The sequence below is a fragment of the Paenibacillus sp. FSL P2-0173 genome (assembly GCF_038008045.1).
Lineage (GTDB): Bacteria > Bacillota > Bacilli > Paenibacillales > Paenibacillaceae > Paenibacillus > Paenibacillus polymyxa_B.
Genome location: NZ_JBBOYK010000003.1, coordinates 173,015 through 230,685 on the forward strand (window position 1 = coordinate 173,015; position 57,671 = coordinate 230,685).

General features: G+C 44.9%; 51 protein-coding genes and 1 pseudogene (1 of these 52 cut by a window edge). 6 read left to right on the forward strand and 46 right to left on the reverse strand.

What is annotated here, in order from left to right:
• From MKX30_RS17125 to MKX30_RS17210, 18 genes are all read right to left on the reverse strand, one after another.
• Positions 1 to 474, reverse strand: partial view of a crossover junction endodeoxyribonuclease RuvC gene (locus tag MKX30_RS17125; protein WP_341063316.1) — the 5' portion only. Its footprint begins 51 nt before the window's first position; the window shows 474 of its 525 coding nt (coding positions 1–474); the start codon lies at positions 472 to 474; its stop codon lies beyond the left edge, outside the window.
• Positions 475 to 622: 148 nt separating this feature from the next.
• On the reverse strand, positions 623 to 790 hold the full coding sequence (locus MKX30_RS17130) for a hypothetical protein (RefSeq protein ID WP_341063125.1): 168 nt from the start codon (positions 788 to 790) through the stop codon (positions 623 to 625).
• 41 nt (positions 791 to 831) lie between these two features.
• Positions 832 to 1,026, reverse strand: a complete 195-nt coding sequence (locus MKX30_RS17135) for a DUF6906 family protein (protein WP_043921414.1) — start codon at positions 1,024 to 1,026, stop codon at positions 832 to 834.
• 13 nt (positions 1,027 to 1,039) lie between these two features.
• Positions 1,040 to 2,326, reverse strand: coding sequence for a replicative DNA helicase (locus MKX30_RS17140; protein ID WP_341063126.1), 1,287 nt, complete (start codon positions 2,324 to 2,326; stop codon positions 1,040 to 1,042).
• Positions 2,292 to 3,302 carry a replication protein gene (locus tag MKX30_RS17145; protein WP_341063127.1) on the reverse strand — a complete coding sequence of 337 codons (1,011 nt, stop codon included), beginning with the start codon at positions 3,300 to 3,302 and terminating at the stop codon, positions 2,292 to 2,294. The genes MKX30_RS17140 and MKX30_RS17145 overlap by 35 nt, the downstream gene beginning before the upstream one ends.
• 71 nt (positions 3,303 to 3,373) lie before the next feature.
• Positions 3,374 to 3,577 (reverse strand): hypothetical protein, encoded by a 204-nt coding sequence (locus MKX30_RS17150; RefSeq protein WP_341063128.1) that lies wholly within the window; start codon positions 3,575 to 3,577, stop codon positions 3,374 to 3,376.
• Positions 3,574 to 4,470: a recombination protein RecT gene (recT, locus tag MKX30_RS17155; protein ID WP_075153632.1), complete on the reverse strand. Its 897-nt coding sequence runs from the start codon at positions 4,468 to 4,470 to the stop codon at positions 3,574 to 3,576. The genes MKX30_RS17150 and recT overlap by 4 nt, the downstream gene beginning before the upstream one ends.
• A 10-nt stretch (positions 4,471 to 4,480) precedes the next feature.
• Positions 4,481 to 5,428, reverse strand: a complete 948-nt coding sequence (locus tag MKX30_RS17160; protein WP_341063129.1) for a YqaJ viral recombinase family nuclease — start codon at positions 5,426 to 5,428, stop codon at positions 4,481 to 4,483.
• A gap of 101 nt (positions 5,429 to 5,529) precedes the next feature.
• Positions 5,530 to 5,775, reverse strand: coding sequence for a hypothetical protein (locus MKX30_RS17165; protein WP_075153631.1), 246 nt, complete (start codon positions 5,773 to 5,775; stop codon positions 5,530 to 5,532).
• Positions 5,772 to 6,017, reverse strand: a complete 246-nt coding sequence (locus MKX30_RS17170) for a hypothetical protein (RefSeq protein WP_341063130.1) — start codon at positions 6,015 to 6,017, stop codon at positions 5,772 to 5,774. Before MKX30_RS17170 ends, MKX30_RS17165 begins: the two co-directional genes overlap by 4 nt.
• Positions 6,014 to 6,238, reverse strand: a complete 225-nt coding sequence (locus MKX30_RS17175; RefSeq protein ID WP_341063131.1) for a hypothetical protein — start codon at positions 6,236 to 6,238, stop codon at positions 6,014 to 6,016. Before MKX30_RS17175 ends, MKX30_RS17170 begins: the two co-directional genes overlap by 4 nt.
• A 368-nt stretch (positions 6,239 to 6,606) precedes the next feature.
• Positions 6,607 to 6,765 (reverse strand): hypothetical protein, encoded by a 159-nt coding sequence (locus tag MKX30_RS17180; protein WP_341063132.1) that lies wholly within the window; start codon positions 6,763 to 6,765, stop codon positions 6,607 to 6,609.
• An 87-nt stretch (positions 6,766 to 6,852) separates the two neighbouring features.
• The gene (locus MKX30_RS17185; protein ID WP_341063133.1) at positions 6,853 to 7,104 is read right to left on the reverse strand and encodes a hypothetical protein; all 252 of its coding nucleotides are present in this window, start codon (positions 7,102 to 7,104) and stop codon (positions 6,853 to 6,855) included.
• Positions 7,101 to 7,373 (reverse strand): hypothetical protein, encoded by a 273-nt coding sequence (locus MKX30_RS17190; protein WP_341063134.1) that lies wholly within the window; start codon positions 7,371 to 7,373, stop codon positions 7,101 to 7,103. The genes MKX30_RS17185 and MKX30_RS17190 overlap by 4 nt, the downstream gene beginning before the upstream one ends.
• A 9-nt stretch (positions 7,374 to 7,382) precedes the next feature.
• A complete protein-coding gene (locus MKX30_RS17195) occupies positions 7,383 to 7,898 on the reverse strand; it encodes a helix-turn-helix transcriptional regulator (RefSeq protein ID WP_341063135.1) in 516 nt (171 codons plus the stop codon).
• 92 nt (positions 7,899 to 7,990) lie between these two features.
• Positions 7,991 to 8,233, reverse strand: a complete 243-nt coding sequence (locus MKX30_RS17200) for a hypothetical protein (RefSeq protein WP_341063137.1) — start codon at positions 8,231 to 8,233, stop codon at positions 7,991 to 7,993.
• Between the two features lie 12 nt (positions 8,234 to 8,245).
• Complete coding sequence (locus MKX30_RS17205) at positions 8,246 to 8,368, reverse strand: hypothetical protein (RefSeq protein WP_341063138.1); 123 nt, start codon at positions 8,366 to 8,368, stop codon at positions 8,246 to 8,248.
• Positions 8,369 to 8,656, reverse strand: a complete 288-nt coding sequence (locus tag MKX30_RS17210; RefSeq protein WP_110455552.1) for a helix-turn-helix domain-containing protein — start codon at positions 8,654 to 8,656, stop codon at positions 8,369 to 8,371.
• A gap of 178 nt (positions 8,657 to 8,834) precedes the next feature.
• Here MKX30_RS17210 and MKX30_RS17215 point away from each other — a divergent pair, with 178 nt between their 5' ends.
• The 3 genes from MKX30_RS17215 to MKX30_RS17225 all read left to right on the forward strand — a co-directional run bounded on the left by MKX30_RS17215 (position 8,835) and on the right by MKX30_RS17225 (position 11,914).
• Entirely contained in the window at positions 8,835 to 9,446 is a 612-nt protein-coding gene (locus tag MKX30_RS17215; RefSeq protein WP_341063139.1) for a helix-turn-helix domain-containing protein, read from the forward strand.
• A gap of 335 nt (positions 9,447 to 9,781) precedes the next feature.
• The gene (locus MKX30_RS17220; protein ID WP_341063140.1) at positions 9,782 to 10,297 is read left to right on the forward strand and encodes a hypothetical protein; all 516 of its coding nucleotides are present in this window, start codon (positions 9,782 to 9,784) and stop codon (positions 10,295 to 10,297) included.
• Between the two features lie 138 nt (positions 10,298 to 10,435).
• Positions 10,436 to 11,914 (forward strand): recombinase family protein, encoded by a 1,479-nt coding sequence (locus MKX30_RS17225; RefSeq protein WP_341063142.1) that lies wholly within the window; start codon positions 10,436 to 10,438, stop codon positions 11,912 to 11,914.
• Between the two features lie 21 nt (positions 11,915 to 11,935).
• Here the strand turns inward: MKX30_RS17225 and MKX30_RS17230 are convergent.
• From MKX30_RS17230 to MKX30_RS17250, 5 genes and pseudogenes are all read right to left on the reverse strand, one after another.
• A pseudogene (locus tag MKX30_RS17230) lies at positions 11,936 to 13,357 on the reverse strand (DEAD/DEAH box helicase); the annotation flags it as partial.
• A 200-nt stretch (positions 13,358 to 13,557) separates the two neighbouring features.
• Positions 13,558 to 13,998, reverse strand: a complete 441-nt coding sequence (locus MKX30_RS17235) for a hypothetical protein (RefSeq protein ID WP_025719114.1) — start codon at positions 13,996 to 13,998, stop codon at positions 13,558 to 13,560.
• 169 nt (positions 13,999 to 14,167) lie between these two features.
• The gene (locus tag MKX30_RS17240; protein ID WP_007432713.1) at positions 14,168 to 14,890 is read right to left on the reverse strand and encodes a response regulator; all 723 of its coding nucleotides are present in this window, start codon (positions 14,888 to 14,890) and stop codon (positions 14,168 to 14,170) included.
• Positions 14,891 to 14,894: 4 nt separating this feature from the next.
• Positions 14,895 to 16,055: a sensor histidine kinase gene (locus MKX30_RS17245; protein WP_013312293.1), complete on the reverse strand. Its 1,161-nt coding sequence runs from the start codon at positions 16,053 to 16,055 to the stop codon at positions 14,895 to 14,897.
• A 47-nt stretch (positions 16,056 to 16,102) separates the two neighbouring features.
• On the reverse strand, positions 16,103 to 18,820 hold the full coding sequence (locus MKX30_RS17250) for a stalk domain-containing protein (protein WP_068938905.1): 2,718 nt from the start codon (positions 18,818 to 18,820) through the stop codon (positions 16,103 to 16,105).
• Positions 18,821 to 19,086: 266 nt separating this feature from the next.
• Here MKX30_RS17250 and MKX30_RS17255 point away from each other — a divergent pair, with 266 nt between their 5' ends.
• Genes MKX30_RS17255 through MKX30_RS17265 form a run of 3 tightly spaced genes read left to right on the forward strand, consistent with a single transcriptional unit; the run spans position 19,087 to position 24,568 of the window.
• Entirely contained in the window at positions 19,087 to 20,496 is a 1,410-nt protein-coding gene (locus MKX30_RS17255; RefSeq protein WP_341063144.1) for an efflux RND transporter periplasmic adaptor subunit, read from the forward strand.
• Positions 20,493 to 23,609 (forward strand): efflux RND transporter permease subunit, encoded by a 3,117-nt coding sequence (locus MKX30_RS17260; RefSeq protein ID WP_068938909.1) that lies wholly within the window; start codon positions 20,493 to 20,495, stop codon positions 23,607 to 23,609. The genes MKX30_RS17255 and MKX30_RS17260 overlap by 4 nt, the downstream gene beginning before the upstream one ends.
• Before the next feature lie 56 nt (positions 23,610 to 23,665).
• Entirely contained in the window at positions 23,666 to 24,568 is a 903-nt protein-coding gene (locus MKX30_RS17265; RefSeq protein ID WP_028542162.1) for a TetR/AcrR family transcriptional regulator, read from the forward strand.
• A gap of 129 nt (positions 24,569 to 24,697) precedes the next feature.
• On the opposite strand, the gene metK is transcribed toward MKX30_RS17265, so the two are convergent.
• The 23 genes from metK to MKX30_RS17380 all read right to left on the reverse strand — a co-directional run bounded on the left by metK (position 24,698) and on the right by MKX30_RS17380 (position 57,636).
• Entirely contained in the window at positions 24,698 to 25,900 is a 1,203-nt protein-coding gene (metK, locus tag MKX30_RS17270; RefSeq protein ID WP_023990685.1) for a methionine adenosyltransferase, read from the reverse strand.
• A gap of 333 nt (positions 25,901 to 26,233) precedes the next feature.
• Positions 26,234 to 26,524 carry an alpha/beta-type small acid-soluble spore protein gene (locus tag MKX30_RS17275; protein WP_023990686.1) on the reverse strand — a complete coding sequence of 97 codons (291 nt, stop codon included), beginning with the start codon at positions 26,522 to 26,524 and terminating at the stop codon, positions 26,234 to 26,236.
• Between the two features lie 141 nt (positions 26,525 to 26,665).
• The gene (locus tag MKX30_RS17280; RefSeq protein ID WP_279835459.1) at positions 26,666 to 27,244 is read right to left on the reverse strand and encodes a hypothetical protein; all 579 of its coding nucleotides are present in this window, start codon (positions 27,242 to 27,244) and stop codon (positions 26,666 to 26,668) included.
• Between the two features lie 46 nt (positions 27,245 to 27,290).
• Positions 27,291 to 28,826 (reverse strand): stalk domain-containing protein, encoded by a 1,536-nt coding sequence (locus tag MKX30_RS17285; RefSeq protein ID WP_279835461.1) that lies wholly within the window; start codon positions 28,824 to 28,826, stop codon positions 27,291 to 27,293.
• A gap of 99 nt (positions 28,827 to 28,925) precedes the next feature.
• Positions 28,926 to 31,298 carry a copper amine oxidase N-terminal domain-containing protein gene (locus MKX30_RS17290; protein WP_279835463.1) on the reverse strand — a complete coding sequence of 791 codons (2,373 nt, stop codon included), beginning with the start codon at positions 31,296 to 31,298 and terminating at the stop codon, positions 28,926 to 28,928.
• A 544-nt stretch (positions 31,299 to 31,842) separates the two neighbouring features.
• Positions 31,843 to 33,189 carry an efflux RND transporter periplasmic adaptor subunit gene (locus tag MKX30_RS17295; RefSeq protein ID WP_339201053.1) on the reverse strand — a complete coding sequence of 449 codons (1,347 nt, stop codon included), beginning with the start codon at positions 33,187 to 33,189 and terminating at the stop codon, positions 31,843 to 31,845.
• A gap of 19 nt (positions 33,190 to 33,208) precedes the next feature.
• On the reverse strand, positions 33,209 to 36,346 hold the full coding sequence (locus tag MKX30_RS17300) for an efflux RND transporter permease subunit (protein WP_023990691.1): 3,138 nt from the start codon (positions 36,344 to 36,346) through the stop codon (positions 33,209 to 33,211).
• A 352-nt stretch (positions 36,347 to 36,698) separates the two neighbouring features.
• Positions 36,699 to 40,718, reverse strand: a complete 4,020-nt coding sequence (locus tag MKX30_RS17305) for an S-layer homology domain-containing protein (protein ID WP_341063145.1) — start codon at positions 40,716 to 40,718, stop codon at positions 36,699 to 36,701.
• Positions 40,719 to 40,908: 190 nt separating this feature from the next.
• The gene (locus MKX30_RS17310; protein WP_341063146.1) at positions 40,909 to 42,039 is read right to left on the reverse strand and encodes a glycosyltransferase family 4 protein; all 1,131 of its coding nucleotides are present in this window, start codon (positions 42,037 to 42,039) and stop codon (positions 40,909 to 40,911) included.
• 137 nt (positions 42,040 to 42,176) lie between these two features.
• Positions 42,177 to 42,938: a WecB/TagA/CpsF family glycosyltransferase gene (locus tag MKX30_RS17315; protein WP_081047531.1), complete on the reverse strand. Its 762-nt coding sequence runs from the start codon at positions 42,936 to 42,938 to the stop codon at positions 42,177 to 42,179.
• An 8-nt stretch (positions 42,939 to 42,946) separates the two neighbouring features.
• Positions 42,947 to 44,083, reverse strand: a complete 1,137-nt coding sequence (csaB, locus tag MKX30_RS17320; RefSeq protein ID WP_053326262.1) for a polysaccharide pyruvyl transferase CsaB — start codon at positions 44,081 to 44,083, stop codon at positions 42,947 to 42,949.
• Complete coding sequence (locus MKX30_RS17325) at positions 44,059 to 46,074, reverse strand: DUF5693 family protein (protein WP_025724240.1); 2,016 nt, start codon at positions 46,072 to 46,074, stop codon at positions 44,059 to 44,061. The genes csaB and MKX30_RS17325 overlap by 25 nt, the downstream gene beginning before the upstream one ends.
• Before the next feature lie 259 nt (positions 46,075 to 46,333).
• The gene (locus tag MKX30_RS17330) at positions 46,334 to 48,052 is read right to left on the reverse strand and encodes a phospho-sugar mutase (RefSeq protein ID WP_053326263.1); all 1,719 of its coding nucleotides are present in this window, start codon (positions 48,050 to 48,052) and stop codon (positions 46,334 to 46,336) included.
• 98 nt (positions 48,053 to 48,150) lie between these two features.
• Positions 48,151 to 48,597 carry a 3-hydroxyacyl-ACP dehydratase FabZ gene (gene fabZ / locus MKX30_RS17335; protein ID WP_013312312.1) on the reverse strand — a complete coding sequence of 149 codons (447 nt, stop codon included), beginning with the start codon at positions 48,595 to 48,597 and terminating at the stop codon, positions 48,151 to 48,153.
• Between the two features lie 901 nt (positions 48,598 to 49,498).
• Positions 49,499 to 49,711: a DNA-directed RNA polymerase subunit beta gene (locus tag MKX30_RS17340; RefSeq protein ID WP_028542171.1), complete on the reverse strand. Its 213-nt coding sequence runs from the start codon at positions 49,709 to 49,711 to the stop codon at positions 49,499 to 49,501.
• Positions 49,712 to 49,721: 10 nt separating this feature from the next.
• Positions 49,722 to 50,549 (reverse strand): flagellar hook-basal body protein, encoded by an 828-nt coding sequence (locus MKX30_RS17345; RefSeq protein ID WP_023990701.1) that lies wholly within the window; start codon positions 50,547 to 50,549, stop codon positions 49,722 to 49,724.
• Between the two features lie 13 nt (positions 50,550 to 50,562).
• Positions 50,563 to 51,447: a flagellar hook-basal body protein gene (locus MKX30_RS17350; RefSeq protein ID WP_023990702.1), complete on the reverse strand. Its 885-nt coding sequence runs from the start codon at positions 51,445 to 51,447 to the stop codon at positions 50,563 to 50,565.
• Positions 51,448 to 51,568: 121 nt separating this feature from the next.
• Complete coding sequence (locus MKX30_RS17355; protein WP_023990703.1) at positions 51,569 to 52,567, reverse strand: rod shape-determining protein; 999 nt, start codon at positions 52,565 to 52,567, stop codon at positions 51,569 to 51,571.
• Between the two features lie 171 nt (positions 52,568 to 52,738).
• Positions 52,739 to 53,026, reverse strand: coding sequence for a sporulation transcriptional regulator SpoIIID (gene spoIIID / locus MKX30_RS17360; RefSeq protein WP_007432737.1), 288 nt, complete (start codon positions 53,024 to 53,026; stop codon positions 52,739 to 52,741).
• A gap of 201 nt (positions 53,027 to 53,227) precedes the next feature.
• On the reverse strand, positions 53,228 to 53,968 hold the full coding sequence (locus MKX30_RS17365) for a M23 family metallopeptidase (RefSeq protein ID WP_013312318.1): 741 nt from the start codon (positions 53,966 to 53,968) through the stop codon (positions 53,228 to 53,230).
• A 70-nt stretch (positions 53,969 to 54,038) separates the two neighbouring features.
• The gene (gene spoIID / locus MKX30_RS17370; RefSeq protein ID WP_053326264.1) at positions 54,039 to 55,478 is read right to left on the reverse strand and encodes a stage II sporulation protein D; all 1,440 of its coding nucleotides are present in this window, start codon (positions 55,476 to 55,478) and stop codon (positions 54,039 to 54,041) included.
• Positions 55,479 to 55,705: 227 nt separating this feature from the next.
• The gene (murA, locus tag MKX30_RS17375; RefSeq protein WP_028542175.1) at positions 55,706 to 57,061 is read right to left on the reverse strand and encodes a UDP-N-acetylglucosamine 1-carboxyvinyltransferase; all 1,356 of its coding nucleotides are present in this window, start codon (positions 57,059 to 57,061) and stop codon (positions 55,706 to 55,708) included.
• A gap of 323 nt (positions 57,062 to 57,384) precedes the next feature.
• Positions 57,385 to 57,636 carry a DUF1146 family protein gene (locus MKX30_RS17380; RefSeq protein WP_013312321.1) on the reverse strand — a complete coding sequence of 84 codons (252 nt, stop codon included), beginning with the start codon at positions 57,634 to 57,636 and terminating at the stop codon, positions 57,385 to 57,387.
• Positions 57,637 to 57,671 lie beyond the last annotated feature (35 nt).

Genomic DNA, 57,671 nt, shown 5'->3' on the forward strand with positions numbered 1-57,671 from the left:
AGCGTCTGACGGATCAAAAAGGCGTTCCCTCACGTCTCCGATTTTGTACTTGCCCCGTGGATCATTCCTCTTGTATAAAACAGGAACCGCAATTTCGTCATAGTCGAGGTCAAACAACATCTGCATTTCCATGGCGACTGTCTCTTTATCCGCATTTCCTTTACCAGTCTGAATTTTGAGCTCTGAAGGACGGATGCCCACAATCGGCTTGTCCAAATGCAGAGCAGCCAAGGAAACGGAAGTATACGCCCCGACAAGAGCTAACACACTATTGGCATTTTTAAAGTGAACTGGACGCTCCAGTACAATCATTTCCGGTTCTTCCTGCTCGATCAGTCGGAATGTGTCCTGATAGATGGCATCCAAAACCCCAGGCATTGTAATTGATGAATAGTCCCTTAATCCAAATTCTATCGGCTTACCATTTCGCATTGTGGCCCAACCAGCAAAATTCGTGCCGTGGTCAATCCCCATAATTTTCAAAGCTGCTTCCCCCTCTTTTTACGCTTACGTGACTGCTTGACCAGCAACATACTGTGTTCAAGTACAAATACCTCGCCTATCACCCTGCCGCCTCGGTCTCGTACAGTTTGCTTTAACTGAGTTTGATATATCGGGTCCTTTATCTGGGGCTGCATGACCTGTCACCTCCAGCGATAGGCCAGTCACCAAGAATCAGGCGAAATTCTGCCATCCCCTCAGACAGCTCGCTTCGGTCGATGTTGGGCAGCTCCGCCAGCAGCTCAGCTTCATCAGGGACTCGTCCAGTACGGACAAACCGATGTTTCATGTACTCATAGACGCTCCAGCGCGTCCAACATGACGGCTGCATCAGGCTCGTACCTTGTATGGCTGCAATGCCCCATAGTGCTTATTTAGCAGCCACCGTTTCCCCGAGAATTTGTTTAGCAGCACGACCCCATCTGCCGTTTCTCGTTCAGAGAGCCAGTTGTCCAGCGTCACGCCTGGTCTGGCCTTTAACAATCCAATCTTCTGCTTCTTGGTGAGTCGTTTCCCCTGTTTCATGTCCGTTCCTCCCCTAAGCGATTTGTTGTGTGTCTTTCTCAAATTTGAGCTTCACCACTCCAGTAGGACCATTACGTTGTTTTGCGAGGTTGATTTCCAAGATACCCGGGTCTGGTGTGTCAGGGTTGTAGTATTCGTCCCTGTACAGCAGAAGGATATCGTCAGCAACTGCGCTGATTGCCGCACTGCCTGATAAGTCTGAAACGAATGGCCTTTTATTCTGCCGGCTCTCCACATCCTGCTTAACCTGTGATAAACCGATCAACGCGCAGTCACAGTCTTTTGCCGCCTTCCGTAGCTTCTGACATACCCGATGCAAGCCAGAACCGCTGTTGTCGTTTCGTTCAGCAGGCTCAACCACTTCCTGCAGGTAGTCCACAATGACCAAATCAAGTCCTTCTTGCCGCTTCAATCGGCGCATTTCGGAACAAATGTACTCCGCAGTCACGCCCCGGCTATCATCGATATGAATTTTTCGCAGAAACTCCATCTGCATAGAAATACGCTCGATTTGATCCGGCTTCAGATGCCCTGAACGTATAGCCTGTAGAGGAATACTGCACAGATTAGCTATCATCCGGTTATAAATCTGCGCCTTGGACATTTCTAGGCTAAAGTCCGCCACCTTATGCCCTCGCTGGGTAGCCCGCATCTTAATTTCATTGGCAACGGCTGATTTACCCATGCTAGTTCGAGCTCCAATGACAACCAGGTTAGTACGTTGGAACCCTAGCGTCAGTCGGTCCAATGCTGACCAGCCTGTCATAATGCCAAGCGCTCGGGAAGGGTCTTGCGTTTTAAGTACCAAGTCCTCATACCACTGGATGATGTCGTCAACCGCCGTATCCTTTTGCAATGCTTTAGGACGAATATCCAATGAACGCTGTTCAAATTCATCCAGTAATTCCTCAAACCCGCCTGATGACAAATCCAAAAATTTATCGCGGTATTCACCGACCAAATCCAGCGCTTTACGACGAGCATCGGTTTCGATGAGCTGCCTGATATTCTGCTCCAGCATTGAAACTGCAACGGCAGAGCTGGCCAGTTTAGACAGGTAAGAAACTCCACCCACCTTTTCAAGATGCTTTTCGAATACCGTCACCAACATAGTCATGGACAGTTCCTGTTCAGTCCGGTGTAGTTCTTGTATCATTTTCAGCAGATTGCGATGCCAAGGTTGTGTAAATAAGCTTGGTTCTAGTGTTACGGCGACTTCGTCTACAAGGGAAGGGTCTCGAAAAAAGGAACCTAATATTTCAGCTTCAAGTAACTCCGTATTCAGCAAGTCGTTGCTCATCTGCCTTTCGCATCAAAATCGTAATCGGGTCGTTTTCTTGAATTTCTGCTTCCGCCGGTGAAGCCCGATCCATTCGGCGTTCTACTTCAGGCCCCCCGCGTTTACGGTATCCTTCCAGCGTACCCCGTACATAAGCTAAGCTCTTTTTATTCTGCCGGACTGCTTCGCGCATAGCTTTTAGTAGCCACTCTCCACCGTAATCGTCAAACAAGGCACCAAGGTCCTCGGTTTCAAATTGGGTAACCTTCCCTGCATCCGTAAAGTTGTTTTCGTAAGCACGGTAGATATACCCAAAGGAATAGTCTGAAGGAAGACGACCACCGCCTCCGTTCTCTGTATCTAATTCCTGTACAGTATCTAAAGATGTAGTAGTGTTTTTTTTAATAATTGCTTTAAATATTGTTTTAGAGAGCCGAAATCCCTTGGTATGACAGGAAAAATCACGATTCACAGTTACCTTTTTAGTAACTGGCGAGTTACCTTTTTGGTAACTGAACAGTTGCCTTTTGTGTAACTGAGTTACCTTTTTAGTAACTCGAATCGGTTGCTTTTTTGGTAACTCAGTTACTTTTTTAGTAACTGGTTTGCCGAGATTTGGGGTATGAGTTTCAATGTTAATTTTGATTAAATCGTTCATCATTTTGGGGTCATATCGCTCCACCACATCGACAGTCCACATGTCATAGTGCTTATTGATCTGGAACACATTCATGTGCTCGTCCCAAAACAGCACATGATTTTCAACCAGCTTTTTTAGTTCCTTTTTGATATGTTCCTTACGAACGCCACATAGCTCAAAATGTTTAAGCATAGGAATTTTGGCCGATGGCTTCCCGCATCCCCAGCTCAGCGTGAGGACAAAATCAATAATATCCCGCTGCCGCTGAGTAAACTTCCGCCGGATCAGCTCTCGATGTATTTCATGCGATATGCGTATATGTGCGTCCGTAGGCTGAGGATTTACATTGGAGTCCACCGGCTTCACCACCTAATCTCTTGCGATTTTTATATAAATACCGTTCGCTTCTTCACACTGCCCAGAATCATTTACACACTCTGCCCCCTGTCATCACGTAAGAATATATAGGGATACTTCGCACGAACCACTGTCCAGCTTGGATAGCCCCGCGCGAAGTATTCTCGCACCTCGCGCTTAAAGGCTACAGGATCGGACTCTTTAATCCGCCAAATGTGTTCACCGATCATGCTGCGTAACAGCGGCTTGCCAGTAATCTCATCTATAGAACTCATTCAAATTCCATTTCGTCCTGACCTGATCCATCAGCAGGCTGCTGCGAATCAGTGTTATTTGGCTGAGCTGCATCACCTGTCTGAGGTGTTTCGCCGTCTTTAGGTTCGGCTGGCATATCAAAGACAAAAGGTTCATCGTTTGGAGTGATATCTTTACGCACCGTTTCATCCTGAGTAACCGCAGAAGCAATCTCCACGCTGATGGGTAGCCACTTCCACCCGGAACGTACAACTGTCTTCTTGCACATTTCGGTATAGTCAGTCACCCAAGGCCCTTTACTGGATGCCTTGGAACGCTTCTTATGTTCCTCAATCTCGCTGATCGGCATGTAATGGATAAAATGACCGCCGTCATTAAACTTGGCAACCATATAAGCCCCAATGATCTTCCCTGACTCGGCAGGTTGAGCGTCCTTACGCAAAAACCAAGGAACGTGCTGCAATTTTTCCTCCAGCCCATATGTCAGCTCAATGAAATCATTTTCATAGACTTCGTGGGCGGCAATAGACTTGATGTTTCCAGACCGTCGTGCTAGATCAATCATTCCCTTGTAGCCGATGATGAATGTGGCTTCTGTACCGTATGGGATGATGTAGCAATGACCGATCAGGCCTGGTTCCAGACCAAGCTGTGCCGCTTGCATGACCGCCCCCATGAGAGACGGCATAGAGCATTCCAGTAGCTTCGGATTCGTGCGGATCGTCGTCAGGGCAATACGGCTGAGCCGATCAATGCTCATATGCTTTGGCATAGCCTCCGCAATCTGATACTTCATTTTGTCCATATAAGCGGCAATGGTCTGAGAAGGTGTAGGCGCATCGTTTTTTGCCCCAGCCGCCTTATTTTGAAGCTTTTTTTCAAGGGTTGCTCCGTTACTGCGTTGTCCTGCCATAATAGCCTCCTTACTTCACCAAGAACCGTCGAGAAGACGTGGTGTTTGCGTATTTTTCAAAGATATGTGGCTGCTCCTGCTTCAAGCGCTTAGTGTCCAGGCGCGTTGTTTGACTGGACTTCCAAGTTACCAAAGGTTCCCCGTTATACGTGGCAACCTCATTTTCACCGATAGCTGCCTTCAGCTCGTTCTCCAATCGCTTGACCTGTTCCGCAGCCACTTGTGCGTCTTCTTTAGCAGCAATGAGCTTGTCCACCAGTAATGCCTGATCTTTCTCCAGCGTAATTTCTGTCGCTGGCCGAGAAGCAGGATACAAGCGATTCAGCAGCTCAGTCGAAGCAGCGCTACCGTCTACCATTGGTGGAACCCGTGGAATTACATGCTTGTTCCAAAACTCGTCTTCGATTTGGATAAGGGACTCAATGATACCTTCGTTTCGCTCAACCAGCTTGTACTGAAATTTTTGACCGCCGATCAGAACGGCAAAATACCCGTAATCCACACCAAGCACAGCCATATAATGTTGGAGCTGAATGGCGTATTCGTCAGGAACCTGATCGTCAGTCCATTCGCTCAGCTTATAAGCGCTGGCCGTTTTACATTCCAGGATGCCAAGACCTCGACCACCCTTGTCTAAAATCAGGCGATCAACGTTACCCAACATAAATTTATGCTCAGAGTGCTGATAGAGCTTGTTACTGCGCTGTACACGCAAACCAGTTTGATTCATAAACTCACGGGCGACCAAATCTTCTAACTGGTTGCCCCAGTAAGCTGCTTCGCCTGGTTCGTCTGGTACAATCTGATCCGTTTTCTCAAGAAACACACCAACGGGTGACTTGTATCGGTTCAGCCCAGCGACAGCAGAAGCATCAGAACCGCCGATACCCCGTTTACGAAGTTTCAACCATTCATCCCGCTCGATACCTTTTGTAATAGCAGCTACATTCATAGCCATATGACTATCGCTCCCTCTTGTTAGGAACGGCCACCCATGATAAGATGGCCATATTCACATATTTAGTTTTCAAAAGATCAGTGATAGCCCGTTGCCGCGGGCTATTTTTTTATAATGAAAAAGCTAACTCGTTTCGGTACAACTTCGCTATTCGCTATCTTGAGGCCAGTATCAATGATGCTTTTGAACTGCTCTGTGACTTCTCGTTGTCCCACTGTCTTGATTTTCAGCGCAGTATAAAGCCCCACATTTAACGCGATAGCTTCTAAAAACTCATTAACATCCACAGATTCATCGGTGCTAATTTTTGCAAAAAACTCCACCACTTTTTTATGAGTTGCGTTCATGCCGATTCTCCTTCCATGATTTCATCATGTTCTACGATCTGCCGATACTCGACGATCACTGGTGCATTCTCGATACTGACAATGAGCTCATCATTTTCATCTAAAACATGGAATTCAGAATGGACATTATTTTCATACTCTGCACCGACTTGCTTGATCTCGATAATCTCGCGGTCATTGTGTTCACCGCCAACCGCAAAAACAAAAGCTGGTATCGTGGCAATGGTTATTGATTGAATCACTTGCACAAGGCATCATCCTTCAACTTCAAATTTTCAATTTCCAGATCATGAACGTCGTCACGGATTTTTTCGATGTTCTCAATGAGTGCATTCAATCCAGTCTCAGAAAATTCTTTTAAATTGTTCAGAATATTAGCTGTAGTCGTGAGACTGTCGTCAATTCCATCCCGAAGATCATCAAGATTGGACAGTACATCATTAAGCCTTTCACTAATTTTCAAGGTTCGTGCCTCCTTCCGTATGTATTGCAAGGCGGGCAAGGATTTGCACCTCGCTACGGTTTGCACTTAGTTTTTCGTTGATCGCCAGTCTCAGACCAGACTTCACCGCAAAGCCGCATTGGATTTTATAACCGACTAATGCCGGCAACTTAAACGCCGGGATTTACACCCTACTTCTAGACTCACAGGCGTTGCGTTCCCTTTTCTGCCACCACCTTGGATGCGTCAGCCGCATCTTCCGACGCCGAACGGGAGTAGGTTATGTTACCGTCCGGTGGCCGAAGACAAGGCCGACATGTTATGTTGTAGCGGATTTCCGCGACGCCTCTCGGCGTTTCGGCTGGTATCCCTCCAGCCTCATCAGGCGGTTATTTAATATCAATGGTTATGTTAAGCTGTGTTCTTCCTTCTTCCTTTGCATCCCTCAAAAGACCCGATACAATGGCATATACATCTTTCATGTCATATGCATCGTTTTGGCTGAAGTACCCCTTATGCTCAGTAACTACGTATCTAACTTTTTTCATGAAATGCCCTCCAAGGTTAAAGCCCTTAGGCTGTTAAATTATTCTTCCAAACGAACAATACGCCGCTGCCAATTGTGCCAGCTTGTCCTAAATCGTTGGCAACTGTTCAATCTCGCATAGCACTCGTGCAGAATATTCTATAGGCAGCTCCCGAAGGCTTGCCGCTGCATTGGACCATTGCATATAAACCGCATCGCGTTCAGCCCATATCCGGTCCAATTGCTCCGGTTCGGGCAATCCCGAAGAAAGGGAGGCCGTTAACGCGGCTGTATTTTCGCGTAGCGCTCGGGCGGATGTAGCGTAATTCTGGATGATTTTTTCTGCCATTTGCTGCGTCATACGCGTTCACCCTTGCTTTCTGCCGCAGAAGGAGATAAAATAAGCAGCACAAGAGACTTTAGTCGAGTTCTCAAAGTGAGTGTCCGCCCTAGCCGGCGGGCATTTTTCATTTCTACTTCCGCAAATCGAATCATGCGATTTAAATATTCCTCTGCGTTACCCAGCTTTCCAGGAATCATTACATCCGGATTACTTTGAATTAAGCGCAAGTTATGTTTCGAGTTCTTGCCAGCCTGAACAGCTTCAGCAACCAACAAACTTCTGTTCATATACAAACCTCATTTCATATATTTTTTAGCCTTCAAGTCAGCGCGATGTTCTTTCCATGTCGCAAGCCAACTAAAGGAATATTCCTTACATAGCACCGCCGCAAAGTGGGTAAGGGCCGTAATAGCTTCAACCGTCTCCATTAGCAGACGCTTCATATTTTGGCGTTCGGATTCTGTGAGCTGGTCAGCAGTCTTACTAATAGGAACCTCAGCAGATAATGTAAGAACCTCTCGCATTTCCTCTATCGTTTTAAAAAGCACGCTTGCCCTATGTAGGTCTACATTGTCCAGCCAGGGGGCAAAGGCACCGCCTGTTACTTCCCCAGCTGCCGCGATGTACAATCGGCTGTCATCATAATGTTGAGCCGCCTGTTTCATGACCTCCTTCGATGGCTTACGACTGCCCTTAATGATTTTTCCGATTTGAGATCCGTCAACATTCGTTGCTTTTCCTGCCTTTGCCAAAGTATCACCAGTTCGTTTCAGCACTTCCTCAAGTGCTCCTGAAAAATGTCCAATTGCCATTGTTCAAATGCCTCCTTTGTCCAATTTGATAGGATGATTTTGGACAGAGGGCTGATGTAATATTAAGTTGTAAGTTCTTCCCCCGTATCCCCTCAACCCGCTGGTGCCGGTACAGCCCGGCGGGTTTCTTCTATTCTCCGCATTACCGCTTCGATATCCCGTTTCAGGGACTTAATTTCACGATTGGAGATTAGATGTGTATTTTTGGCTTGGCGTTCAAGACTCAGCGTGTACTCAAACGCTTTGTCAAGCGCCATTCCGCCCGTATTCACACGTGTTACAACAGCAGCGATAAAACAAGCTCGGGATGTGGATCGTATCCAGTAGAAGCGCATAGGCTAAACCTCCTACGATGCTTTAGTTCTTGAGTTTAAAAGCGTTTTGAGTTCTTTAATGTATTTCTTTCGCAAGCTGGCAACGCGTATGTGTGTTTTTTTCCAAGCTTCATCACTCATCTTCTCTGGTTTCATCTAACCCACTTCCTTTGCAGCAATACTATTTAGATGATCTAAAATTTCATGTGGTATTTTTTCGTAGTATGCTGAAGCTTTTAGTTCAATTGGATTAACACCTAGTACAGTAGCCAATGCATCATTGAGCTTATCTGAAGCTGGTGAAGTTTTTCCGTTTTGCAACTTACTGAGATAATGTTTAGTGAGCACATTTCCGGTGATATCGCCAACTAAAGAGCATATTTTATCTAACTTTAAGCCGCTTTTTTTAATGGCATTAGCCAGCAACTCAGAATACTTTTGCATTGTCACATCACCTCCAAACAGAATGTGATTTTTTAAATCAACTTTATGTGATTTATATTATCACATTGATTTTATTTGTCAACAATAAGTGATAAAAAAATATCAAACATGTATATGTTGATACTTTTTTGTCAACTATGAGATAATTGAACCTAATCGCGAAGGAGTTGTTATATAGATGAAATACTCTGATTTATTAAAGGAGTATATTAAAAAATCCAGGCTTACATTAGAGGAGATATGCAGTCGATTAGAAAAAGAAGGATTATCAATGAGTCGTGAACATCTCAGTCGTTTGCAAAACGGAAAAACTCCACCTACCTCAGACGAACTTAACCGTGCTATTGCTAAAGTAACCGGAGGAGATGCTGAAGAATTAATCATGGCAGCTTATATAGAAAAAGCACCTGATTTTGTAAAACAAAAGATTCAGGTGGGAGAGGATATAACCCAATTTTTAAATGCTGCTTTGGGGCATGTTAAAATGCCATTAAATGGGGATGATCCGTCAGAAACATTCGAGTGGAAGGATTTGTTCGCTGTCATTAACATGGAGGAAAAACTGGAGTTGTTGAAAATTGTTTTACTTGATGGAAAGGAGTATAGCAGAGAAAGTGATAATGGAGATCAACAAGACAAAAGAAACTATAACAACGCAAACGAAACTATTCGTTTGTTAGAAGAGGAAGCCCAAAAAATGGGCTTATCTCCTTCAGACCCTGAGTTTATTGAAATGATTAAAGACAGTATGGAGATCATTCGGGTTGCACGCGGAAAGAATAAGAATTAAATCCGGGTTCAACCTTTCTATTTGTTGTGGCTCTACTCTCTCATCATTTTTAGATCTGTCTGTACTACTCATGATGGTCACTTCCAATCTTTCGTTCAATATCTGGATTAATTTCATGTTTTGCACAGTATAATTGTATACGTTAGTACTCAACCTATTGTTTCAAGAATCTAGGAGACTTCGTTTTTTTGCACTATTGACAATTACATTATATATCCCCATTCCTTACATGAAAAAAAGGATTTTTAGGAAATCATTCGACAATTTTTGTCATCGCGCAAATATTTACAAGATAACATGAGCAAATCCCCCAACCGATGGGGTTAGTAATAAGGATGATTTTGGTGGTTATCATAATCGTAGTTATTCTTTTAGCCATATTGTTTGGGAAGGGAATTAGAAATTTATTCTCACTTGCTTTCATAGGTATATTTACTATTTTCTTATGGGAAATTGCCTGGTGGGGGAAAGTTATAGACTTAATTCTAGCCCTTATTTTTTTTGTCCCTATAATCAATGGTCTCATACAGGGATTCCGTACACCAAAGGTTGTGGATACTGTTCCCTCAAAACCAAATGGCACAAAGCATGTTGTTAAAAAAGTCGAAGTGAAACCACGTGAAAAAGCTCAGACTTCTTTTTTATCTGACTTCAATTTAATTGAGATAGCAGTGCCATATGGGGACATTGATTTGAGTAAAATAAACATCACAATGGTGTCCAAAACTTTACTAAAACGAATTTCTTATTTCAAGGAACTTCAGCAGGAAAGTTGTGAGTACATGCCTGCTCGCAAAACCCCTACATCAAGTAAAACTGGATCTGAAATTTCACTAACAAAGCAATCATAAATAATGTTTTTGAGATGAAAACAAATGAAATTCCTAATCGTTTGCTGTTTCGATACAATTATTATGCACAAGACGCCCGCAAGGGCTTTTCTTTTAGTTCATCATCAGAACAAACATTCGTGATATATGGGGGACATTATGAAAGCAGCAATATACATCCGGGTGAGTACAGATGAGCAGGCTAATGAAGGCTTTAGCATTGAGGCTCAGAAACGCCGTCTTTTGGCCTACGCAGATTCGCAGGACTGGGAGATAGCTGAGGTCTATATAGATGATGGATGGTCTGCAAAGGATCTGAAGCGGCCTGAGATGCAACGCATGATGAAAGACGTTAGTAATAAATTGTTTGATGTGGTCTTGGTCTACAAATTGGATCGCATGACACGTTCCTCGACAGACTGTGATCAGCTTCTTAAGCTTTTTGAGGCCAATTCAGTCAAGTTCCAATCCTGTACAGAGTCATTTGAAACCAGAACAGCAACAGGAAGACTTTTCATTCGTCTTGTGGCTGATATAGCCCAATGGGAGCGTGAGAATACAGCCGAACGCGTGCGCTTCGGCATGGAGCAAATGGTTATGGAAGGACGTCGTCCTGGTGGCCCAATTCCTTATGGATATGGTAAGGACGAAACAATAATTGAGGATGAAGCAGCCGTGCTGCATCTGTTGCGCACGATATACATGGGTGGAGATGGGATAAAGGCAGTAGCGGTTAAATTAAATGGAATGGGACTACTTAGAAGAGGATATAAGTGGACAGCATTTTCTGTTTGGTATTCCCTCGATAACCCTTACTATGCCGGTAAGCTTCGTTATGGCTCTAAAAAGGCAAACGGCAAGTATGCAAGTCGAAAAAAGGAAGGCGTAGTGGATCTTATATTTCAGGATTCTAATCATCCCAAAATTTTTACTTGGGAGGAATATGAAGAGCACAAAGCAGAAATGCACCGTCGCTCGTTTACTGGACATTCTAAAGTACGTGAATATTGGTTTTCTGGTGTGCTAATCTGTGGAAGATGCGGTGCGAAAATGAGTGGACGCTATCACCAGAATAAGCGTAAAGATGGCAGCTACAATAAAATAACTTCTTATATGTGTGTTAGTCGGCAAACCGGAAAGGGTTGCGATATGCCCATGTTTAGACAGGAACTGGTCGAAAAGCTGGTGATGGAATGGATAGAGGGAATTTCGCTGGACCATGATCAAATAAAAGAAGTTGCAGTTACTAAAGAAATTTCTCCTGTAGAATCTCAGCGTGAAATCTTGTTGAAAGAGCTGGAGAAAGTCAAAGAACGACGTAAAAAGTGGCAGCGTATGTACGCTGATGATCTGATCGATGAAAGTGAGCTTCGAGCCCACAATTCTGACGAGCGCCAAAACGAAGTTGCTATTTTGGCACAATTAGATCAACTTCCTTTGGAGCCCAAAAACGAATCTGAACCGTTAGATATACTTTTTGAGCTTCCTGATCTTTGGGCTGTTATAAATGACATAGAGAAACATGAACTGATCTTGGAAATGTTCAAAGAGATCGAGTTATACACTGATGTTGTAAAACCTCACGGACGCAAGGGGCATTTTATCCCTGCTGAAATAAAGAGAGTGGTTTACAGATAATCGTGTGTAGATTGTTATCTATGGTAACGCGTCAATCTCGTCAATCACAACCAAGTCAAAGGCTTGACGATAACGCAATAGCTGGTGTGTCGTTGCCAGTGTCAGCTGTCCCCTTTGCCAGCGTTCTACGCTCCCCCCATAGAGCGTCACCATGCTCACATTGGGAAAAGCAATGGCCAAACGAGGCGCTAACTCAAGTACCACATCGCGGCGTGGTGTTGCCACAAGTGCCGTCCCTCCGTGGTCCAACACATATTGCAAGAGCGGAAACATCATTTCCGTCTTGCCTGCGCCTGTTACAGCCCAGAGCAGAAAACGTTCTACCGTAATAACGTGCCCTTGCCGATCAGCGCTATACCTTGCACCTTCGCCAGGTTTTGGCGAAGACTGCCTGCTGCGGGCAAGGGGGCTGCCCTGCGAAGCGGCAGCACCTGATCCCCGGCACGCAACCATGTCGCGCCGGAACAACGCCCGGAGCCCACGGCCTTCCGGGCGAAAACGTCCCTGCACTTCGCCGTGCGGTGCGGCCAAAAAGCGCAGCGCCGCTTCGGCGGCGGCACGCTGTGCAGGGCTCAGCCTCCAGCGGTCGAGTTCCGTCGCCGGGGCTGTGCCTGCTGTGTGTGGCAGGGCGGGTTTCGCTGCACCGCGCAGCAGCAGCGAGCATTCACGGCTGCGCCCCAGCGCGAGACATGTCTCGCAGTAAGCGCACGCCTTACGTCCGCACGACGCACAGCTCGTGCGGTGCACTAGCCCGCTGCCACAACGGTTGCAGCGGAGTTCATGCGTACGCGCGGCAGACCAGCGCGTACGTGGTGCTGGAGCGAGGCCAGCAGCAAAGCTGAGTCGGCCCTGCAGATATGCAAGCTGTGCAGCGGATCGCCAAGTACGCTCCAAACCTGGCGCTGCCTCTGCCAGTAGCGCTTCGGCTTCCGGAACGAGTAACTGGCGTCCTGACAACAAATTAACCAGCTCATTCGCTTGTCGTGTTAAACACTCCCTATCCAATCCATCAATTCCCGTGACGAGGCTCCTTTTTTGAATAGAACGTAAACCTCCGTTTGTTTCTCGTCCCTCATTCCTACTTTCTGTGCGAGAAGTCCACCCTTGTCCACCATCCCAAATGCATATATTTTCTACTCCTCCAGATAAAATCCGTTCTCCGTCAAAAGGCTCAGGAGCCAGTTCACTTTTTAGCTGTGCGAGAATATAAGCCCACCACTGCCGTTTTCCCCATCGCTCCATATCTGCTAATTCCTTAAATGTTTCGCACAGCTTTGTCCCCCAGGACAAGGGAAGCTCATCTCCTAATAACACCCATCTTTCGACAACATTCTCTTGTCCCTCATCTTGATTCATCCACCATGTCATATCTACTCGAATATCCACAGATAATCGGAGAGTCCAATTCCCTTTATACCTCACTGCATATACTGCAATTTTCACCTTCCCCTTCTCCTCCCATTCATGATTCTTGCGGTTCTTGTCACCCCAGAGAACAGCAAAAAAGCACACTCCTATGGCTAATAGCCTGAAGTGTGCTTCACATCAAGTAGATCTCAATGAGATCCCTGTCGTCTTGCCTATGCAACTGTTTATAAACATTTATATCCGATTTTGACCACGATGTCCACAATCCCCTGTCGCTAAGGAACAAGTGGGGCGTCCGCCAACGACTTGACCGTTCTAAGATCAATAACAACCTGCTTTTCACCGCCTGACTTCGGTAAGACCGGGTTCCCCGGTGAAAAACGACTTGAAATGACTGAAACATCCATATGACTATAGCGCACTAACCGTGTCAGAATCGGTAGCGTATCGTCCATAGATTCATCATCCAGTACTGTCACATGTAGCGGCCTCCGGTGTAGCCAGGCAAGTATGTTCAGCGAACGCATCACCCATTCCACACGATCTCCGTCATTGGACGTAATCACAATATAGCGAGTCGCACGATGACCCGGAGATATTGCGCGTGAATCTTCACCATTGTGATAAGCCTGAACCGCCTGTCGTATATACATAAGATGAACGACTGCGGCTCCCACACCGTATATAAGCAATATCCAAACCAAGTGAGCCGTCACGAGGGTTCCACCTCCTCCTATAGCGACAATATATGCCGTATAACAGGAAGAGGTGTCACGGTTATGTACTGGGTTTCCGTATGAGCGGACATATCGCTCCAAAAGAAAGGCGGTGCAGCATTCATATCTATTAGCAGCTACATCGTCTAATGCATGGAAAAACTACACTTTACAGCGTAACCCATCCATATTTGATTGAGTTAATAACTGCTTGTGTACGGTCATCAACCTCCATTTTTTGCAGAATGCTGCTGACATGGTTTTTGACCGTTTTCTCACTAATGAATAAATATTCACCGATCATCTTGTTGCTCTTACCTTCAGCCATCAGACGCAGCACTTCAGCTTCACGACGGGTCAATGGATTATTTTCACCTGCGACAAACTTCACGCCGGCTTCCTTGGTATGACCTTCAGCCATAGCCCCTGTTTCGTTCAAGTAGGTCATCCGGCGAAGCTGCTGAATGAGTTTACCCGTTACCTTCGGATGGATAAACGCATATCCTTCATGAACCGAACGAATTGCATTAATGAGGGACTCGGCCTCCATATCTTTTAACAAATAACCATTGGCTCCCTTGCGCAACGTCTCGAATACATAGCTTTCATCATCATGAATGGATAAAATGATAACTTTGACATCCGGGAACATCTCACGCAGTTTTTCGGTTGCCTCTACACCATTTTCAATTGGCATATTAATGTCCATAAGAACAATATCCGGTTTCTCTACGTTACAGAATTCCAACACTTGAATACCGTCGCCACATTCTCCGATGACCTCAATGTCGTCCTCCATATTCAAAATACGTTTAAGTCCTTCACGGAACAACTGATGATCGTCCGCTAAGAGAACTTTAATGGGTGCATTGCTAATTTCCTGATTTTCCATGTTGTTACTCCTTTCCCTTTTCCACGTTGGTTGGGATATGAATCACTATCTTGGTGCCTTGATTCTCAGCTGATTCGATCTCCATTCTCCCCTCGAGCAGTTCAACCCTTTCCCGCATACCAATCAGACCAAAATGCCCATGATCTTTGCTTTTTTGCTGAAAAAGCTCTGGCTTGAAGCCCAAACCATTATCCTGCACCACGATTTTTACAAGCTGCGCCTGATAGGTAATCTCAACAAGCACATAGGTAGGATAAGCATGCTTGGCAGCGTTGGTCAAAGCTTCCTGGATCAGACGGTAAATGGCTGCTTCCATCGCGGAAGAGAGACGGTGTTCCTTGCCCCTTGTTTCAAAAAGCGATCTAATCTTCGTTTTTTCTTCAAAATCCTGCACATATTTCCGGAGCGTCGGAATAAGTCCCAGGTCATCCAGGGCCATAGGACGCAAATTGAAAATGACCTTTCGCATTTCCTCAAGACTGGAGCGAACCTGTTTCTTCAAGTCTACTATTTCGTCCTGAACCATCTTAAATTCCTGCTTGGCGATCATTCTTTCCACAATTTCCGTCCTAAGCACTAGATGCGCAAGGAGCTGCGCAGGTCCATCGTGAATTTCACGGGATATGCGTTTGCGCTCCTCTTCCTGAGCTAAAATAATTTTCAGACCAATAAACTGCCGGTTTTTGGCCGATTCGATGATCCGCGTCACTTGTCCCAATTCGCCCGACAAATATTCCAGCACGACCCCCATCTGCGAACCGATGGTTTCGGCACGCTCGACAGAAGCCTCGACACTTTTGGCTCGCTTTTGAAGATCATCTCTTCTGGCTTTGAGATACATTTCCTTCTCACGGAAAATCATCACATCGAGTTGAAGCTGTGTTGCCTTCTCATAAGCCTGCTTGATATCCTCTTCCGAATAGCGAACGAAGTCACGGCTGACCTCAGTCAACCGAATGCGGGACCGCCGATAGTTCATTTCCAGCTGGTCCACCTTTTCGATCGTTTCTGCCGTTTCCTTCAAGACGCTCTGGAGCTCCTGATTTAACGTGACCAGCTCGGTCCGGGCCGTGTCCAATATTTCGAACATCTGATATTTGCTGTTCTCCATCACCTGGATGGCATTTTTAATGACTCGGTCTATGATATCGGCTTGAAAGTCCACAAATGTTCTACTCCAATCCTAGCATTTCAAGTATATATCATACCATATCATGACTGAAGGGTGATGGTCTTCGTTTCTTGTTCCCATTTTACAGTCATTCCTAACTGCTCAGACACGAGTCTTAACGGGACTAAAGTCCTGCCTCCTAGCACAACGGGTGCAACATCAGTGCTTTGACGCTTCCCGTTCAGAACAACTTCTTTTTTCCCTACGGTCAAATCCATCAGTACACCGCCGCGCATAATGGTGATCCGCTGATCGCCCGCATTCCATTTGGCTTGTCCGCCAAATGCGTCCAGTACATACTTGATCGGAACATACGTTGAACCATCGCGAGTCATCGGAGCGGCATCAATCGTGGTCGGCGTTCCGTTCACCGTCATTGATTTTTGCCCGATCGTCATTTGAGCTGTTCCTTTTTTGAGTCCTTCTGTACCGACCGTTCCCGGTGTATTAAAAGAAATATTATCAAAAGCAACATTGCCTGTTTTAGCGCGCTCGTCCTGACCCTCTGCCACATTGACCACATAAAGACGCTTCAGCTTCGCCGGATACGAAATATTCAAACCGCTCATATCTGCGTTAATGGTTTTCCAGCCGTTCCAGTCGATCACTTTAGCGAGATCAATATATGCTGTTTTGCCTTGAGCATCCTCTAGCTCTGCGCGCAGCCAGTTCAGACTCTTATCCCCTCTGACATCAATCGAGATGGAAGTAGCCGCCTGTTCAAGCGTTTTACCGGATGTGCCGTTCAATTGAGCGTAAGCATACATTTTACCACTGCCGTTCGTCATATCGTAGTTCAGCTCTAGCACTTTGGAATTGGCATGGTCGCCATCTCCTTGTACAACAGCCGCTGTGCCAGTAACACCTTCCACATTCGAAGTAAAATCAACCGAATACGAAACATTTTCGAAGTTCTCCCAGTTGTTTGTACTTGCTCCGCCAGCAGACAAGAAGACGACAGCGCTGAAACCATCATAGCGACCGATGGCATAGCCCGTTTTTACGCCTGCATCCACCGTATTTACCGTAAGCTGATTGTCCTTGACACTTCCCTTAAAGCCGATGAACTCCCATTTGAGCGCATCTGACGTAATGCTGACACTCTGTCCATCTTTTGTCTTTGCCGTTACCGGTACAGCGATTTTAGCTCCAGCGGTAAGCGAGCCAGTTCCAGTGCCTGCGGTAAGTGATGAAATTTCATCTGCTCCAAGCACCGTGACCTTGGTTGTAGCGCTGGCTGAGCCACTGGATGCCGTTAAAGTAGCCGTTCCTGGTTTGGCTCCCTTTACAACGCCGCCGCTCACTGATACAACAGCCGGATTGCTGGATTTCCACGTCACTTGTACTTTCGAGGTATCAAATGGATTGTAGTAGTTGTCATACCCTTTGAAGGAATAGCTTCCGGTCTGTCCAATCAGCAGCGTTTTATTGCCCTTGATGGTGAAGCCTTTGAGCGTTCCTTTAGGAGCATTGGTATATACCCCTACTCCATTTACAATACTACGTTGCTCTGTGCCATATTCTGTATTGAACGTAAGCCCCGCTGTCGTATCTCCCAAATCACGAGTCACCATGGTGGTAGAGCCGCCCCCGTCAAGGTTCATACCCTTCCAGACGCCAATATCTTTCATCAGCGTTTGCAGCTCGCTCAGGGATACACCAACGCTATTCCCATTCTTCTCAACAGCAATGACATAAGCGTAACGCTTGTCACGAGAATATCCCAGAGCTGTACGCGCACGCGTCCCGCCTATGCTTGTTGTGCTCCGGGAAAAAGAGGTTTTCTGGCCGTCATTTACTAATATGGTATGTCCACCAATCATCATTTGAAGGTTAGAAGGATCTACTTCACTCCCTGTCGATTTAACACGAAGATGATAACTCGTTTCTACCGTCTGTCCCACGGTCAGATGCGCTTTGGCATAATCAGCGGCTTTACCATGAGTACGTAAAATATAGCCATCCTGCGGAACGGTCATATTCAACGTAGCATTGTCGGAGACTTGTGTAACTACACCATTTTGTACCAATATCTCGGTGGGCGTTGTCGAACTGTTTTTGGGGCGCTCAATTGCTTTCCAAGCAGATGTATAAATATACATAGCATTAGAGTGACTATAGTTGCCCCCACTCGTCTCAGGGGAATACGAAGCCTTGTTCATCCCCGCCAAAGAGAAGGACGACCCATCTCCAGCTTTCACTGTACCTTCAAAAGTAAACTGCTCCACCATCGGAGAACCATCCTTGGTTACAGCAAAGGCATACATACCCGTTAAATCAGACGGAGTAGACATCAACACACCCTTGGATACTTGTCCACCGATCGGCGCTCCCTCGCTGGAAGTATTAAAATAATCCCCGTTTACACCAGCAACCGCCCCGGTCTCTTTTGCCATGCCACCTGTGCTCTGACGGGTCGTAAACTGTCCATTCTTCCCCGTCATGACATCCAGCTTAACGTACGGATTTTGCAAGTCCACTCGAATGATATCAGCCAGCGCTGTTCCTTTGGAACCTTTAAAACGATATTTCAATAATGTTGCACCCGAAGTAATGATCTCTTCGCCCAATTTTACAGTTGAACCAGAGGCTGCACTTGCGATTGGAGCAGACATCCAACCATTCAAGGGGATTAGAGCCCCAGTTCCAGCAACCGGACCGATCCATAATACCCCTGCCAGTGTTAACACGGCCCATCTTTTAGCGATTCCTCTGCCATTAACTTTCACTTCACTCTGTTTCTTATTACTTAAAAACATTTGGATAATAGCTCCCATCTTCAATGTATTCAAACGGTTTTGTTCCGCGCGTGTACTCTATCAATAAACAAAAAAATCCTCTTATGTTAATAGACTTATTATATAGGCAAAAGTTACGAAAATCCCGTCAACTAATTCATAAAATCTAAAACGATGAATTGACGAATGCAATATCGGCGCACTATAATACATTTGAACTTATTAGTTCAAATAATACTGGTTAGTTCACAACTCCAATTATGACCCTATCGGAAGGATTGATAATCATGAATAAACAACGGGCCATCATCATATTCACTTTATCCCTGAGCATCGCAATGACCGGATGTTCTACAGAAAAAAAAGATGCCGCTCTAGGTTCATCTGCACAGCCAACCGTTGTGCGCACCGCAATCGTCAAATCCACGCCACTTCATACGGCCTATAACTTGTCAGGCACTCTTCAGGCTTATGAGGAGAACACACTGGCTTTCCAAAATGGAGGCACTGTAGCCAGTGCATATCTCACTGTCGGTACTGCTGTACAGAAGGGCGCCGTTATTGCTAGTCTGGATGACGCTGACTACAAGCTTCAGGTGGCACAGGCGACAGCCTCCATCTTGGAGGCACAGGCTGGTATTGATAACGCACAGGCTAATTTACAGGCTGCTACCTCCGCGATTCAATCCGCCGATGCCGGCATTACAGGAGCTCGCGCGAATGTTAACAAGATCAATAAAGGCGCACGTGCTCAAGAGAAACAACAAGCGCAAGCTACTGTAGATAAGGCACAAAGCGCTTATAACAAGGCCAAGACGGATAGCGAGCGTACACAGAAGCTGTTTGAGGCAGGCGCTGCTACCGCATCAGATAATGAAAATGCTCGCCTGAATGCTACCGCAGCCCTGAAAGACCTGGAACAAGCCAAGGAATCCCTGTCCCTTTTGCTGGAAGGAGCCACAGCCGAAGATCATCAATCCGCCCAAGCTTCCTTTCAAGATGCGCTTGCAGGTAAAAGCAAAGCCCTTGCGGCCAGTGAACAGGCTGCAGCTTCCCAAAAACAAGCCCATGCCAACTACGAAAAAGCCCTTGTTGCCAAGGGGCAGGCAGAACTGGCACTTTCACGCACACGTCTAATCTCTCCTGTGAACGGTGTAATCTTAGACAAAATCGTGAATACAGGTGATTTGGTCGCGTCAGGGCAAGCCGTCTATCGCATAGGCTCCATCGACCGCCTCAAAGTAATGCTTCCTGTACCAGACAGTGAAATTAAGGATTGGAAAAAGGGTCAACAAGTAGAATTGGCGCTCTATGAAGAGACTCGTCAAGGTACGGTGTCTAACGTCTATCCTTCAACCAGCACCGACACGGGAAGGGTTAACGTAGAGATTGTTATAAACAATCCACAGCGAGACTGGTTACCCGGTCAGGTCATTAAAGCTGCTCAACAGGTGACCGACAAGAATGGGATTCTCGTTCCTGCCGAAGCAGTCATTAACACGGGAAGCAAGCCTTTTATTTTCAAAGACATTCAAGGAAAAGCTGTTAAAACCCCTGTGGAGCTTGGTAATCAGGTTGTAGATAATCAGTTGCAAATCGTATCGGGACTTCGTGAAGGCGAACGTATTATCGTTAAAGGGGCAGAAAACCTATTTGATGGAAATGCGATTCAGTCGGAAGAAGGCGGACGCCCATGATTGAGTACATCGTAAAAAAACGCAAAATTACATTGCTGTTTTTTGTCATGCTGATTTTGGTCGGAATCTTCGGCTTTTTCCAGTTACCACAGCAGGAAATGCCGGATGTCACCATACAGAATGCTATGGTAACAACAGTCTACCCTGGTGCTTCACCACAAAAAGTAGAACAAACCGTAACTAAAGAGCTGGAGAAACGCATTAAGGAAGTTGAAGGTGTTAAAACGATTAGTTCGACTTCTGGTAACGGATTCTCCTCAATTTTAATCGAATCCAAAAACGGAGTTGATCCTCAAACGGTTTGGGATGATATGCGTAAAAAAGTGCAAGATGCACAAGCTGATCTTCCTCAAGGCGCTGAAGTGCCTGTTGTAAATGACAAACTAACCAGCTCTTTTATTGGCTCCTATGCCCTAACAGCTGACTCTTCCGCACCACTGTATAAACTAAATGATTTAACAACAACTTGGAAAGACCAGCTTAATACCATTTCTGGCGTATCTAGCGTCAAATTCAATGGTCTCCCTGATCAAGAAGTACGTGTCCATATTGACAATCAGAAGCTTCAGCAATACCAACTGTCATGGGGACAAGTAGCTCAAGCGATCCAGTCTCAAATTGATCGGGTTCCTACTGGTAATATTGAATACAACGGACGTACCTATCAACTTATTGTTCGCGAAACCGAAAAAGCTGATGAATTGAATCAGGTCCTTTTGACACGCACCAAAGAAGGTAATCCTGTATATTTGAGAGATGTCGGCACAACGGAGCTGGCACATCCTAATACAGAATACTTTGCCTATGTAGAGGGTAAACCGGCCATTACGCTAAGTATTGGAGCAGAAACAGGCACAGACATCCCTTCTATGAGTGAAAAGGTCAATACCAAGCTCAAAGAGCTGGAGAAAACACTCCCCGCAGGTGTTCACTTTCAAACTCTTTTTGCACAAAAGGATCAGGTAAGCCATATCTTTGACGACTTAAAGCGTGAAACGATTCTTGCGATTGCGGCCGTTATTCTCGTTTGTATGTTGGGGCTGAATTTGCTCACCTCTGCATTTGTCGCACTGGCCATTCCTATTTCGGTTTCGATTGCCATTATCTTTTTGCCTATGTTCGGCATTACTCTAAATCAGATATCCGTTGTCGGTCTGATCATCGTACTGGGCATACTCGTGGATGATGCCGTGGTTGTAAATGATAATATTGAGCGTAGACTTACGGAATTAGGAGAATCGCCCTCAGTCGCAGCTGTAAAAGGTACCAAAGAGGTCATGCTTTCTATTTTGGTTGCAACTCTGGCCACCATCTCAGCTTTCGCGCCATTGTTGTTTCTTCCTGGAAATGTAGGTGCCTTTATTAAACCCATTCCTGCTATTGTCTCCCTGACCATGCTTGCCTCTATGATTATGTCGCTCACCATCATCCCTATTTTTCGAGAATGGTATGAGAAGCGCAGACAGGCTCGTCACCCTCAGGGTAAGTCTAAACCAGCAGGCTTGCTCGGCCAGCAGATTCATTCTTTAAATAAGCTCTATTCACAAAAACTGATGCCTAAGGTCATTCAGCGTCCCTTGTTGACAGCCATGGTCGGACTCATGCTTGGAACAGCCGCCTATGGATTAGTTCCCTTTACCTCAGTTGAACTTTTTCCTGAGTCGGAAGATCCTCATGTTGCACTAAATGTAAAAATGCCTGTAGGCACTTCAATTGCGGAAACCGACCAGGTCGTTAAAGACCTTGCAGGCTGGGTGAAAAAGCAACCTGAAACTTCCAAGGTCGTCTACAGCGCTGGAGGGACTGCCCCACAACTGTTTAGTGACATTAATAGTATGGGTGGAAATATTAGTTATAACGAAACGGTGGGGCAGATTGCTGTCGTCGGCAAAGAAAACGTATTCGATCTCAATACGACAGTTGATGCTTGGGAACAACATGTTAAGAAATCCTACCCTGGAGTTACAGTTACGATGTATGTTCCTCGTCTCGGGATTCCAGTGGGCAAGCCCGTTTCCATTCGTATCTCAGGTCAGAACCTGAATGAACTGCAAATCCTTGCCCAAAAAGCAAAGGAGCAGATCGCGACAGTAGAGGGCACAACAGGCATCGTGGATGATATAGGAATTGAACGATATGCATTGGAGCTTGAGGTCAACAAACAAGCGATGGATCAGTACCTGGTAAGCTACACAGATTTGACTCGCACCCTGCTTCTATTAAAAGAAGGAGCTCAAGTCAGCCAATTTGATACTGGAAACAGTCTGGTTGATATTAAAATGTATTTGAATCACAGTGACGAGGAGCCAAGTAAGCTTTTCCAACAATTAAGTGTAGTTAATACAGCTGGTAAGCAAATACCATTAAACCAGCTCGTCCAGATTAAGCCTTCATTTGCTATTCAGCAAATCAAGCATTACAATATGGAGCGGACGATTACGGTGGAAGCCGACTTGAACGGACGAACTGCAAGCGAAGCGATGGTTGACGTTGAAAGTAAGCTGGCGCAAATGAAGTTCCCAGAAGGCTACAAATGGGAGGTTGGTGGAGAAACCTCTGACCAATCGACCATATTCAAGGACTTAGGACAGCTAGCGATCGTTGTAGTCTTGCTCATTTTACTCTTGATTACCATGCAATTTTATTCCCTCTCCATTCCTATTATTATTATGACGACCGTGTATCTGGCAGCAGCCGGCGGGATTATTGGTATCTTCTTGACCGGTATGCCTATCGGTTTTATGAGCATCATGGGAATTATTGCTCTCGCGGGCATTGTTGTGCGGAATGGGATTGTGTTAATTGAATTTATCGAGGATGCACGCCATGAAGGAATGGAATTAAAGGAAGCCGTAATACAGGCAGCCGCCGCTCGCTTCAGACCGATTTTATTGACATCTTTGGCAGCTATTGTAGGTATGATTCCGTTAGCACTATTGGGAAGCCTGCTCTTTAAGCCACTGGCTTTTACCGTCATTTTCGGTTTGTTATTCTCGACCTTGTTAACCTTGTTTGTCGTGCCGTCCTTGTATATGATCATGGCCAAGTACAAGATGCGCCGTCAACTCAAAAGACAGCAGCACACAGTTATCACACGTGACCAACCTTTGTGAGGTATGAAGTGAATTCTTATGCTGCCGAGTTGGTCGGTCCCTAGGGGGAAGTATGTATGGAAAGTAAAAAAAATGATATTTTACAGGCGGCCATTCGGCTGTTCTCCAGAAAAGGCTATTATTCAACATCTGTTGAAGAAATCGCCAAAGAAAGTGGGATGGCGAAGGCATCCTTCTATAAATATTTTCAAGGAAAAGAAGAACTCCCTCTAGAAATGTGTATCATTCTGGAAAATAACATTGAACAAGACATCCGGGCTCTCTACAGTAAACCTGATCTTTCTAAGCACGATAAACTACATGGTTTTATTGTACTTTACTTGAAAAATCTCGTTGAAAACAAAGTGTATCTCATGATGGATCTTCCTGAGCCTTCCATGCTTATTTTTCAGAATGAACATCTCAATTACGCGTTCGAGAATCATGAATACAAATTGTACAAATGGGTTCGCGACTGTCTGATTGATATTTTTGGACCGAGCATTGAAGATCATGCATGGGATATGACCTTTGTACTTAAAAGCATTGTGTTTGAATATATTCGCTTCTTTGCCGATCGGATGAATGATGAAACGATTGAACATCTAACGCAGTTTATCATCTTCTTATCCAGTTCCTTGGCAACCAGCCTGAACAATGCTGATTCAGCTCCACATTTGTTCTGGAGCAAGCAAGGCTGGTTGCCTGAAAGTGCTCTAAGTAATCCCTTTGACCAAGGCCGTCAAATTAACAGCCTTCTCCACTCCTTGGAAGACAGTATACTGCTGTCTTCGTGGAGTTCAGAGGAGAAACAGGAGTGTCAGCAAATCTACGCTCATTTAAAGGAAGAGGCTCTGAAATCGAACCCTCAGAAAGGCCTCCTGAAAGCCCTTTTTGCGTATTTGGAGCAGTACAAGGAACTGCAAAAGGTTTGTCGTTTACTTAAAAATTTATTGGACCATGCACCGATATCCGAGTAGTCACTCAGCATTCGGTACATCCCAGCAAATTCATACTTAACAGTGAAACACATCAAAAAAAGACTGTTCATGCAAAGCATGAAACAGTCTTTTTGGGTTATTACTTTTATTTTGATAACATACGAGGAGTTACAGCCCCGCTTGTTCTTTTAGAATTTCAGCTTTATCTACGCTCTCCCATGGTACATCCAAATCTGTACGGCCAAAGTGACCGTAGGCAGCAGTTTGCTTATAAATTGGACGACGCAGATCCAACATGCGAATAATGCCTGTTGGGCGCAGATCAAAGTTATTTCGGATCAATTCAACCAGCTTCTCATCACTCACTTTACCCGTACCGTATGTATCGACGTTAATCGAAACAGGCGTAGCTACACCGATGGCATAAGCAAGCTGAATTTCCACTTTGTCTGCCAATCCTGCTGCTACGAGGTTTTTCGCTACATAACGAGCAGCGTAAGCAGCGGAACGGTCCACTTTGGTCGGATCTTTACCGGAGAATGCTCCCCCGCCATGACGTGCATAACCACCATACGTATCCACAATAATTTTACGGCCTGTCAGACCTGCATCTCCTTGAGGGCCACCGATAACAAAGCGTCCTGTCGGATTAATGTAATACTTGGTTTGCTCATCCAATAATTCGGCAGGGACAATTGGCAAAATAACCTTTTCTTTGATGTCTGCTTGAATTTGCTCCAAAGTAGTATCCTCTGCATGCTGCGTAGAAACCACAATAGCATCAATACGAACAGGTTTACCATTTTCATACTCTACCGTTACTTGGGTTTTACCGTCTGGACGAAGGTAATTCAGTGTTCCATCCTTACGTACTTCAGACAAGCGTCGTGCAATACGGTGAGACATAGCGATAGGCAAAGGCATCAACTCAGGTGTCTCGTTCGTAGCAAAACCAAACATCAAGCCTTGATCCCCAGCCCCAATGTTTTCCGTTTCTTTATCTACTTCAGCAGGATCACGGCTTTCCAAGGCAGCATTAACCCCTTGAGCAATGTCCGGCGACTGTTCATTCAAAGAAGTCAATACAGCGCAAGTATTATAGTCGAAACCGTATTTCGCACGTGTATAGCCAATTTCCTTAATCGTATTACGTACAATGGATGGAATATCCACGTATTCCGATTTGGAGCTGATTTCACCAATGACAAGAACGAGACCAGTAGCTACCGATACTTCACATGCTACCCGTGCATTAGGGTCATTAGCCAGAAAGGCGTCCAATACAGCATCGGATATCTGATCACAGATTTTATCCGGATGGCCTTCTGTTACAGACTCGGACGTGAACAAATGACGGCCTTTTACAGACATGAATTTCAACCTCCCACAATTAAAATACATGAGGATTTATAAAAAAATCCTGACATGGCAATGGTATTATTCAGATACCTTCAAGCCAACAAATGGCGGGAGATATCTTGTTACACCTGATTAATAAAAAATGAACCTTTTCCGGTAGGAAAAGGTTGCGTACAAGCCTCAAATGCCATGATATCCTATTTAAAACAAGGTGTCAATTCATACAGCCCAATTACAACTTTCGAAATTGAGGTAAGTTTACATGCAAACCATTTTCGATTCACATGTAAATAACCCCAGTTTATACGCTACTATATAATCAAAAACTGTAAAAATTATTGCAATTTACAATGTACCATATTCAGATAAGCTACGTTCAGCAGATTGTATCAATCGCTTAGTAATTTCACCACCAACTGAACCGTTCTGTCTTGAAGTTAAATCACGCCATGCTACATTTTCGCTCCCCGCAAACTCCCCCAATTCTGCAGCAAATTCACTGTCAGCCTTAGGTTGTATATGTGCATATTGGGGATTATAAACAGGCAGCCCAAATTCAGCAGCGATCTCATACTTCAAATCATCTAACCTGGCACGGCTTTCAGGAATTAATCGTCTTTGACCTCTTGATGCCATCGTATACACCCTCCACTAAACGTATTGTCTTTCATGGGGGTAGTGTGCAGCGATTAGGTTCAACTTAGCCAAGAACAATTTGCTATCCCAAGCAGTATTTAAGAAAAAGAGCCACCGAAAGCAACTTATATACAAAACAGTTTACTGAATAGTATAACTGCCTCGTACCATAACGACCAGACCAAACTTCTGACCTTCTTTTACTTGAATACCTCTTCCTTCTCTAGGAAACGATAATAAATGATTTTTCTGGACAGCCTGATTATGAACAATTTCCGTTCCAGAAGTAATATCAATAGCACCACTGGCATCCATACTATACACAACGGCATAACCATTACGTAAAATAAATTCCGAGCCTGCTTTGGCAATCAGTTTTTGACCAGGCTTTACATCAACAACCTTTAAAGCCTCTGTCTGCTCTGGTGTGGAAGCTTTTCCTGCACTAGAAGTTCCTGACGCCGTTGTGTTAGAAGTAGTATTTGTTGCTGGAGCATTCGAACTAGTCGTTTTACTACTCGTGTTACTTGCTGGTACTCCACCTTTAATTGCCTGAGCAATTTTTTGGTCGACATAGCTTTTGGTTACGACTGGATCATCAGCTGTACCAGGTTGTCCAGAACTGGAGGCACCATTAACTGAATTGTTCATTAAGGAGCCAGCAACAATTCCTCCTCCAAGTAAAACAGCAGCCAACGATACTTTATAGCGTGATTTCATGAAGTCCTCCTACAGCAGGTTATAGCAAGTATAGGTTAAGCTTTAATTATTGTGCGCTAGCTCCAGAAGAACCCTGCATAGCCCAAGGCTTATCAAAAGCCAACTTCAAAGTATCAATATTTGTAACTATATCTTCAGCCTGTTGCTCAGCAGTAGTCACTTTCAAATTAGCTTCATAAACCTGAAGCTCTGTAGCCAACCCAACATCAAACTGCTTCTTAGCCATATCAGCTGCACTTCTTGCACTCACCAAACCAGCTTGAATCTGTGAGTACTGGCTTTCTAATGCTTTGATGTTGTTATAGATTGTTCTTACTGCTTCTTCGAGTTGTCTCTTTGTGCCTTCTGTTGCATACTGAGCTTTTTCAACATTAAGTTGCTCAGCTTCGTAAGGTGTGTTTCCTGGCGTACTAAAATTGTAGAGCTTCAGGCTCAATTCAGCTAAATCCACTTTTTGCTCGCTCAGCCAAATGGCCGTGCTGCTAGTAAGTACTTGGCTTACTTTTGTCTCTACATTATCTTTAAATTCAGAATAGACAGGCTTATCCTTCAATTCATAACGTTGCTCCGGTTTGTAGCCAATCACTTGGTTCAACGACACATAAGCACTATCCAGATCTTTTTTTGCTTTTTCTAAAGCAGCTTGATTTTGAGTCAACTGATTGGTTGCTTGTGTAACCTCATAATCACTCGACATTTGATTATCTCTTTTAATTTGTGCGACTTTTAGCTTGCGCTCCGCATCTTCGATATTCAATGCAGCTAGCTTGACGGCATTCTGCTTTTGAAGGAGCTTGTTATAAAGATCCTTTACGTTATATTCAATACCTTCTTTGGTCATATCCAAGTTCTTTTTAGCAGCCTCGTAGTTAAGGTTCGTTTGAGCATAACCTTTGAAAGCTTTATCAGAAGCCTCATCACCTGCTTCTGCTGGAACAAAGTTAATATCCTTGCCTGCTTCTTTCATGATTTTTCCAGCCTGATCGATATTCGTTGCTGCTGTTTTAACTGAAGTACTATCAGCTACGGCCAGTTTAACTGCATCCTTATAGGTCAAAGAATCATTATAGTAGGTATCATAAGTAACTTGAGTCACAGGAGCTGTGAGAGGCTTACTGGACAAGCTATTGGCTTCACCAGTTGTACTTCCATCTGCTTGGTTTGAAATAGTAATTGTACGTGTACTTTGATCCCAATTTACTTTGGCGCCTAATGATTGGCTCACAAAACGTAGAGGAACAAGTACTTGACCCTTTTGAATTTGAGTTGCCGCATCGAGTTGTACAGGAGCACTATTCTTATAAGCAAGCTTGGAACCAACATTCAAAGCCAATGTATCTTCATTTTTAGAAGCAGTTACTTTTTTAGCTTTGCTGTCCCAATCGACTTTCGCACCCAAGCTTTCAAAAACACCACGGAGAGGCACCAAGGTTGTATTTTGGCTAACAACTGGGGACTGGGTATATTGCTGAGTTACACCGTTAATAATAACCTTTATATCACCTGCTTGAGCTCCTGCAAAATTGGCAAATGCAGAAGAAAGAACTAATGTAGAAAGTGCTGCCACTCCAAAACGTTTCATAATTTCTCTCCTTTGTCAATATGACTAATAAAAGAAAAGGGCTCCAAAAGGAACCCTCTTCTCATCTAATTCAGTTAACTCAAAAGAGTTGCTCTTAAATTAGTTGTTGTTTTCAACAGTTACTGTTTTAGCAGTTGCATCATAGTTGATGGATGCATCCAACGCTCTGCTCACCCAGAAGATAGGCAGTACAGTACGGTTTTTGTTAGTTACAGCTTTAACGTCCATACGAATCACAGAACCGTTAACAGTCAACAGGTTAGTGTTCAGTTTGATTTGAGCAACGCGGTCACCTTTAATCAGGGTAACTGTGGAAGTTGCTTTGTCAAACAGGATGTTTTGTGGGGATACACCCAAAGCTTCAGCTGCATAACGTACTGGCAAGTAAGTGCGTCCGTTTTCAGCATAAGCAGCTACATCAGAAGTTTTACTTTCGCCGTTCACAGTGTAGGAAGTGCTTCCCAGTGTGAAGACAGCTTTAGTTTTAGTAGCACCTGGAGCTGGAGTTCCAACAGTTGCGATTGCTACTTCAGCAGCTGCAGTGTTGTTGTCTTTCCAGTTTTGAGTGTTGTCAGTTGCGCCTTTGTAAGCAGTGTAAGAAACTGCGCTACCTTTCAGCTTAGCAACGATGTCGCCTTGAGCTACAGTACGGTCAACAGTCAGCTTAGGAGCCGAGATTGTGATTGTACTTGGAGTAGCACTTTCGCTATCGATGTAGAAGCTCAGACGGCCTTTGTTGCTTTCGCCGTAAGTATCAGTAGATACGCTCTTCACTTTAACGTCACCAGCTGTAACTTTTACTTCTGGAGTAGAAGCAAAACGTACGCCTGTTGGCAATTCCAAGATTACTTCACGGCTACCGTCTTTCTTAACGAAAGCTTCTTTAGCAGCTTCAGTGATTGTGATATCGCCAACTTGTTGGTCGCCCAGACCGATTGTCAGGGTTGGTTTGGAAGCAGCAGCCAGAGTAACTGCTTGTTTCACAGTTGCAACCTTAACAGTACCGCTCAGACCTTGGCTACCAGCAACATCAACGTTCAGATCGCCAGAGAAACCTGGTTGCGTAGCAACTTCAACGTTTTTCAATTTCAGACTACCAGCATCAGTTGTGCTGTTAGCGTTGTTGAAAGTCAATTTCAAAGTACGTTTGTCAGAGTCAGTATAGGAAACCTCTGCTCCACCCAAACCGTTAGTGTTCTCCATAGAACCGGAGAAGTTGCTTCCTGGGTTATTGCTTTCAAAAGTTGACTGCCAACGAGCACCTTCAGGCAGACGCAAAGTTACAGTACGTCCTTTTACGAAAGAACCAGCAACAGTTTCTTTAATTGTAACATCACCAATTTTTTGCTCATCATGACCAGCAAGAATTGTTGATGGAGTAGCAACGGAAACGCCACCACCGATTTGACCATAGCTACCAACTACGAGGGAGCTAACATCAGTTGTTGCATTACCAGAGATACTAACTGTAACGTCGCCTTCTTTTGCACTGTTTTCATCATCAACATAGAATCCTACAGGCAATTGGAAAGATGTTTGGTCGTCACTTACTTTTTTCAAAGACAAAGTAAGCGTATCGCCATCAGTAGAGTAGTTCACATCTGATGGTTGAATTGCTTTGTCTGTCTTAGAAGTAAACAAAATAGTGGCTGGGCTTTTAGGAGCGGAATCCCATTTGAAACCACTAGGCAATTTCAACTTAATGTTGCTATTACCCAAAGAACCAGCTGTTTCTTCTTTAACTTTCAAAGTTGCAGTAAAGTTTTCTTCACTGGATACTGTATCAGCAGCAGACAAAGATACTTGACCGGAAGAAACTACGTTTGCAATTGTTGCTTCACCGCTAGTGAAACCACTTGCAGAAGCTGCATCAAAAGTAGCTTTTACAGGTCCATTGCTAGGTCCGTTAACATTAATTTTACCAAAGTTCAGGTAAAGATCAACGCTATCTTTAGAGTTAGTAAAGTTGAAAGTCACTCTTGCAGAGTTATTAGTGAGCTTCTCTACAGTCAAACCTTCACCCGGAACGTATCCAGTTTCTGCACGAGCTGCAGCATCATCATTGTTATCGCCTGGATCAATGTAAACACCCAAACCATAAGTAGAATCAATAGCAGTAGGGACAACACCAGGAGCAGTAGCGAATTCAAAACCTTTAGGCAATGTAACTGTGAAAGATTCATTTTTGCCAACAGAAGCTTGGCTTACGTTAACTTTCACTCTACCCAGAGTAGTGTTAGTAGTTTGGCTCGAACCAATACTAGGAGTATTAACAGCAGAATAGCTAGAAGCTGCATGGATTGCAGTTGGTGCAGTCAATGCTGCGATTGGAGCTGCAACACCAGCAACCAATGTTGCTGTTGCCAGCACGTTGATCATTTTTTTGTTAAACTTTGTCATAACCTTTTTTTCTCCTCCTTGAATATAACCAGAAATATTATTTTTGTCTTTTTGTCGGATCTTGTCACTCATCAGTCGTTACACCTCCTTTCCGAGCTTTATGAGAACCCTTATAAAATGATATCTGTGACAATATCACAGAAGCTTGGAATCTAGTTGAAAGAAAGCGTCCATTTATGACGTACTCCAGTATTATACAATGTGATAACAATGCAGTAAAGATTTTTTTTAGCGAATTTTGTCTTTACGCTTTTGTACCCCTTTGTTTCATACTCACCCAATTAGACGTAGCATGGGTTCAAAAAGTTGCGTCTGTTTCAAAAAAAATTTTTTTATTTTTTTTGATTATGTATTCCGCTTCCCACAGTAATAATTATACTATTGAACCTGTTCCTCCGTCATCCTACAACTTTTACCTTATCAACCTTAAATGTACAAGGATTATTTTCGTACATTTAAGTCGGTCTTTAATGGAGTATATTCGCTAAGAATTATCCATAGAATATATAAAGCACATAAAGTCTATAGATTCCCTTGAAATCTAATACTCTAATACACTTTAAGTAGTAGGAATGACGGAGTAACAGTGATTTACGGTAAATATAACCGAGACAAATTACTTCACTACATTAATCTTCGCGCCATCCGTAAGCAGACTAACGCCCTTAACGACAACATTTTGTCCTTCAGCAAGCCCCTTGGTTACCTCAATCTGTTTGGCACTTTCCTGGCCTGTCTGCACCTCTACCCGCTTAGCCACTGTTCCTTCCACTACATAAGCATACTTTTTTCCTGCCTGCTCCGTAATGGCATCCTGCGATACCAAAATGTTTTTAGGAGCTTCTGATTTCATGTATACAGTTACAACCATCCCTGATTTTAATTCACCTGAACCATTAGGAACCGAAATCTCGACAGGATATGCCTTGAGATCATTATCCATTACCGGATTGACGGCCGATACTCTGGCCTCAATTCGCTTATCTAAGGAGTCCACACCTACAGTCACAGATGAACCCACCTGCAACTTAAGAAGCTCAGATTCAGAAACGTTAACTTTAGCAATAATAGGATTGGTATTCGCTATTGTAGCAACCGCGGATTGTGCACTAACCATTTGCCCCTGGGTTCCTGTTACTACCGATATCGTGCCGGAAATCGGAGCTTTGACTACAGCATCCACCAGTTGACTACGTGCTGTGTCTAAACTGGACTTAGCTTGATTGACAGAAGCACGAGCTACGTCAATGCCGGTTTTCTGTTGTGCAAGACGTAATGATTTTTGAGCATTGCTATATGTTGTTTGTGCACTTTCCTTGGACGTTTGCGCATTGTGAAGTGTGATCTGTGCATTCTCCACCGCAGTCAAAGCTCTTCTATGCGCTATTTGAGACTGCTCTAACTCGGATTGAGATAGAGCGCCCGCACTAAACAACTGTTGGTTGCGATTGAGCGTATTTTGAGCATCACGCACGGAACTCTGAGCATCGACCAGACTGGTCTGAGCTTGGGTGATAGTGTTGTCTTGCTGTACAAGCGCACTTTTCGCTTGATCCACGCTGGACTCTGCCTGTTGCACCGATTGCGCTGCGCCTGACTCAGCCTGCTTTAAATTGGCCAGGGCAACCTGGTACGATTCCTGGGATTGCTTAATCGAGTCCCGCAAGTCCTTTTGGTCTATAGTAAACAATGTGTCGCCCTTATTTACTTTTTGCCCCACTGTAAGGTTAATGCTTTGAATTTTGCCACTAATTTTCGGAGACACCTGAGCCGTCTCTTTAGGAGCAAAGCTTCCAATAATACCTGTTGAATCGTTAATACTACCTTTGGTCACTTTTGCCACTTGGACCGGAGTGGCTTGCTGCGCCGTAGTCGGTGCGGCAGGGGCCTCCCCCCCACCGCAACCCGCTAATGCAACTGATAAAAGCAAAGTTGTAGCAATCAGAGCACTTTTTTTATTCATTATGTTTCTCCACCTCACCTTATATATGAACACTTTTTTGTAGTTTCGCTTCTTTTTTTAATTCTCTCTTCGCTTGTCTTTTTAATTTCCGATTCTTACGTTTTTCTATCATATTATCCATGATGACGTAGACTACCGGAATAAGAATCAATGTTATAACAGCTGCGAAGGATAACCCGAACACAACAACAACTGCCATCGGTGCTTGTGTCTCGTTACCACTGCCTGTAGCAAATGCCATTGGGAGCAAAGCTAGTACAGTAGCCAGCGTGGTCATCAAAATCGGACGCAACCGCTCAGACGCTCCATGAATAATAGCTTCATCCCGATCTTGGCCGTCTTTTCGGAGCTGAATTATAAAGTCAATCATAACAATGGCATTGTTGACGACCAAACCGACGAGCATGATGTAACCTGTCAAAGCTGAAACGCTGAGACTCGCCCCGGTTACAGCTAAACCGATAAGCACACCAATTACCGTAGGTGGAACGGAAAACATAATAACAAACGGTGTGAGCAACGATTCGAACTGTCCTGCCATAACCATATAAATGAGCACGACAGATAGCAAAATAGCTATCGCTAAGTTCATGAAAGACTCCATCATTTGTTCATTTTGGCCGCCACCCGTATCTGCACTGTAGCCCTCTGGGAAGTGAGTAGTCTTCAATAGAGCATCTATTTTTTGATTAATAGTAAGAATATCCCCTGTTCCATCAATATCAGCTGTAATCTGCACTTGACGCGTTTGGTCTTCACGAGTAACAGTATCGGGTACAGTCCGTTTATCAATACTTACTACGGAAGACAAAGGTACATCAATACCTTGCGAAGTGGTGATCCGTAAGGCTTTTAGATTTGACAAATCATGGCGGTTTTTCTCTGGCAACGATATCTTCACATCAATCTGATCTTCACCTGTACGATAGCTTGTGGCGACTGATCCATTAAAAGAAGTATTCACTGCAGATAAGATTTGGGTCGCTGATAAGCCATATCGACTTGCAAGTTCACGATTAACGGTAATCTCATATTCTTCGCGAACAGCACTCAAGGTACTTTTCACATTGACCGTACCCGGTATGTTTTTTACGTCCGCAACGAGATTGTCCGAGAGTTCTCTCAGGACGTCAATATCGTCACCTTTTAAGTTAATATTAACAGCCGCTCCGCTTGAAAGGCCTGTTGTAGACGCCATTGTAATCTCTGCATCTGGAATGCTATCAAATTTTTTACGAAGGCCATCAACTATAACATCTGTTGCCTGATGTCCATCCTTCAGTGTTACACTTAGATCTGCTGAGTTGGTTGGAGCTGCCCCTGAATAACCAGAATTGCCACCAGAACCAACAGTCACTGTCATTTTATCTAGATCCGGAACTTTCAAAATTTCTTTTTCTATATCTTGAACAACCTTTTCCGTTTCTTCCAAGACCGTTCCATTAGGAAGTTTCACATTAATTGTGAATTCCCCAGTATCGGATGCTGGGATAAATTCAGCCTTAACGAAAGGAACTAGAGCCCCAGCTGCCACAAACATTAATAAAGTAATAATTAACACAGATTTTCTATGGTTAATTCCCCACTTCAGTATACGGCGATACCCACTCTTAAATTTCTCGAAACCAATATTAAACCACACGATAGGGTTAACACCCTTATAAGTACCTGAAGAATAAATGGATTCATCTGGCACGGTAGGTAGCCAACGTGATCCCAGCATCGGCACAATCATAAGGGATACAAGCAAGGCTGCAATGTGAGAGAAAATAACTGTTAACGCCAACGGTTTAAATAGAACTCCCGCAATTCCGTCAACAAAAACAACTGGTAAAAATACTACGATCTGCGCAAGTGCAGATGCCATAACGGCATTACCCACCTGCTTGGAGCCATCAATAGCCCCTTGTAGCATGCTTTTCCCTTCATGTCGCTGTCTAAAAATATTCTCAATAATAACAACCGCAAAATCGACAAAGGATCCTAACCCCAGAAGCAAACCGCTCAGTGAAATAATATTAATGGTTTGTCCGGTGAAATACATCATCATAAACGTAGCTACGAAGGAAATTGGAATAACGATAGTAGCAATAATGGTAGAACGTATACTATTCAAAAATAACAGCAACACAATAGCTGCGATAATAAGTCCCAATATAGCATGCTCTACTAGTGAGTGTACGGAGTCGCTAATCGGTTTGGATGCATCTGTTACCATCTCCAATTGAGTTCCCGGAGGCAATTCCTTCCGTATCGAATCTAAACTATCCTTTACAGAATCGGCGATTGAAAGGGTATTCCCCCCTGTGGCTTTAGTAACAGAAATATTGATACTTGGCTTTCCGTTATAGGTAGAAATGGTTGTAACATCATCCAAGGAATCTTCAACTGTCGCGATGTCCTTTAGCTTAATGCTTCCCTTCCCTACTGGAATTGGCGTTTCACCCATTTCTGAAACAGCTTTGTATTCACCTTGAACCCGAAGTTGGATTTCTGTATTACCTCGGTACACCGAACCAGCAGAACCCGCTACGTTATTAGACGATAGCGCTTGGCTGATTTGATCTAGCGTAATGCCATAGCTTTGAAGTTTGGCTTGGTCTACAGTAATCTTCACAAGCCGAGCTTGCCCACCTGACATGTTGGCTGCAGCTACTCCCGCAATTCTTTCAAGCCGCGGCTCAATAATATCTTCAGCAATAGGCTTCAACTTGTTAATATCCTGGTCTCCTGTAAGAGAGAGCGTAATAACCGGCGTTGCGTTGAGATCCACCTTAAGGACACGCGGCGAATTAGCCGCCTTGGGAAGAGACCCTTTAACCCCATCAACTTTATCTCGCATGTCGAGGGTTGCTTGATTGATATCTACTCCCCAGTTAAATTGAATCATGACCATAGATGTTCCTTCTGAAGACTCGGACATGATTGTGTCCACGTTCTCAATAGAAGCCAGACTTTTCTCAATAGGTTTAGTAACCAATTCCTCAACTTCTGTAGGCGTTGCATTTGGAATACTAGTCACCACTGCAGCGAATGGCAGCTTCATATCCGGCATTTGCTCTACAGGAAGTCTTAACGCAAAAATACCGCCCCCGATTAACAAAGCAATAATTAACATAAATACTGTTACAGGACGGCGTATTGAAAACTGAGACATCTCATCACTCCCCACTCACTTCTCTATGTAATATTAAAACACACACATCCTCTACTACGATGAAATAGGCGTAAAGTTTCAGATAAATGTGCAAAAAAAACATATAGAAAAATAATAAACACATTTTGAGATAAATACTTAAAAAAAAGCAATTAATTACAGACGTTTAAGCCAAATCCAAAACCAAAAACATTGTAAGGCTAATCCACAATTTTTACCTCATTGATATTATGGCATAGGCCCTTAATCCCAGTCAAATAGCTGATTTATAAAAAACATCCCTCTCATGTATATGAAAGGGAATTACCATTTCGCATGGAGGGATGTTTAATAATTTCAGGTGTTTTGTTGATTAGATTTTAGGAAGCAGCTTTTTATCAGCCATAACTTTAGCTACAATAATCGCTGCATCTCCGCGCAAGGTCAGGGAAGTAGGATTAAACATATATCCTTTTTTCAGATCACTTGCATCCACAGGTGAACCCGTAATAAAGCCTTTTTTGGCAATAGCCAATATAGATGCTTGCGCATAGTAATCGATCTTGTCCGCATCTTTAAAGGTCTTAGACAGGTTCTTCATGATCTTGTCATGATCTGTTTCCAGCTTCAAATTCAATGCCTTGGCAATAATGACTGCTGCATCTTGGCGTGTAATTACATCTTCCGGCATAAAGATTCTTGGTTGCGAACCTTTGACAATACCGGCACGTGCAGCTGTTTCAATATAACGATAATCATAGAGCGCATCTGCTGATATCGTATTTGGAATAGACACGTCGTCAAAATGCTTCGCTCCGCTGAAATTAAGCGGAATTTGCAGACCTTTGACGATCATAGACGTAAATTCGCCTCTTTTAATGTAGCTGTCTGGTCCAAAGCTATTAATCGGATCCATTGGGTTCATAACACCTTTAGCCAAGATGGCTTCGATGTAATCTCTGGCGTATTTATGCTTAATGACATCACTATACGTTTCTCCAACTTTAGCAACTACATAGTAACCGAAACGATCAAACGGTACCTTAATGGTATGTTTTTTCGGATCCACCACACCACCAATGTTCTGCCAATCTTTAAGATCAGAATCAAAATAGAACACCGTCATTTGTTTCCCTGCATCCTGAGCGATACTGTTATCATACGTCAAAGTTAATGTTGCACGCTTGGATGGTACTAATTCATTAGAAGGATCACGCCAGTAGAAGTTTTTAATCTTGCTACTGTCATTTTGCGACTTGTTAGCCAATTGATAAGGATCGGCACCATAAGTTACCGGATCGTAATCATCTGTTTTAATATCATCTGCTGTACCTGGATCAATCCAGAATACTGGACTTGACTTGGTAAAACGATTTGGGAATTCTCTGTTAAAGTATCTACTTCCATCTGCAATCAAGCTCTGCATATCCGACAATGCTTTTTCGGTTTCAAATTCATGACGATCGACCACACCATCTTCGCTATTTGCTATCGCAAAGTACAAAGTGTGACCAGAGAAAACCTGGTTTTTGAACTGTTGCGGTTGATCGTAATCCCGACGAATCAGACTCGTTCCCTTTGCAAAAGCAAGTGTAAGATTGCCATCGAACACTTTGTGCGATGTTTTCATCGCTTCCATGTACTGCTCACCAGGAATATTAGTAGGCACATATTTAACAGTAATGGTCTGTTTCAATTTTTCTTTACCTACAGTAACCACTACGTCAATTTTATTATCTTTGTTGGCTTTTAGACCTGTAACGATGGCTTTGTAAGTAGATGGATAATCAATGGTACCATCATAATCAGAGTCGAATCCCTCTTGAACTGCTGTTTCTTTACCTACCGTAACACTATCTGCATTACCTGCGTTTACAACAACTTGCACAAAGTTTTGATTCACGATTCTCTTTTCAGGGAGCGGACGCAAAATATCAAAAGATGTGGATTGACCTGATACTTGCAGTCGGAAAGTAGCAAATGGTCCGCTCTTGCCGCTATTGTACAAGGTAATGTTATAAGCTACTGGTGTTCCATCTTGCGAAATAGTTTGGTTTTTCAACACAAAGCTGAAATACTTTTTGTCCGGATGGTAGTACACAAGCAGGTCTTTTAAATCTTTATTTGTAAATTTATCTGTAGTAGAACCGGAATTGTATGTTGTCTTAGCATCTTCTGCTGAGAAAAACTCGTTACTCAGTGTCCAATTGACTTCACTGTCATCCGATCCCTTAATCTCCAAAATATATTGATCTTTATTAGCAATATCACTTAACGAACCATTTACCTGATCTGCTTTACCCAAATCAGCAATACTGAAAGTACCAAATACATTGATATTTTTCAGAGATGTATTGTAGTTAGTGTCATCCACTTTGGTGAAATTAGCATCTTTTGATTTCGGAGCAATTTCGCTATATTTCGGCGTATTGCTCAAGCCACTAACTGGTGTGAAAGGGATGATCCCTTGTGTATTCGGAACAGGAATTACTGGAATATTCGTCTGTGTAAAGTTTACTTTTACCGTATTGCTATACTCAATACCTGGCTTGTATACAAACTTGATTTCATTATTCCCGTTCGCCAAGGCATTGGCTGCGGCTGTCTCTGAGGAAGCAGCAAGCTTGAAGTCCGCTCCTGAACCATCCAAATCAACCAATACATTATTAACATACAGGAATACATTTCGGTTACTTCCAGTGTAATGAATATCTGCTGCGTTACTCACATCAAGTAATTTACCTTTAAAGTTGCCCAGCTGAGTCAATTTATAGGTATTCAAGTTTGAGCTGGATGTATTCAACGGAATTTGTTGCCCATCATAAATCGTATCGTATTTCATGAACGGACCCTGCAACAGATTCACTGTTGCTTTAATTAACTTAGTCGAGTCACCATTCAGATAAAAATTCAGTACATTTTGTCCTTCTTTAGGCAAAGTGTCTACATAAGCAACAATTTTCTTCACTTGCGTTGACTTACCATTAATTGTACGAATTACATCTTGAGGCTGCCCTACAGTATGAACCGCTACTCCGGAAAGCTCACTAATTGAAGAAGGTGCACCATTAACAACGATAAACTCCATACCTACAGGTACAGATGCAGCATCTGTAGTCTTGTTCTTCATAGAGCTACCTATTAATTTCATAGCTTCATCTAGAGCAGCTGCCTGATCAGACCCGCTTCCATTAATTCTGTTCAACAATTGAGTATTAAAATCAGGAAGATAGTTAACATCATCAATATACGGCTGAGTGCTACTGCGCAATGTAAATTGGACAGCCGATGGAGCTGGAGGTGTACTGCTATCCGTATAAGTTATGCCCAGGGATGCCCTGGTCAAATGATCAAGTACAGCTTCCGAAGGTACAGTCACCTGAAATGGATATACTTTATAGCCATTTGATGTAACTATATTTGCAGTATCAATTGTAGCATCAACCCCAGTCGCACTACCCACAGCACTACCATTGTTACTCACATCGGTAAAACGTGCATTGATTGTGGCCACTCCTGGATCGGTCGCACCAGCTGGTACCAAAACGTTACCTTTTAAAACCACACCACTTGTAGACGATACAGTAAAGTCAGGCGAAGTGGTCAGATCGGCAGAAACATTCCCATCCTTGTTCAAGGTCAAATCAGAGAATTCCGGTTTACCCGTATAAATCGTAATTTCACGTGTAACTGTGAGGGCCTGAGTCCCGTTGCCCACTTTAATAGTCACTATATTTTTACCTGGACTGAGTACCACACTACCTGTTAATTTATATGCGGTATAAGAGTTAACTGTATACGTATTACTGCTTTTTGCAGACGTGAGCGTTACACTGTCAGCATTAGGAGCCGTACCTTGAATGACTACTTTTACATCATCCGTACCGCTATTGCGTGCGTCTGTCAGCACTGCTGTCTGATTCTCTAGCAACTGCTCGGTTGCACCATTCAGCGTAGCAGATAGATCATAAAGCTTAGGCCCATCTTGATACTCAATGTAAATGGAGTCCTTCATATCAGCCGAATTTTGGCTGCTTTGAAATGTAATCCGGTTCAAACCAGGAAACAGTTTAATGTCTGTAACTTTAAGCGTAGAGCCACTGACCGTAATTCCGCCTTTTTGACTCTCGTTCTTATTAACCACGTTAAGGTTTGTTCCATTTTTAGAGAGTTGGAATACACTATAAGATATAGTACTTCCGTTCACTCCGTTAATCGTACCGTTAACTGTAACTCGGTCAGTGTTTACCATTCTAGCCGAATCCACATCATATTTTTCACTTGGAAAAATAAAATAAGTTCCCGTCGCAGCATGAGCCGTACCTACCAGGGCCGCCGGCACCAAGCCAATGATGAGACCAACCGTCAGCAACATGGATAGCAATCGTTTCAAATCATTGTCCTCCTTTGATTCTGTCGCACCTTGGGGTACGTAATCATTCAATACTTTTTTTATCGGTAGTAAACATACAAAAAATTAGTAAATTCTCAAAAAAGGAGGGAGTTTTTTTACAGCAAACATCAAAAAAGCCTTCAAACCCGCGGTATACCGCCAAGCTTGAAGGCTTACTTTTAAATTAAAATTATAATTTCGAACGTGTTTGGGAATCTGGCTTAGCCAGCAACCGAATCAGTGTATTAATAACTGGGCGTTTGGTTTTGCCAACAAGACCAATAACCTCTGCACCGATCTGTAGGAAGAACATCATAATACAAATCACGACAAAGGTGACCCAGTTCGCTTCATTAAGCGCAGCAGACGATTGAATCACCGCCAATACACCGAAAAATGCAGCAATACCGTAGATAATCAACACCGTCTGTCTGTGACTGAAACCTAGTTCGCGTAAGCAGTGATGCAAATGACCTTTATCCGGAGAGAAAATCGGTTTTTTCTGCAACTTGCGACGAATGATAGCAAAGAATGTATCTGACAAAGGTACACCGATAATAATCAATGGCGTAATAAAAGATACGATAGCAATTTGCTTGAAACCAAGCATGGATAGCATGGCCAGAGAGAAACCTAAAAATAATGACCCTGTATCACCCATGAATATCTTCGCAGGATGAAAGTTAAAAAATAAGAATCCGATAATACTGCCCAGCAGCACAAGACAAAGCATAGCTACCATGTAATTGCCCATCAGTACCGACATCACAAAGATAGTTCCAATCGCAATTCCTGAGACACCTGCAGCCAGTCCATCCAGACCGTCAATCAAATTGATGGCATTCGTTACACCTACGATCCAAAAAATCGTAAGCGGAATGGAAATCCAGCTTTCCAAAGATGAGTATGCATCCTGAAAAGGTACATTTACAAAATCTACACGAATATCAAAAGCAAACACGACCATACACGCAACGGCAATTTGAGCCAAAAATTTCAATTTTGCATCGAGATCAAAACGATCATCGAGAGCACCAATCAGTGTAATCAGCGTACCACCAATCAGAAAGGCTGCGATAAAGTTAATATCCCGAGAGGACAGCATTCCGTCAGGCACAAAAGGTAACACCGCCAATAAGGACAACAGAAATGCCAAGAAAATCCCCAGTCCGCCAAGACGCGGCATAATTCGGGTATGTACTTTTCGGGCATTCGGTACATCGACGGCTCCAACCTTCACAGCGAATTTCTTGACGAGCGGTGTCAGTAACAGCGCAAGTCCCAGTGCCATGATGAACCCAATAATATAGATCAATAACATTTGATCATTCGACCCCCAATTTTAAAGCAATCCCTTTTCAGATGTAACCGCATTGAATTATACTCTGATCAAAAATAAATACCAAGCTTCATATTCTGGCAAATTAGCGGGTTTTGTAGGCAGATTCAAGCTATTTATCACACTTTTGTGACGTTTTCTTTTTCGCGCATCACTTTCGCGGCGAATTTCGGCAGCGCAAGCATTCTTTTGTAACGGCTTGGCTCTTTAAGGAGTCTATATAACCATTCAGCCCGTAGCTTTTGAAACAATTTAGGTGCGCGTTTGGTTCTGCCTGATATAACATCGAAGCTACCGCCAACCCCCATCATCACCGGTACACCCAGCTGTTCCTTATATTTACCAATCCAGGGTTCCTGCGTGTCCGCTCCACGTGCTACAAACAACAAATCAGGATTTGCTTCACGAATGGCTGCAATCACGGCTTCATCCTCTTTAGGTCCAAAAAAACCATCACGCTTGCCACAAACCGTAATTGCGGGATAAAGCTCATGTACCCGCTTTGCGGTCGCTTGAATCACCTCAGATGTTGATCCCAGTAAATAAACCTTCCAATGATAGTTTTCTCCAGCTGCAAGTAATTCATGTAACAAGTCAAAGCCCGCTACCCGCTCAGGTACAGGATGTCCTACATAGTTTGCAGCCCAGACCACGCCAGTCCCATCCGGAACAATCAACTCTGCCTGTTTCATCACGTTCATGTATACTGGATCTTCCAATGCAGCCATTACCATAATCGGATTGGCAGTGATCACTTGATGGGGCTGGCGAGACTCCACTGCTTGAATTAATACATTTAATGTATCTTTCATATTAAGCCTTGATACCGGAACACCGAATATCGGGACGGTAGGCACATTCGTAACCTTATCAACTGTCACTGTATCCATCATCCTTTGCGACACAAGTAATTAACGATATGTTGTGCCGGTAAGCGAGCCTCACTTTTTAACAAAGCAATGGCCGCTTCCTGGCTCTCGATCCATTGACTTCGCTGATCTAGCAACCGCATAGACTTATTAGCCAGTTTTTGTCCATCCAGTGCCTCTGTAGTGCCTACAGGCTGGCTACCGACACGGCTGAGGAAATGGTCAATTTTAGGATCGTAGGATATCCCCAACGGAGGCACCTGGTGGGATGCTGCATAGATCAAGCTGTGTAATCGCATCCCGATCATCAAACTGCAACGGCTGACTTCCAAAAGCATCTGTTGAGGATCAGTGACTTGATCACACATGCTGACAAGGCTCCCCGTCCCCCTAATATCCCCCAACAAATCCATTACCATCCTTGAAGCCTGCTCGTCATCAGGCAGATGGAAAGGTAAAAAGCGTAAGTGTACACGGCGCTCAGCAGCTAATCTTTTTAAGCCGTCCGCAATAGCCGTTAAATCGCGACGTTCCTTATCCCAATAACGTACAGATACGCCAACGATCGGAAGTTTATCCATATCAGTCTCAAATGCTGCTTTATGCAGCTCGGAACCCGGGGGCAATGGAAGCCCCATTACCGGATCAGGAACAACTTCGACAACCGGGCGCTTCAGTTTCATAGTACCCAGCAGTGCGGCAGACTGCTCATCTCTTACAGAAACATATTCACAGCGCTGAAACACAGAACGGATCATAGGATAAAATATCTTCCGTTGTACCGGACCAATGCCCTGAGCATATACAAACGTCGGCTTTCCAGCCCATTGGGCCAGTTTCAGAATCGCCAGATAATACGGAATGCTTTTAGGGCTTGTTGCATCCTGGAGCAAACTCCCGCCGCCACTTATTAGCCCATCGCTGTTTTTAATCGCTCTACGAACTTCCCCCAGACTCATCCGCTCTACAGCTTCTACCCCGTACATTTTCTGTGTCCAGGCGGGGTCAGAAGACAGAACAACAGGCTTGATTGTAATCCCCGCCTGACGACTCTCCTCCTCTAAAGCTGTCAAAATCGACTTGAGCACCGCCTCATCTCCACTATTGCGAAAGCCGTAATAACCCGAGATGATTATCGTTTGAGCTGTGGTGACCATTTCTTCCAACACCCTTCCAGCACTTGCCACACGACAATTGCGATGATTCCCAGCACCAGACCGAAGCCCAATCCTAACAGCCCGCGACTAAGCGACAGTGCCGCTGGAGAGTGAATGTGAGCAAAGGTATCCACCATAGAGGCTTGGCCAATAGCAGCTATAATCAGTAAATAGATTGCTTTGCGATATTTCAAAGCCAGGAACGCCCCTGCAATAAACAGTGGGTGAGCCATCAAAAATTCCTTATTGCGCGGACGTACACCAAACGCATTTTCAAGGAAGTTCCGGAAAACCAGCTCCGTGTTCGACACCGTACCCGCATTTCCGGTACGAGTCAAATAGTAATAGCCTGCGGCTGCGATAACAGCCAGTGCGATCACCCACAATACAGTAATCGGCGTACGTAGCAGCTTGGAAATTTCCTCCCGTATAGAAACACCACGATAAAAGAAAATATATATCGCTGCTAAGAAGATCGGCAGAATGTGAAGCAAGCTTACACCTCTAAATTGGTTCAGCACAAGGCTGTAAGCAATACTATTCAACAGAGCAATAACAAAAGGCACTGCAGCCAGCGACAAAATCGCTGTCTGTACGTACAGTATAAGCGTTTGAATCAAACGCTGACCTACAGAAAGTTCGGACCCCTGTTCACGTTTAATTCTAATCGTACGCACGGCGATAATCATTGCAACCGTAGGTCCGCTAATCGCCGCGAGTAGGGCTAGACCTTGCTCCATCAAGCTGGAGTTCAAAACATAAAGTCCTGCTGAACCTACCAAACCGAGTGAAAATGCCAGCAAAGTCAATGCCGGGACGAAATAGGACACCATAATGGAGAAGAATGCCAGTGCACCCAGTACGACAATCATTTTCAGATAGCGCTGAATGGACGAATCGACGACTTGGAACGGTTCAGCCTGTCCAAGTTCAAACCCCTTTTTCTCCATCCGTTGTACAGCGTTACCCGGCTTGTCCAAGCTGTGGATTAGGTTATCTACCGAATCCTTCACCTTGGCTTCAGCAATACTACGGCTAGGCGCGGTATTCAGATACAACATGCGAATATTACGATCCTTGGTAGCCAATGCAAAACGATCGGCCAACGTTTCCACATCGAGCGTTGAATCTTTATCGCTCAATGAGTATAAACGCACAACGTTATAGTGGATATCGTAAGCGAGCTTATTGAAGCCTGCTTGCGGTTTTTTTAAGTTTTCGATAGCAGCTAGGCCAATATCGTATTTGTTCAGCAATTTAGCAAATGCCGCCAAGCTATGCTCTTTCTCGTTATCAGTGAAGCCTTTGACTGAATCACCTTCAAACAAAATGCGTTTTACACCATTCTGCTGAAAGGAAGCAAGCATCTCTTCCGTCAACTCCTGGTTGTAAGGAAGACTGTCGCTCATCCGTGGAACAATAAAAAATCCTTTGCTCCGAAGCTGCTTCATCGCAATCGGGTCAGGCTGCATGGGCTTGAGATACGCATCCTCTGGAGATGTTTCCACAACTAACCCTTCCTGTCCCTGATAAGTCCAAGGTTTTACATTGATGTCCAGGCTTGTAAACGTACGTAAAATTAACGGCTTTAATGCCTCGGCATTTTCTTTATCAGCGAAAACAATATACGTAAAATTCTCATTTGCAGGTGAAAGCCGTTTTTCCATATCGGCAACGTTCTGAGTCGTATAGGTTACGACGCGACCCGCTTTACGGAAATCATCCAACGTACTTTCATACATAGCCATGCTGTTCACACCCGCTTGCTGTAAGCGGTCAAGTTGCTCATTCAGATAGTCCTGCGGGTGAGCCTGATACGAGGCTGCCTCCGTCAAATCCCGATAATCGAATACAATCTCTACTTTTTTACTCGAGGATTCTGTCTTCACACGATCGGCGATGACCGGAATGGAAGCCAGCAAGCCGACAGCCACCAAAATCCATAACCATTTTCGAGAAGCCGTATTCCAATACTGCCATTTCTGATACACCAAAGAACCTCCTTAATATTCGGGATTTTGCAAAATTCAATGCTGCCCACCTTGCCGTACTCAGCCTTTTGGTAGGTCACTCATTGAATTTTGCAAAATCCTCCGTTGCCGGAATAAGCCTATTTTCCCAAAGCCTCTTCCAGGTTATTCTGCAATACAGAAATGACCTCCACGGCGTACTGCCCTTTGCCGTGAGAGGTCACCGATTACTATATCTTATCCAATTACCTTAACCTATTCTATTATAAAGGGATTTTTCTCAAGCGTCTACGCGAGCCATAACAGCATCGACCAGGTGGCTGATTCTTTGCTCCGCGTCTGACAGCGAGGAACCGCGTACCGCGAAGTATACTTTGATTTTTGGCTCCGTTCCCGAAGGGCGCAGGCAAAACCACGAACCGTCCTCCAGTAAAAATTTGAGTACATTTTCCTGTGGAAGTCCGTCCAGACCTTGTGAGTAGTCCAGTACCTTGTCTACCTTCACGCCTGCAATCTCTTGAGGCGCGTTGCTACGCCAATCGGTCATTTTGCCCTGAATTTGTGCCACTCCATCCTTACCCTTAAGGGTACGAGACTCCAGCTTCTCAAGGAAGTAGCCAAACTGCTCATACAGCTCTTGTAAAACATCATAGAGCGTCTTACCTTGTGTGCTGTAATAAGCAGCAGCTTCAGCGATCAGCATAGCCGCCAAGACAGCATCCTTATCGCGAGCATAATTCCCTGCCAAATAACCATAGCTCTCTTCATAGCCAAACAGGTAGGTGTACTCGCCAGTTTCGTCAAACTGGTTCATTTTCTCGCCAATATACTTGAAGCCAGTTAGCGTATTAAACACAGTTGCTCCAAAATGTTCGGCAATGACTGCGCCCATTTCGCTGGTTACGATGGTTTTGATAACCGCCCCATTATTCGGAAGCTTGCCTGTTTCTTTCAGCTGATTCAACAAGTAGTAAACCATGATCGCGCCAGACTGATTACCGGACAATACCACATATTCGCCATCACGGTTTTTCACAACTGCACCCATACGGTCAGCATCAGGGTCTGTTCCGATCAACAGATCCGCACCAATTTTCTCACCCAGCGCGATTGCCAGTTTAAACGCATCACGTTCTTCCGGGTTTGGCGACTTGACAGTCGAAAATTCAGCATCTGGCAGCTCTTGCTCAGGCACTATATGCACCTGTTCAAAACCGATCTTCTTCAGCACACGACGAACCGGTTCATTTCCAGTACCATGGAGAGGTGTAAACACAACTTTGAAGTTTTTGCCTGGTCCGGCTGCAATCAGCTCATGGTTCACACTCACACTGGCTACCGTATCTACAAACGCTTCATCTTCCTCTTCTCCAAGCCAAACCAACAATCCCTGTGCCTCTGCTTCCTCACGTGTCAAACTGCGAATGTCGGCAAAAGAAGGAACCTCACGGATATAACTAATTACCTGTTCAGCCTGATCTGGAACAAGCTGACCCCCTTCATCGTTGTATACCTTGTATCCATTATACTCAGGAGGATTGTGACTCGCTGTCACAACGATCCCTCCACTGGCTCCCAAATGACGTACACTAAACGAAAGCTGTGGCGTTGGACGCAAGGAAGGGAACAACTTAGCCACGATACCATTGCCTGCCAGCACCAAAGCTGCATCCAGAGCAAATTCCGGTGAAAAATGACGCGAATCATGTGCAATGACAACCGAAGGTTTGCCTTCTTTACCAGCATGCTGTTCTAAAATATAGCGAGCCAGCCCTTGAGTCGCACGTCCAATGACGTAACGGTTCATCCGGTTACTTCCTGCCCCGATCACTCCACGCAGACCGCCTGTACCAAATTCCAGCTCTTTGTAAAAGCGATCCTCCAGTTCCTGCTCGTTGCCTTCCAATGCGCGCAACTCCTGTTTGGTCTCTTCATCAATATAAGGGTCTTGCAGCCAGCTCTCAATGCCTTCTAATGCTTTTTTACTCAACTGCGTCATACGGAATTTCCCCTCTCCATTTTTGGGTTGTCAAAACAGGATTTCTATGTACACATGCACTCAGTTCAGACGTCGTGCTTATGTCGGCAGAGCTTTATTTATTGGGGAGGGTCAGATAAAGCAAACATAATTTCGCCCTCAGCTACTACCGTATCGCCTACTTTAGCCGTAGCTTTCCCTTTGCCAAATGCGCCTTTGGAACGAGTGATTTCCACTTCAAGCGTAAGCGTATCCCCAGGAACCACCTGTCCACGGAAACGGAAACCATCCAACCCTGCCAAGAACCCGATTTTGCCACGATTGCTCTCTAGATGCAGTAATGCGACAGCCCCAACTTGAGCCAGTGCTTCGGTGATCAACACACCAGGCATAACGGGATACCCCGGAAAATGTCCAATGAAATGAGGCTCATTCATCGTTACATTTTTAATGCCCACTGCTCTTTTCCCTTCCTCCAACTCAATAATACGATCTACCAATAAAAATGGCGCTCGATGTGGGATAATCTCCTGAATTTGATTAACATCCAATTGCAATTTGTCCATTTACCTTAATAACTCCTCCCGCTTGCAGGTTTGACTCTGTATCAGTCATGAGTTACTGCAAGCATAATATTACCCCGCCTGCGCTGCATAAAAACAGCTCTTGGCGGCAACAATGTTAGATATCCTTCACCTACTGCAGAAGTGGAGGTTGAGATAAGGGGCTTTTTCCGCCGGTTATGCAACCTGAGGCGCGAAGAAGCCCTTTTGCCCGTGCTTGGTTTTACACCGCAGTGTTATAAACTTCCCCATCATTATACAGTTATCAGATACAAAAAGAAAATTACGCGGAAGTACCATATTGGGTGCTCCTATTATGGGGGTGAAGCGAAGTTTCATTTGAGTCAAGGGGGGAAAGGGCTACGGGGATGGATCATTCTTCCGATCGCTGTTAACCTCGGATTTTTTCATTGTATAAGAATTCAAAGGTAAAATCCGAGGTTAAAGGCGAACGCTATCGCTTCTTCAGAACGATTCCATCCCCTCCGCCGAGTTACTTTTGGCTCAAAAGGAAAGCCTCGCTTCAATAATACTCGCTTGCCGTGAAGGGCAGTGAAACAACCGAAGGCCTCTGCGATTGTGTCCAATGGCTGCAAGCTGCCCGTCACTGCGTTTGAAGGCTCCTGCCTGAAGGCATAACAAAACCCTGCGCCACTGGCACAGGGTTTTGTTATTCTATACTCCCCACACAAATTGCGGGGGGTTATTTTAATAAAAGTGGCCCTGATGGCGGGTAGCAGCGGAGCGAAGGATTTGAATCTGGAGAAGCGCGAGCGTTCGCCTTTGCAACGGGATTTTTACATCTGAATAATTTATAAAATAAGAAAATCCCGCTGCAACAGCGATCGTATGATCAAATCATTCGCGGAGCGACCTTTTCCCGCCCCCACTCATTTAAAGTAAACTAAGGCGCAAATATAAGATCAATCACATGCTGCCAGGTTTTCCATTCGAATACACCTGACAACCCTTGCTTACCTACAATTACATATCCTGCAATTAAGCCGCCTAACAGCGAGAACAGGAGCAGCAACGGAACTACGAAATAACGAGCAGTACGCCAGCGGGACTTCGTCTTTTCAGGCACCGGACGGGAATCAGATTGTTCTTCTTTCATCACCAAATCCTTAAGCCCTCAGATTGTTGGCCAGGTTCATCATCGTATCACTAGAAGTTAATGCCCGTGCCGCCATTTGATACATCCGCTGAACTTGCATCATATCCGTCATTTCGCCCGCTAAATCCACATTAGATTCCTCAAGATAACCGGAACGCACAGATACGTCCGCTGGAACAGCACCTGCCACACCTGCAGCTCCGAATACATTTGCCTCTGTTATACCATTCAACAACACGAACAGGTTATCATCCCGCTGTTCCAGTCCTTCTGGACGCTGTACATCCATTAGCTTGATTCTCTGACCAACTGTCGGAGCCCCAGTTCCATTAGCACGAATCAGCAATTCGCCATCCGAGTTAATAGCCACCTTGGAACCCGCTGGAGCAGTCACAGGAACATCATTGTTATCCAGCACGGAATAACCTTCAGCAGTGGTCAACATCATCGTCGCACTATCATTCGGATCAGGAACAAAATGAAAGCTACCGTCACGGGTCCAAGCTTTTTGCCCATTTCCCTGAACTTCAAACATGGCATTACCTTGAATCGCCAGATCGGTAGGAAGTCCCGTCTCCTTGAGCGGACCTTGCTCCATATTTTTCATGATTGCGGCCGTTTTAACTCCGTAGCCCAAATTATAGCCGAGCGGCATGGCCCGTCCATTTTGAAGATACGTTGAAGGCTGTTGCTGCACATTGGCCAATACATCTTCAAAGGAACCCTGTTTACTCTTATAACCCACTGTATTGATATTAGCAATATTATCGGCAATTAAATCCAAACGCTGCTGCACACTGGCCATAGATACCATTGCGCCAATCATGGAGTTGTTCATCACTTACCCCCTGTTATACACGGCCTACTTCATTAACGGCCTTGTCCAAGCTTTTATCATAAAATTGAATTACCTTCTGATTCGCCTCATACGCTCTTAACGCAGCCATCATATCCACCATGGACTGTGAAGCATCTACATTAGATACCTCCAGATAACCTTGACGAACGGATACAGCATCGTTAGCAGTCATCATTCTAGCTGTAGCACCGTCAGTATCATTCAGGCGAAAATTCCCATTGCCCTCACGAACGAGCTGGTACGGACGATCAATGACACTAATACCGAGCGTCGTCCCCAATGTCTGGTTGGACTGGCTATCTACCAATTCGCCCCGCTCATTTACTTTAAGCTCTGAGACAGCCCCCGTCAATTGAATCGGGTTTCCATTCGTATCCAGCACCGCTGAGCCAGTCGATGAAAGCAATGCTCCCGCTCCATTTACTTGAAAATGTCCATCACGTGTATAACGAACGTTACCATTACTGTCCCGCACCGTAAAAAACGCTTCTGGACGGTAGGTGACTTCACCGTTAGCATTGATGAATTTCCCTGCCTGATCAAAAGCCATAGGTTGACCAGTAGCTGGGTCGTTCACATTAATATTGGACTGTATCGCAAAATCCGTCGCTTGTCCACTGTCCTTTAATGCTCCCTGAATGTAAGGGGAGAGGCTTTCCTCAGCAAAAACGCCAGTATTGAGCTTGCCGACCGTACGGTCCGGGTTATCAGGGTTACCACCCGTCATGGAAATAAGCATTTCGGGGAAAGAACGCTGAACACTGTTCTCCTGTTTGTATCCCGTCGTATTCATATTAGCAATATTTTGCGTCACGGTGTCATGGCGTCGTTGTTGTGTCATCAATCCGGCGGCCGCAGTATATAAACCTCTCAACATGTATCGTGCACCCCAATCCTATACTCTGCTAAAATCACATGCTCGCGCGGAGGCACGAAAGCCAAAATGCTAGGCAACCTGTCTGACCGCACACGAGTCTCTTATAGTCACTATCGGCAGATTAGAACTTTTTCTTAACCACATGATCCAAATTATCCAGCATAATTCCTGTACCTTTAACAACACAATGCATCGGATCTTCGGCAACCAGTACTGGAACACGCAGTTCTTCAGCAAGCAGCTCGTCCAATCCGCTAAGCAAGGCACCGCCACCAGTCAAAATAACACCACGGTCAATAATATCAGCTGACAGTTCCGGTGGGGTCTGCTCCAATACAAACTTGGCCGCAGCAACAATCGCCGATACAGGATCTCTAAGCGCATCCTGCACTTCATCCGCAGAAATACTTAACGTTTTGGGCAATCCGGATACCATATCCCGTCCACGGATGTCCATCTCTGCACGACGTCCGCTCGGATGCACGGTTCCGATAGCAATCTTGATATCCTCAGCCGTACGTTCCCCGATCAGAAGCTTGTACTTCGTTTTTACATATTTCATGATGGCTGTATCAAATTTGTCCCCTGCCATTTTAATGGAAGAAGCCGTTACGACATCCCCCATAGAGAGGACTGCAACGTCAGTCGTTCCGCCACCAATATCCACTACCATGTTGCCGCTAGGCTCAAAAATATCCATTCCTGCTCCGATGGCAGCCGCTTTTGGCTCTTCCTCCAAAAATACTTCCTTGGCCCCGCTACGCTCCGCCGCTTCACGAATCGCTTTTTGCTCCACTGAGGTAATGTTCGTCGGCGCACAAATTAGAATACGAGGGTGGCTGTACCAGCTTTTTCCCCCTACCCGATTGATAAAATATTTTAACATCGCTTCTGTTACTTCAAAATCAGCGATGACACCATCACGTAATGGACGGATGGCTATGATATTACCAGGAGTACGTCCCACCATACGGCGCGCTTCCTCTCCGACAGCCAGAACTCTTTTTGTATCGCTTTCTATCGCGACAACGGAAGGTTCGTCAAGAACAACCCCCTTCCCTTTGACGTGGATAAGCACGTTGGCCGTACCGAGGTCGATACCGATATCATTACTGAACATATTAAAAAGGCCCCCAAAGTGATATTTTAAAAAGCTAAGATTCGACAAGAAGCGGCAAATATATGTATAAACCTACGGTTACATGTCATTTTTCGTCTTGTACCATCTTTTAACATATCATACTTCAGGGGGTTGATTCAATGGCTTTGCCAGCCAATTCACTATATATTTTTAGGACTTGCCAGAAACGAGAATCTCCCTTCGTTTGCCACTCGTTTTTTTGTACTTAATTTTCGTCGCTTCTCCTCCCCGCAGATGGCGGATGGATTTATGGTATTCGAGAATGTGCTTCACCTGATCGGCAAGATCCGGGTTGATTTCAGGCAGCCGTTCGGTCAGATCTTTATGCACCGTGCTCTTGGAGACACCAAATTCCTTGGCAATCGTACGGACCGTATTCCTTGTTTCCACGATACAGCGACCGATTTTGATGGTCCGTTCCTTGATGTAATCGTGCACGCTCCCGCCTCCCTACTGTGGATAGTTTGGTACATTATATGAGGAGCGTGCCTATATATTCGCGGTTTGGCGGGAAGACATGCTTCGGAAGGCCTATTTATTTGGAAAAAGCAGCTTATGTTTACCTTATGCACAAAAACTACACAAGAAAAAAGCGGGGAATATGGATTCCCCACTTTGCATGCAAAGCCATGACCAAATTTATTTTTTAGGAAGCAGACCAGCTGGATTTACAGGCTTGTCATCCTGATACACTTCAAAATGCAGATGTGTTTTCAAATCCTTTTCAAGCTCGTTACGACCCGCTGAAGCAATCACATCGTTTTGTTTCACTTGATCGCCTTCTTTTACTTTCAGATCACTCAAGCTTTGGTACACCGTTTTGAGATTATTATCATGCGTGATTTCTACGACACTACCTACCAGCGGATGTTGTTCCACACGAGATACTTTGCCACTCAGGGCGGCTCTCACTTCAAACGCCTGATCGTCGGCCCGGGAAAGATCAATCCCAGTGTTAGCGGTAAATGTTTTATCGTACTCTACCATAGCTGCCGCCTGCTCATCAGCAGTCGCGTTCTCATCAAAGAACGGCTTTACGACCTGTACTGCGCCAGCATCTGCTACTGGCCATGCGATATTTTCCGACTGGGCAACTACTTCCACGCTTTCTGGCTGTTGTCCGTTAACATCGGTGTTCACTGCACTTGTGCTTTGTACCGATGGACTAGCTGGGTCAGGTTTGAAAGACTTCTGGCTGGCATCCTGATAGACCCATACTAAGGTTAGTATAATGGCTGCTGCGGCAATGTAGGCTGCCGGGTATGCCCACCTTTTGGACAACAGCTTTTTCCACGAAGACGGCCGTGAAGCTCTTCCACCCTGAAAGGTTTTGGGTGTTTCTTCATGGTTTTGGTTCTGGTTTTTATTTTGTTCATTCATTTGCTCATCACCTCAGTAACCAGTGTTACCGGGTGCAACTCTTTTATACTTCAAAGTTTCGAAATATTTACTAACTTAGAATACGAGAGGCTTGCGCAAAAGAAATGCCAGTATAATAGTGAAGGAGAATTTGAGTGGCAGTATGACCTTCCTTGGCCATTCCATTGGCTCCCCACTGGCTCATACCAACACCATGACCATAACCATAGGTTGTTATAGCAATCCGGTCCCCTTCAGCCTTCCACGTAAACTCAGCCGAACGCAGCCCCAGTTTGTTACGGATTTCCGGCCCTGTAAAGATTGAACCACCAACCTCAATCTTCTTGATGCGATGTCCTTCTGTCTTAGAGAGTATACGAATCTCTGGCATTCTCCCTCCTCCAGTAGAAGCAGCTATCGCAGTACGACTCAACCCCAATCTATCGAACACACTCTGACGACTCAGTGTGACGGTTTCTGTATAACGTGGGGCCAACTGCTTGTCCCATGGACTTGACACACTTCGTAAATAGGGCACTGCCTTCGCCCATACATCCTCTGAATTTTCGGTGTAGCCATTGCTAGTAGAAAAAAAAGAGGCCGTAATGGGCTTGCCTTCATATACCATGATCGTATCCTTGGTGTCTCGTACGGCCTGCTGAATTTTAGCCAGCTCTGCGGATTTACCAGAGTGCCCCCATTCTCTAGTAAGTTTAGCTTTAGAGATATAAGCCTGATGTTTAACAGTATCCGTCACATCTGCTCCCGCCGGGGCACCGCTGGTGTCATCAGCCAGCAAACGCCGGGCAATGAAGGTACGCGCGGCAATGGCCTGCGCTTTCAGTGCCTCGCCCTCGAAGCTGGGCGGCATTTCGGCGGCTACTACGCCGACAATGTATTGCTCCAGCGGTAACGTCTCCGTGCGACCGGTAGACGTGACGTACACACGCACGTCCGGCTCTGCCGCCACCGGCCCGCTGCGCGTTGGAGCAGCGGGCACCGCCGGTATCGGCGGGACACCCGGCAGGCGCGTGACGGACGTCTCGCCCTTTGCCGTTACGCTAGGTGCAGCCGGTGCTGCCGTGCGACTGCTCGGTGGCACGGACTGCGCCGTCTGGCGAGGCCACGCCATTAGCGCGGGCACAGCCATGGCAAGCACCAGCACCCCTGCCATGGCGGCGAATGGCAGCCATGGGCGGCGGCTGCCCCAGCGCGGGGCACGCCCGGCGGAAGGACGCAGGTGCGGTAGCGGCACCTGCAGCGGGCTTGCAGCGCGTGTGTCATGGACCGCTGCTCCAGCAATAGGCAAAGCCGTATCAACAGAGTTCACAGCGGAAGGCACGACTGTTGTACGCCGATTGGGCTTGACGCCAATCGGCAATGTACCTCTTGTGTCCGGCTGCTGTTGCATAAGCTTATTTTTCTGTAACGAAGTAGCTATAGAGCCAGAGCGTTCCTCCGCAAGTGAAGCCTGGCGATGTTCCTTAGGATGATGAATGGGTATACGGATGCGAACCTGTGAATCTTTCATAGGCTGAAACCTCCATCAAAGGGCTAAGTGTCCGGCTGGAAGTACTGATATACTCCAGCAGATATTTTCAATCATATGAAGTCGTCCACTTTGATAGAACCGTTTTAAGAGAACTGAAAGAATGAAAAAAACTGGTTGCAAACAACAAAAAAACCAAGCCCTTTCGGACTTGGTTCCTTATTGTTCAAGAATATACTTATGCAACATGAAGCGACATACGTTAAAGCTTAGGCGAGGGAAGGCTGGATCTTCTTAAACAGATTTCCCGACGTCTCTTCCGGCATTACGCGCTCTGTACTGGGCGAATGATTCAGTTTGGACTCTTCCACGGTCACTCTGTAAATGTCCGCTCCCAATCCAGTCAGCTTCTCAGCCAAATGAACGTAACCGCGATCGATGTGATGTACGCCGGATACCTCCGTTGTACCTTCCGCAATGAGTCCGGTCAGAATTAACGCAGCACCTGCACGCAAATCTGTAGAGGTTACTTTCGCACCTGTCAGCTTAGCATTACCAGTTACAATGGCGGAACGACCTTCAACCTTAATTTCCGCATTCATGAGATGAAATTCATCCACATGCATGAAACGATTTTCAAACACGGTTTCCGTAATAATGCTCGTTCCTTCAGCGGCAAGTTGAAGTGCCATCATCTGAGACTGCATATCGGTAGGAAAACCAGGATAAGGCAATGTTTTAACATCAACGGCCTTTAACGGCTTATCTGCAATGACACGAATTCCGTTCTCATCAGGTTGAATGGTTACACCCATTTCTTCCATCTTGGAAATAACCGGTCCTAAATGATCGGATATTGCGCCTTCTACATATACGTTCCCGCCTGTGATCGCAGCAGCAACCATATAAGTACCTGCTTCTACCCGGTCGGGAATGACCGTATGTTTTACACCATGCAGCTTCTCAACGCCTTCAATACGAATAACGCCCGTGCCCGCACCGCGTACTTTGGCACCCATTCCATTCAGGAAATTTGCGAGATCAACAATCTCAGGTTCCTTAGCAGCATTCTCGATGGTAGTTACGCCCTCAGCAAGAGTAGCGGCCATCATAATATTCTCGGTTGCTCCTACGCTGGCTACATCCAAATAAACTTTAGCTCCACGCAGACGCCCGTTACTTTTAGCTTCAATAAAACCTTGGCCCAGGCTAATCTCCGCGCCCAATGCCTCAAAACCCTTCAAATGCTGATCAATTGGTCGCGTTCCGATTGCGCATCCGCCTGGAAGCGAGATCCTTGTACGTCCCAAACGTGTAAGCAGCGGCCCCATAACCAAGAATGATGCGCGCATTTTCCTAACCCACTCGTAAGGGGCTTCACAGGAAATTATCTTCCGCGCGTCAACACGAATGACCTCATCTTGGTATGTAACGCCTGCTCCTAAGGACTCCAGCACTTTGTTAATGGTCATCACATCGTCTAGAGGAGGTGCATCAATAATAACACTTTCTCCTTCTTCTCCTAGCAGAGAAGCGGCGATGATCGGCAGAACTGAGTTTTTGGCTCCGCTGACTTTGACACTCCCGGTCAATCTGTTGCCACCGCGGACGATAAATTTGCTCATCTATGGTTCCCTCCGCGCGTCATTTCCCTTTTCCATTCTGGAAAAAAAGAACATATTCCGCTATTTTCATGCCTTGCTTTTTCATTACATAAAAAAACAAGATTTTACTAATACCCTAACTGCCATCATACCACTGATTAAAACAAGTATACAAGCGTTTTTTGTACTTGACGACCATTGTACTCTAACTGATTCAGCCAGCTATACATGTATGGTTCTTTTGTTTACCATTGTTAACAATATGACGCGATGTTATTCGACAATTCCCGCAGAGACACAGTCATAAGGTCATATAACCCGCCCACTTCATGTTAAAACAAATTCTAGAGCATCTGACTCCAAGAAATGTAGCTCAACAGGAACCCAGAAACCAACTGTCCCAAAATTATAGCAAGAAACAAGTGTAGCAATCTGCCTTGCGGTCCTTTGGGTTGCCGGATTAACAAATCCAGCTTAAAACTCTGTAAAGCCCACCAAGCTAACGCTATACAGATGAGCGACACGATCATGGAGATCAGCGCGGTCATACTCGCCGATTGACTTAGCTGTTCAGCCAATTGCTGTTTCCCGTTCAACCATAATTCCTCCCATCTGCGTCACAGACTTCTTT

Coding starts and splice junctions, on each gene's coding strand:
- MKX30_RS17130 (WP_341063125.1), bottom strand. CDS start 790: ATGAAACATCGGTTTGTCCGTACTGGACGAGTCCCTGATGAAGCTGAG.
- MKX30_RS17135 (WP_043921414.1), bottom strand. CDS start 1,026: ATGAAACAGGGGAAACGACTCACCAAGAAGCAGAAGATTGGATTGTTA.
- MKX30_RS17140 (WP_341063126.1), bottom strand. CDS start 2,326: ATGAGCAACGACTTGCTGAATACGGAGTTACTTGAAGCTGAAATATTA.
- MKX30_RS17150 (WP_341063128.1), bottom strand. CDS start 3,577: ATGAGTTCTATAGATGAGATTACTGGCAAGCCGCTGTTACGCAGCATG.
- recT (WP_075153632.1), bottom strand. CDS start 4,470: ATGGCAGGACAACGCAGTAACGGAGCAACCCTTGAAAAAAAGCTTCAA.
- MKX30_RS17160 (WP_341063129.1), bottom strand. CDS start 5,428: ATGGCTATGAATGTAGCTGCTATTACAAAAGGTATCGAGCGGGATGAA.
- MKX30_RS17165 (WP_075153631.1), bottom strand. CDS start 5,775: ATGAACGCAACTCATAAAAAAGTGGTGGAGTTTTTTGCAAAAATTAGC.
- MKX30_RS17180 (WP_341063132.1), bottom strand. CDS start 6,765: ATGAAAAAAGTTAGATACGTAGTTACTGAGCATAAGGGGTACTTCAGC.
- MKX30_RS17185 (WP_341063133.1), bottom strand. CDS start 7,104: ATGACGCAGCAAATGGCAGAAAAAATCATCCAGAATTACGCTACATCC.
- MKX30_RS17190 (WP_341063134.1), bottom strand. CDS start 7,373: ATGAACAGAAGTTTGTTGGTTGCTGAAGCTGTTCAGGCTGGCAAGAAC.
- MKX30_RS17195 (WP_341063135.1), bottom strand. CDS start 7,898: ATGGCAATTGGACATTTTTCAGGAGCACTTGAGGAAGTGCTGAAACGA.
- MKX30_RS17200 (WP_341063137.1), bottom strand. CDS start 8,233: ATGCGCTTCTACTGGATACGATCCACATCCCGAGCTTGTTTTATCGCT.
- MKX30_RS17205 (WP_341063138.1), bottom strand. CDS start 8,368: ATGAAACCAGAGAAGATGAGTGATGAAGCTTGGAAAAAAACACACATA.
- MKX30_RS17210 (WP_110455552.1), bottom strand. CDS start 8,656: ATGCAAAAGTATTCTGAGTTGCTGGCTAATGCCATTAAAAAAAGCGGC.
- MKX30_RS17215 (WP_341063139.1), top strand. CDS start 8,835: ATGAAATACTCTGATTTATTAAAGGAGTATATTAAAAAATCCAGGCTT.
- MKX30_RS17220 (WP_341063140.1), top strand. CDS start 9,782: ATGATTTTGGTGGTTATCATAATCGTAGTTATTCTTTTAGCCATATTG.
- MKX30_RS17225 (WP_341063142.1), top strand. CDS start 10,436: ATGAAAGCAGCAATATACATCCGGGTGAGTACAGATGAGCAGGCTAAT.
- MKX30_RS17240 (WP_007432713.1), bottom strand. CDS start 14,890: ATGGAAAATCAGGAAATTAGCAATGCACCCATTAAAGTTCTCTTAGCG.
- MKX30_RS17250 (WP_068938905.1), bottom strand. CDS start 18,820: ATGTTTTTAAGTAATAAGAAACAGAGTGAAGTGAAAGTTAATGGCAGA.
- MKX30_RS17255 (WP_341063144.1), top strand. CDS start 19,087: ATGAATAAACAACGGGCCATCATCATATTCACTTTATCCCTGAGCATC.
- MKX30_RS17260 (WP_068938909.1), top strand. CDS start 20,493: ATGATTGAGTACATCGTAAAAAAACGCAAAATTACATTGCTGTTTTTT.
- MKX30_RS17265 (WP_028542162.1), top strand. CDS start 23,666: ATGGAAAGTAAAAAAAATGATATTTTACAGGCGGCCATTCGGCTGTTC.
- metK (WP_023990685.1), bottom strand. CDS start 25,900: ATGTCTGTAAAAGGCCGTCATTTGTTCACGTCCGAGTCTGTAACAGAA.
- MKX30_RS17275 (WP_023990686.1), bottom strand. CDS start 26,524: ATGGCATCAAGAGGTCAAAGACGATTAATTCCTGAAAGCCGTGCCAGG.
- MKX30_RS17280 (WP_279835459.1), bottom strand. CDS start 27,244: ATGAAATCACGCTATAAAGTATCGTTGGCTGCTGTTTTACTTGGAGGA.
- MKX30_RS17285 (WP_279835461.1), bottom strand. CDS start 28,826: ATGAAACGTTTTGGAGTGGCAGCACTTTCTACATTAGTTCTTTCTTCT.
- MKX30_RS17290 (WP_279835463.1), bottom strand. CDS start 31,298: ATGAGTGACAAGATCCGACAAAAAGACAAAAATAATATTTCTGGTTAT.
- MKX30_RS17295 (WP_339201053.1), bottom strand. CDS start 33,189: ATGAATAAAAAAAGTGCTCTGATTGCTACAACTTTGCTTTTATCAGTT.
- MKX30_RS17300 (WP_023990691.1), bottom strand. CDS start 36,346: ATGTCTCAGTTTTCAATACGCCGTCCTGTAACAGTATTTATGTTAATT.
- MKX30_RS17310 (WP_341063146.1), bottom strand. CDS start 42,039: ATGTTATTGATCTATATTATTGGGTTCATCATGGCACTGGGACTTGCG.
- csaB (WP_053326262.1), bottom strand. CDS start 44,083: ATGGTCACCACAGCTCAAACGATAATCATCTCGGGTTATTACGGCTTT.
- MKX30_RS17330 (WP_053326263.1), bottom strand. CDS start 48,052: ATGACGCAGTTGAGTAAAAAAGCATTAGAAGGCATTGAGAGCTGGCTG.
- fabZ (WP_013312312.1), bottom strand. CDS start 48,597: ATGGACAAATTGCAATTGGATGTTAATCAAATTCAGGAGATTATCCCA.
- MKX30_RS17340 (WP_028542171.1), bottom strand. CDS start 49,711: ATGAAAGAAGAACAATCTGATTCCCGTCCGGTGCCTGAAAAGACGAAG.
- MKX30_RS17345 (WP_023990701.1), bottom strand. CDS start 50,549: ATGAACAACTCCATGATTGGCGCAATGGTATCTATGGCCAGTGTGCAG.
- MKX30_RS17350 (WP_023990702.1), bottom strand. CDS start 51,447: ATGTTGAGAGGTTTATATACTGCGGCCGCCGGATTGATGACACAACAA.
- MKX30_RS17355 (WP_023990703.1), bottom strand. CDS start 52,567: ATGTTCAGTAATGATATCGGTATCGACCTCGGTACGGCCAACGTGCTT.
- MKX30_RS17365 (WP_013312318.1), bottom strand. CDS start 53,968: ATGAATGAACAAAATAAAAACCAGAACCAAAACCATGAAGAAACACCC.
- spoIID (WP_053326264.1), bottom strand. CDS start 55,478: ATGAAAGATTCACAGGTTCGCATCCGTATACCCATTCATCATCCTAAG.
- murA (WP_028542175.1), bottom strand. CDS start 57,061: ATGAGCAAATTTATCGTCCGCGGTGGCAACAGATTGACCGGGAGTGTC.